This is a genomic window from Bacillus sp. BD59S (assembly GCF_007363175.1).
GTDB classification, from domain to species: Bacteria; Bacillota; Bacilli; order Bacillales; family Bacillaceae_G; genus Bacillus_A; species Bacillus_A pacificus.
The window spans coordinates 1-53958 of the sequence record NZ_CP034684.1; the positions used below are offsets into that span (position 1 = coordinate 1).

73 protein-coding genes, 1 tRNA gene and 2 pseudogenes (1 of these 76 only partly in view) are annotated in these 53958 nt (G+C 35.9%); 16 read left to right on the forward strand and 60 right to left on the reverse strand.

The window, feature by feature from the left end:
• Nucleotides 1-325: 325 nt before the first annotated feature.
• The gene (locus EKQ63_RS00005; protein WP_143880470.1) at nucleotides 326-1438 is read right to left on the reverse strand and encodes a DUF4238 domain-containing protein; all 1113 of its coding nucleotides are present in this window, start codon (nucleotides 1436-1438) and stop codon (nucleotides 326-328) included.
• Nucleotides 1439-3080: 1642 nt separating this feature from the next.
• On the opposite strand from EKQ63_RS00005, the gene EKQ63_RS00015 reads away from it, so the two are divergent.
• From EKQ63_RS00015 to EKQ63_RS00025, 3 genes are all read left to right on the forward strand, one after another.
• Complete coding sequence (locus EKQ63_RS00015; protein WP_071715615.1) at nucleotides 3081-3902, forward strand: ParA family protein; 822 nt, start codon at nucleotides 3081-3083, stop codon at nucleotides 3900-3902.
• Nucleotide 3903: 1 nt separating this feature from the next.
• The gene (locus EKQ63_RS00020; RefSeq protein ID WP_143880471.1) at nucleotides 3904-4278 is read left to right on the forward strand and encodes a DUF5388 domain-containing protein; all 375 of its coding nucleotides are present in this window, start codon (nucleotides 3904-3906) and stop codon (nucleotides 4276-4278) included.
• Nucleotides 4279-4396: 118 nt separating this feature from the next.
• On the forward strand, nucleotides 4397-4654 hold the full coding sequence (locus tag EKQ63_RS00025) for a hypothetical protein (protein ID WP_143880472.1): 258 nt from the start codon (nucleotides 4397-4399) through the stop codon (nucleotides 4652-4654).
• 296 nt (nucleotides 4655-4950) lie between these two features.
• Here the strand turns inward: EKQ63_RS00025 and EKQ63_RS00030 are convergent, their stop codons facing one another.
• The 4 genes from EKQ63_RS00030 to EKQ63_RS00050 form a co-directional block, all read right to left on the reverse strand.
• A complete protein-coding gene (locus EKQ63_RS00030) occupies nucleotides 4951-5187 on the reverse strand; it encodes a hypothetical protein (protein WP_143880473.1) in 237 nt (78 codons plus the stop codon).
• A gap of 258 nt (nucleotides 5188-5445) precedes the next feature.
• Nucleotides 5446-6036 (reverse strand): DUF3967 domain-containing protein, encoded by a 591-nt coding sequence (locus EKQ63_RS00035; protein ID WP_143880474.1) that lies wholly within the window; start codon nucleotides 6034-6036, stop codon nucleotides 5446-5448.
• Nucleotides 6037-6101: 65 nt separating this feature from the next.
• Complete coding sequence (locus EKQ63_RS00040; RefSeq protein WP_143880475.1) at nucleotides 6102-6656, reverse strand: hypothetical protein; 555 nt, start codon at nucleotides 6654-6656, stop codon at nucleotides 6102-6104.
• A gap of 377 nt (nucleotides 6657-7033) precedes the next feature.
• A complete protein-coding gene (locus EKQ63_RS00050) occupies nucleotides 7034-8026 on the reverse strand; it encodes an S-layer homology domain-containing protein (RefSeq protein WP_143880477.1) in 993 nt (330 codons plus the stop codon).
• Between the two features lie 258 nt (nucleotides 8027-8284).
• Between EKQ63_RS00050 and EKQ63_RS00055 the strand changes: the two genes are divergently transcribed.
• The 5 genes and pseudogenes from EKQ63_RS00055 (at nucleotide 8285) to EKQ63_RS00075 (ending at nucleotide 12576) form a co-directional block, all read left to right on the forward strand.
• The gene (locus EKQ63_RS00055) at nucleotides 8285-9550 is read left to right on the forward strand and encodes a Y-family DNA polymerase (protein WP_000272608.1); all 1266 of its coding nucleotides are present in this window, start codon (nucleotides 8285-8287) and stop codon (nucleotides 9548-9550) included.
• Nucleotides 9547-9888 (forward strand): YolD-like family protein, encoded by a 342-nt coding sequence (locus EKQ63_RS00060; protein WP_061403132.1) that lies wholly within the window; start codon nucleotides 9547-9549, stop codon nucleotides 9886-9888. Before EKQ63_RS00055 ends, EKQ63_RS00060 begins: the two co-directional genes overlap by 4 nt.
• Before the next feature lie 141 nt (nucleotides 9889-10029).
• Nucleotides 10030-10635: pseudogene (locus EKQ63_RS00065) on the forward strand (S-layer homology domain-containing protein); the annotation flags it as partial.
• 194 nt (nucleotides 10636-10829) lie between these two features.
• Nucleotides 10830-12248, forward strand: coding sequence for a WXG100 family type VII secretion target (locus EKQ63_RS00070; RefSeq protein WP_143880583.1), 1419 nt, complete (start codon nucleotides 10830-10832; stop codon nucleotides 12246-12248).
• Nucleotides 12249-12264: 16 nt separating this feature from the next.
• On the forward strand, nucleotides 12265-12576 hold the full coding sequence (locus EKQ63_RS00075) for a contact-dependent growth inhibition system immunity protein (RefSeq protein WP_000923399.1): 312 nt from the start codon (nucleotides 12265-12267) through the stop codon (nucleotides 12574-12576).
• Between the two features lie 40 nt (nucleotides 12577-12616).
• On the opposite strand, the gene EKQ63_RS00080 is transcribed toward EKQ63_RS00075, so the two are convergent.
• From EKQ63_RS00080 to EKQ63_RS00190, 23 genes are all read right to left on the reverse strand, one after another.
• Nucleotides 12617-13681 (reverse strand): N-acetylmuramoyl-L-alanine amidase, encoded by a 1065-nt coding sequence (locus EKQ63_RS00080; protein ID WP_143880479.1) that lies wholly within the window; start codon nucleotides 13679-13681, stop codon nucleotides 12617-12619.
• Nucleotides 13678-13881 (reverse strand): hypothetical protein, encoded by a 204-nt coding sequence (locus EKQ63_RS00085; RefSeq protein ID WP_143880480.1) that lies wholly within the window; start codon nucleotides 13879-13881, stop codon nucleotides 13678-13680. Before EKQ63_RS00085 ends, EKQ63_RS00080 begins: the two co-directional genes overlap by 4 nt.
• 1 nt (nucleotide 13882) lies before the next feature.
• Entirely contained in the window at nucleotides 13883-14116 is a 234-nt protein-coding gene (locus EKQ63_RS00090) for a hemolysin XhlA family protein (protein WP_097851804.1), read from the reverse strand.
• Between the two features lie 98 nt (nucleotides 14117-14214).
• On the reverse strand, nucleotides 14215-14886 hold the full coding sequence (locus EKQ63_RS00095) for a hypothetical protein (protein ID WP_143880481.1): 672 nt from the start codon (nucleotides 14884-14886) through the stop codon (nucleotides 14215-14217).
• Nucleotides 14887-14900: 14 nt separating this feature from the next.
• A complete protein-coding gene (locus EKQ63_RS00100) occupies nucleotides 14901-16229 on the reverse strand; it encodes a BppU family phage baseplate upper protein (protein ID WP_308902478.1) in 1329 nt (442 codons plus the stop codon).
• A gap of 8 nt (nucleotides 16230-16237) precedes the next feature.
• On the reverse strand, nucleotides 16238-18535 hold the full coding sequence (locus EKQ63_RS00105; RefSeq protein ID WP_143880482.1) for a tail tube TT1 domain-containing protein: 2298 nt from the start codon (nucleotides 18533-18535) through the stop codon (nucleotides 16238-16240).
• 11 nt (nucleotides 18536-18546) lie between these two features.
• Nucleotides 18547-19428 (reverse strand): phage tail domain-containing protein, encoded by an 882-nt coding sequence (locus tag EKQ63_RS00110; RefSeq protein WP_143880483.1) that lies wholly within the window; start codon nucleotides 19426-19428, stop codon nucleotides 18547-18549.
• Nucleotides 19428-22154 (reverse strand): phage tail protein, encoded by a 2727-nt coding sequence (locus EKQ63_RS00115; RefSeq protein ID WP_143880484.1) that lies wholly within the window; start codon nucleotides 22152-22154, stop codon nucleotides 19428-19430. Before EKQ63_RS00115 ends, EKQ63_RS00110 begins: the two co-directional genes overlap by 1 nt.
• A gap of 15 nt (nucleotides 22155-22169) precedes the next feature.
• Nucleotides 22170-22430, reverse strand: coding sequence for a hypothetical protein (locus tag EKQ63_RS00120; protein ID WP_143880485.1), 261 nt, complete (start codon nucleotides 22428-22430; stop codon nucleotides 22170-22172).
• Between the two features lie 77 nt (nucleotides 22431-22507).
• Nucleotides 22508-22924, reverse strand: a complete 417-nt coding sequence (locus tag EKQ63_RS00125; protein WP_143880486.1) for a tail assembly chaperone — start codon at nucleotides 22922-22924, stop codon at nucleotides 22508-22510.
• 65 nt (nucleotides 22925-22989) lie between these two features.
• Nucleotides 22990-23454 carry a phage major tail protein, TP901-1 family gene (locus EKQ63_RS00130; protein WP_143880487.1) on the reverse strand — a complete coding sequence of 155 codons (465 nt, stop codon included), beginning with the start codon at nucleotides 23452-23454 and terminating at the stop codon, nucleotides 22990-22992.
• A gap of 14 nt (nucleotides 23455-23468) precedes the next feature.
• Nucleotides 23469-23870 carry a phage tail terminator family protein gene (locus EKQ63_RS00135; RefSeq protein ID WP_143880488.1) on the reverse strand — a complete coding sequence of 134 codons (402 nt, stop codon included), beginning with the start codon at nucleotides 23868-23870 and terminating at the stop codon, nucleotides 23469-23471.
• A gap of 2 nt (nucleotides 23871-23872) precedes the next feature.
• On the reverse strand, nucleotides 23873-24364 hold the full coding sequence (locus tag EKQ63_RS00140; RefSeq protein WP_100771650.1) for an HK97 gp10 family phage protein: 492 nt from the start codon (nucleotides 24362-24364) through the stop codon (nucleotides 23873-23875).
• A complete protein-coding gene (locus EKQ63_RS00145) occupies nucleotides 24349-24741 on the reverse strand; it encodes a DUF3599 family protein (protein WP_143880489.1) in 393 nt (130 codons plus the stop codon). The genes EKQ63_RS00140 and EKQ63_RS00145 overlap by 16 nt, the downstream gene beginning before the upstream one ends.
• Complete coding sequence (locus EKQ63_RS00150) at nucleotides 24741-25130, reverse strand: protein YqbG (RefSeq protein WP_143880490.1); 390 nt, start codon at nucleotides 25128-25130, stop codon at nucleotides 24741-24743. Before EKQ63_RS00150 ends, EKQ63_RS00145 begins: the two co-directional genes overlap by 1 nt.
• A 5-nt stretch (nucleotides 25131-25135) precedes the next feature.
• Nucleotides 25136-25303 (reverse strand): YqbF domain-containing protein, encoded by a 168-nt coding sequence (locus tag EKQ63_RS00155; RefSeq protein ID WP_097851683.1) that lies wholly within the window; start codon nucleotides 25301-25303, stop codon nucleotides 25136-25138.
• 6 nt (nucleotides 25304-25309) lie between these two features.
• Nucleotides 25310-26239, reverse strand: coding sequence for a phage major capsid protein (locus EKQ63_RS00160; RefSeq protein WP_143880491.1), 930 nt, complete (start codon nucleotides 26237-26239; stop codon nucleotides 25310-25312).
• Between the two features lie 21 nt (nucleotides 26240-26260).
• Nucleotides 26261-27478, reverse strand: a complete 1218-nt coding sequence (locus EKQ63_RS00165) for an XkdF-like putative serine protease domain-containing protein (protein WP_143880492.1) — start codon at nucleotides 27476-27478, stop codon at nucleotides 26261-26263.
• Between the two features lie 51 nt (nucleotides 27479-27529).
• Nucleotides 27530-28456, reverse strand: a complete 927-nt coding sequence (locus EKQ63_RS00170; protein ID WP_143880493.1) for a phage minor head protein — start codon at nucleotides 28454-28456, stop codon at nucleotides 27530-27532.
• Entirely contained in the window at nucleotides 28443-29981 is a 1539-nt protein-coding gene (locus tag EKQ63_RS00175; protein ID WP_143880494.1) for a phage portal protein, read from the reverse strand. The genes EKQ63_RS00170 and EKQ63_RS00175 overlap by 14 nt, the downstream gene beginning before the upstream one ends.
• A complete protein-coding gene (locus EKQ63_RS00180) occupies nucleotides 29981-31297 on the reverse strand; it encodes a PBSX family phage terminase large subunit (protein ID WP_143880495.1) in 1317 nt (438 codons plus the stop codon). Before EKQ63_RS00180 ends, EKQ63_RS00175 begins: the two co-directional genes overlap by 1 nt.
• Nucleotides 31269-32066 (reverse strand): phage terminase small subunit, encoded by a 798-nt coding sequence (terS, locus tag EKQ63_RS00185; protein ID WP_143880496.1) that lies wholly within the window; start codon nucleotides 32064-32066, stop codon nucleotides 31269-31271. Before terS ends, EKQ63_RS00180 begins: the two co-directional genes overlap by 29 nt.
• A 146-nt stretch (nucleotides 32067-32212) precedes the next feature.
• The gene (locus tag EKQ63_RS00190) at nucleotides 32213-32626 is read right to left on the reverse strand and encodes a hypothetical protein (protein WP_143880497.1); all 414 of its coding nucleotides are present in this window, start codon (nucleotides 32624-32626) and stop codon (nucleotides 32213-32215) included.
• Nucleotides 32627-33069: 443 nt separating this feature from the next.
• On the opposite strand from EKQ63_RS00190, the gene EKQ63_RS30075 reads away from it, so the two are divergent.
• From EKQ63_RS30075 to EKQ63_RS00205, 3 genes and pseudogenes are all read left to right on the forward strand, one after another.
• The gene (locus EKQ63_RS30075) at nucleotides 33070-33267 is read left to right on the forward strand and encodes a hypothetical protein (protein WP_143880498.1); all 198 of its coding nucleotides are present in this window, start codon (nucleotides 33070-33072) and stop codon (nucleotides 33265-33267) included.
• An 18-nt stretch (nucleotides 33268-33285) separates the two neighbouring features.
• A pseudogene (locus tag EKQ63_RS00200) lies at nucleotides 33286-33507 on the forward strand (hypothetical protein).
• 191 nt (nucleotides 33508-33698) lie between these two features.
• Entirely contained in the window at nucleotides 33699-33878 is a 180-nt protein-coding gene (locus tag EKQ63_RS00205; RefSeq protein WP_081101972.1) for a DUF8096 family protein, read from the forward strand.
• Nucleotides 33879-33943: 65 nt separating this feature from the next.
• On the opposite strand, the gene EKQ63_RS00210 is transcribed toward EKQ63_RS00205, so the two are convergent.
• The 5 genes from EKQ63_RS00210 to EKQ63_RS00230 all read right to left on the reverse strand — a co-directional run bounded on the left by EKQ63_RS00210 (nucleotide 33944) and on the right by EKQ63_RS00230 (nucleotide 38110).
• Nucleotides 33944-34258, reverse strand: coding sequence for a hypothetical protein (locus tag EKQ63_RS00210; RefSeq protein ID WP_098215800.1), 315 nt, complete (start codon nucleotides 34256-34258; stop codon nucleotides 33944-33946).
• Nucleotides 34259-34331: 73 nt separating this feature from the next.
• Nucleotides 34332-34895, reverse strand: a complete 564-nt coding sequence (locus tag EKQ63_RS00215; protein WP_001018889.1) for a recombinase family protein — start codon at nucleotides 34893-34895, stop codon at nucleotides 34332-34334.
• Nucleotides 34896-35720: 825 nt separating this feature from the next.
• Nucleotides 35721-35999, reverse strand: coding sequence for a hypothetical protein (locus EKQ63_RS00220; protein ID WP_098539121.1), 279 nt, complete (start codon nucleotides 35997-35999; stop codon nucleotides 35721-35723).
• Nucleotides 36000-36970: 971 nt separating this feature from the next.
• On the reverse strand, nucleotides 36971-37342 hold the full coding sequence (locus EKQ63_RS00225; protein WP_098539122.1) for an ArpU family phage packaging/lysis transcriptional regulator: 372 nt from the start codon (nucleotides 37340-37342) through the stop codon (nucleotides 36971-36973).
• A gap of 138 nt (nucleotides 37343-37480) precedes the next feature.
• The gene (locus EKQ63_RS00230; protein WP_143880499.1) at nucleotides 37481-38110 is read right to left on the reverse strand and encodes a Holliday junction resolvase RecU; all 630 of its coding nucleotides are present in this window, start codon (nucleotides 38108-38110) and stop codon (nucleotides 37481-37483) included.
• A 404-nt stretch (nucleotides 38111-38514) separates the two neighbouring features.
• Between EKQ63_RS00230 and EKQ63_RS00235 the strand changes: the two genes are divergently transcribed.
• Nucleotides 38515-38814 carry a hypothetical protein gene (locus tag EKQ63_RS00235; protein WP_143880585.1) on the forward strand — a complete coding sequence of 100 codons (300 nt, stop codon included), beginning with the start codon at nucleotides 38515-38517 and terminating at the stop codon, nucleotides 38812-38814.
• Between the two features lie 900 nt (nucleotides 38815-39714).
• Here the strand turns inward: EKQ63_RS00235 and EKQ63_RS00240 are convergent.
• The 19 genes from EKQ63_RS00240 to EKQ63_RS00310 form a co-directional block, all read right to left on the reverse strand.
• Nucleotides 39715-40470 (reverse strand): DNA cytosine methyltransferase, encoded by a 756-nt coding sequence (locus EKQ63_RS00240; RefSeq protein ID WP_143880500.1) that lies wholly within the window; start codon nucleotides 40468-40470, stop codon nucleotides 39715-39717.
• A gap of 655 nt (nucleotides 40471-41125) precedes the next feature.
• Nucleotides 41126-41572: a dUTP diphosphatase gene (gene dut / locus EKQ63_RS00245; RefSeq protein ID WP_143880501.1), complete on the reverse strand. Its 447-nt coding sequence runs from the start codon at nucleotides 41570-41572 to the stop codon at nucleotides 41126-41128.
• Between the two features lie 12 nt (nucleotides 41573-41584).
• On the reverse strand, nucleotides 41585-41752 hold the full coding sequence (locus EKQ63_RS29730) for a hypothetical protein (RefSeq protein ID WP_190240614.1): 168 nt from the start codon (nucleotides 41750-41752) through the stop codon (nucleotides 41585-41587).
• 67 nt (nucleotides 41753-41819) lie between these two features.
• The gene (locus tag EKQ63_RS00250) at nucleotides 41820-41948 is read right to left on the reverse strand and encodes a Fur-regulated basic protein FbpA (RefSeq protein WP_143880502.1); all 129 of its coding nucleotides are present in this window, start codon (nucleotides 41946-41948) and stop codon (nucleotides 41820-41822) included.
• Nucleotides 41949-41956: 8 nt separating this feature from the next.
• On the reverse strand, nucleotides 41957-42355 hold the full coding sequence (locus tag EKQ63_RS00255; RefSeq protein WP_074603296.1) for a hypothetical protein: 399 nt from the start codon (nucleotides 42353-42355) through the stop codon (nucleotides 41957-41959).
• A 10-nt stretch (nucleotides 42356-42365) separates the two neighbouring features.
• Complete coding sequence (locus EKQ63_RS00260; RefSeq protein WP_071737005.1) at nucleotides 42366-42629, reverse strand: hypothetical protein; 264 nt, start codon at nucleotides 42627-42629, stop codon at nucleotides 42366-42368.
• Nucleotides 42626-42871, reverse strand: a complete 246-nt coding sequence (locus EKQ63_RS00265) for a helix-turn-helix domain containing protein (protein WP_143880503.1) — start codon at nucleotides 42869-42871, stop codon at nucleotides 42626-42628. The genes EKQ63_RS00260 and EKQ63_RS00265 overlap by 4 nt, the downstream gene beginning before the upstream one ends.
• Entirely contained in the window at nucleotides 42828-43091 is a 264-nt protein-coding gene (locus EKQ63_RS00270) for a hypothetical protein (protein ID WP_143880504.1), read from the reverse strand. The genes EKQ63_RS00265 and EKQ63_RS00270 overlap by 44 nt, the downstream gene beginning before the upstream one ends.
• 1 nt (nucleotide 43092) lies before the next feature.
• Nucleotides 43093-43857 (reverse strand): DNA cytosine methyltransferase, encoded by a 765-nt coding sequence (locus EKQ63_RS00275; RefSeq protein WP_143880505.1) that lies wholly within the window; start codon nucleotides 43855-43857, stop codon nucleotides 43093-43095.
• Between the two features lie 15 nt (nucleotides 43858-43872).
• Nucleotides 43873-44631: an ATP-binding protein gene (locus EKQ63_RS00280; RefSeq protein WP_143880586.1), complete on the reverse strand. Its 759-nt coding sequence runs from the start codon at nucleotides 44629-44631 to the stop codon at nucleotides 43873-43875.
• Nucleotides 44615-45490: a phage replisome organizer N-terminal domain-containing protein gene (locus tag EKQ63_RS00285; RefSeq protein WP_143880506.1), complete on the reverse strand. Its 876-nt coding sequence runs from the start codon at nucleotides 45488-45490 to the stop codon at nucleotides 44615-44617. The genes EKQ63_RS00280 and EKQ63_RS00285 overlap by 17 nt, the downstream gene beginning before the upstream one ends.
• On the reverse strand, nucleotides 45491-45712 hold the full coding sequence (locus EKQ63_RS00290) for a hypothetical protein (RefSeq protein WP_143880507.1): 222 nt from the start codon (nucleotides 45710-45712) through the stop codon (nucleotides 45491-45493).
• Nucleotides 45712-45888 carry a hypothetical protein gene (locus tag EKQ63_RS29735; RefSeq protein WP_190240615.1) on the reverse strand — a complete coding sequence of 59 codons (177 nt, stop codon included), beginning with the start codon at nucleotides 45886-45888 and terminating at the stop codon, nucleotides 45712-45714. Before EKQ63_RS29735 ends, EKQ63_RS00290 begins: the two co-directional genes overlap by 1 nt.
• Before the next feature lie 14 nt (nucleotides 45889-45902).
• Nucleotides 45903-46511, reverse strand: coding sequence for a Sak single strand annealing protein (locus EKQ63_RS00295; protein WP_143880508.1), 609 nt, complete (start codon nucleotides 46509-46511; stop codon nucleotides 45903-45905).
• 17 nt (nucleotides 46512-46528) lie between these two features.
• Nucleotides 46529-46705 carry a hypothetical protein gene (locus EKQ63_RS29740; RefSeq protein ID WP_162840204.1) on the reverse strand — a complete coding sequence of 59 codons (177 nt, stop codon included), beginning with the start codon at nucleotides 46703-46705 and terminating at the stop codon, nucleotides 46529-46531.
• Between the two features lies 1 nt (nucleotide 46706).
• Nucleotides 46707-46907 (reverse strand): hypothetical protein, encoded by a 201-nt coding sequence (locus EKQ63_RS00300; RefSeq protein ID WP_063222588.1) that lies wholly within the window; start codon nucleotides 46905-46907, stop codon nucleotides 46707-46709.
• A gap of 197 nt (nucleotides 46908-47104) precedes the next feature.
• Entirely contained in the window at nucleotides 47105-47242 is a 138-nt protein-coding gene (locus EKQ63_RS29745) for a hypothetical protein (protein WP_190240616.1), read from the reverse strand.
• A gap of 116 nt (nucleotides 47243-47358) precedes the next feature.
• On the reverse strand, nucleotides 47359-48120 hold the full coding sequence (locus EKQ63_RS00305; RefSeq protein WP_143880509.1) for a BRO family protein: 762 nt from the start codon (nucleotides 48118-48120) through the stop codon (nucleotides 47359-47361).
• Nucleotides 48121-48132: 12 nt separating this feature from the next.
• Nucleotides 48133-48390, reverse strand: coding sequence for a helix-turn-helix domain-containing protein (locus tag EKQ63_RS00310; protein WP_143880510.1), 258 nt, complete (start codon nucleotides 48388-48390; stop codon nucleotides 48133-48135).
• Between the two features lie 179 nt (nucleotides 48391-48569).
• Here EKQ63_RS00310 and EKQ63_RS00315 point away from each other — a divergent pair, with 179 nt between their 5' ends.
• Nucleotides 48570-48923, forward strand: coding sequence for a helix-turn-helix domain-containing protein (locus tag EKQ63_RS00315; RefSeq protein ID WP_143880511.1), 354 nt, complete (start codon nucleotides 48570-48572; stop codon nucleotides 48921-48923).
• Between the two features lie 10 nt (nucleotides 48924-48933).
• Here the strand turns inward: EKQ63_RS00315 and EKQ63_RS29750 are convergent, their stop codons facing one another.
• From EKQ63_RS29750 to EKQ63_RS00325, 3 genes are all read right to left on the reverse strand, one after another.
• Entirely contained in the window at nucleotides 48934-49083 is a 150-nt protein-coding gene (locus tag EKQ63_RS29750; protein ID WP_001985804.1) for a hypothetical protein, read from the reverse strand.
• Between the two features lie 186 nt (nucleotides 49084-49269).
• Nucleotides 49270-49500, reverse strand: a complete 231-nt coding sequence (locus EKQ63_RS00320) for a hypothetical protein (protein WP_000110136.1) — start codon at nucleotides 49498-49500, stop codon at nucleotides 49270-49272.
• 81 nt (nucleotides 49501-49581) lie between these two features.
• On the reverse strand, nucleotides 49582-50223 hold the full coding sequence (locus EKQ63_RS00325; RefSeq protein WP_001985679.1) for a sigma-70 family RNA polymerase sigma factor: 642 nt from the start codon (nucleotides 50221-50223) through the stop codon (nucleotides 49582-49584).
• Nucleotides 50224-50418: 195 nt separating this feature from the next.
• On the opposite strand from EKQ63_RS00325, the gene EKQ63_RS00330 reads away from it, so the two are divergent.
• Nucleotides 50419-51300 (forward strand): S8 family peptidase, encoded by an 882-nt coding sequence (locus EKQ63_RS00330; RefSeq protein WP_143880512.1) that lies wholly within the window; start codon nucleotides 50419-50421, stop codon nucleotides 51298-51300.
• A gap of 14 nt (nucleotides 51301-51314) precedes the next feature.
• Nucleotides 51315-51467, forward strand: coding sequence for a YvrJ family protein (locus EKQ63_RS00335; RefSeq protein WP_000187390.1), 153 nt, complete (start codon nucleotides 51315-51317; stop codon nucleotides 51465-51467).
• A gap of 37 nt (nucleotides 51468-51504) precedes the next feature.
• Here EKQ63_RS00335 and EKQ63_RS00340 read toward each other — a convergent pair whose 3' ends face one another.
• The 5 genes from EKQ63_RS00340 to EKQ63_RS00360 form a co-directional block, all read right to left on the reverse strand.
• Nucleotides 51505-51816 carry a hypothetical protein gene (locus tag EKQ63_RS00340; protein WP_001985757.1) on the reverse strand — a complete coding sequence of 104 codons (312 nt, stop codon included), beginning with the start codon at nucleotides 51814-51816 and terminating at the stop codon, nucleotides 51505-51507.
• 19 nt (nucleotides 51817-51835) lie between these two features.
• Entirely contained in the window at nucleotides 51836-52243 is a 408-nt protein-coding gene (locus tag EKQ63_RS00345; RefSeq protein ID WP_001985717.1) for a hypothetical protein, read from the reverse strand.
• Entirely contained in the window at nucleotides 52240-52452 is a 213-nt protein-coding gene (locus tag EKQ63_RS00350) for a helix-turn-helix transcriptional regulator (RefSeq protein WP_000708736.1), read from the reverse strand. The genes EKQ63_RS00345 and EKQ63_RS00350 overlap by 4 nt, the downstream gene beginning before the upstream one ends.
• A gap of 160 nt (nucleotides 52453-52612) precedes the next feature.
• Nucleotides 52613-53281, reverse strand: a complete 669-nt coding sequence (locus tag EKQ63_RS00355; RefSeq protein ID WP_143880513.1) for a phospholipase A2 family protein — start codon at nucleotides 53279-53281, stop codon at nucleotides 52613-52615.
• A gap of 98 nt (nucleotides 53282-53379) precedes the next feature.
• Nucleotides 53380-53453: transfer RNA gene (locus EKQ63_RS00360), tRNA-Cys, on the reverse strand.
• A gap of 460 nt (nucleotides 53454-53913) precedes the next feature.
• Here EKQ63_RS00360 and EKQ63_RS00365 point away from each other — a divergent pair.
• Nucleotides 53914-53958, forward strand: partial view of a glutaredoxin family protein gene (locus tag EKQ63_RS00365; RefSeq protein WP_190240617.1) — the 5' portion only. 222 nt of this gene lie beyond the right edge of the window; 45 of the gene's 267 nt are visible here — the first part of the coding sequence; its start codon is at nucleotides 53914-53916; its stop codon lies off the right edge, out of view.

Here is a 53958-nt window from a genome sequence, read left to right on the forward strand (position 1 = left end):
ATATTCTCAATCGATACACCGCCCTGTCTACTTTTCCTTATTATACCATTGGAAGAAGGCTAGTAGTGACTTGAGTTATAACTGTATATTCTATACATGTAAAGTTAACATAACGCAACATTATCGGCAGCAAGGACAAAGAGGTTCCCTTACTCTCACAAAGGCATCTCCTTTTCTTGTTCTATGGCTCTATGCATTTTTTTATACATTCCTATTCTGGCGCGGTTTTCGGGTTCTTGCTTGTTAATGAGATTAGCCAAAAAACTGTATAGAATCTTGCATGCTCTTAGCGTGGTTTTTTTCCAAAATGCTGGCGATACACCATTTAACGTTGAATCATCTCGAAATTAAATGAAGGTTGATGTTTTGCCGCTTCTTCTTCTCTTCGATTTAATTCATTTCTAATGAATGGAGATTCCGTTCTATGAATTCCACCTATATGGTCTGGAATTTCTAAACTATTTGCATAACCCGAAATTTTAATCCAAGAAAAATTTATATTTTTCCTCACGCTATTTCTACTAAATTGTAGTAATTCTTTATTCGTATCAAAAGACTGAAAAATAGAAATTTCTCTATCTAATTCTTTAGTTTTTGGTTCACTCATATTTTTAGCATGTATTTTTTCAACATAATTACTTTTTGTAATCTGATTAAAAAAAACATTATTATAAGCATTTAAATACAGTAAGTCATTTATTTTATCGACTTCTCTAGCTTTCTTTAATATCAAAATACCATTATTCTCATCTGGAATATCATAAGCACGCTGATCATATAGTAAAATACATTTTTCAGGAGAAATAGGGAAAAATAATTGTATACCTCTAGTTGGATAACCAAAACCAGATTCGTAACCTTTATTTACATAAAATGAGTTATACCTAACTAAAGGGTTATCTGACGTTATAAACTTTCTAGCTCCAGTTTTCTCTATAATTAAAAGCGGCTTTAAATCCATTAAAACCGGGACCATTTCTAAAGAAAGTTGTATACCTAAAATAGCGGATTGCTTCAACCCAATTGTAATATCATCCAAATCAGCATCTTTAAATTCAGGCCTGTTTTTTAATATAGTCTTCATAATAAAATCAACCATATTATTATTGGAATCTGCAAACTTCAAATTTCTACCCTCACTAACAAGTAAAAATCTAATTAAATGCCTATACTCTTCTGTAGATTTTCTAGGAAAAGTATCAGTTTCCAAAATCCCTTTTAATATAATCGCAGCTTTTCGCTCAATCTCTTTATCTAAAAAATTTTCAATTTCATTATCTGAACCATAAAAGTTATGCTTTTGACACATATCTTTTATTGAAGCATTTGGAATATACTTAGCCTTAACAATATGAAAAGTACTTATAGATCTAGCTGTAGTTGAAAAATTCCTTAGATAGAATTGTGGAACATAATGTTGTCTATTTTTTTCCGCCATATTTCCCCTACCTTATACTAAAATACGTTTACTATAATACTAAAACACATATTAAAAACATAATCTAATACTATGTTACCTAAAAATTTCACGTACTATACCAGATGTGTAAAACCAAATCTTGCAATAAGGCCTATTCTACCATCCATCCCCTTATCCTCTAACCAAGTAAGTTGTAATTTCTTTATTTATTCCTCTATCTTAGTAAGCAATTCCCCCAGAGCTTAAACAATCTCATGTTTTTCTGCTTTTCTTCGCAATTATTCTTGACTGAAGGTCTTTAGGGTCTTTATCATGTGGGAACGATTATGGAATACGGCTGGAAGGCAGATTTATCCCCTACTTTGAAAGACTACAAAAAAGTAATCGATCAAAATAGATGGATAAGCGTCTTGTTTTCGCCATGCGGTCACTTATAAGGTATCCGTATGTATAGACCCTGTTCACTCAGCGATTTTCACCGCATACATCCTTTTTCTATGGCTTGTCCTTGTAATATCGTCCCTACACGACAAACTGAATGTACTCCCTAGCACCGTAATGCTAACGATAACCACCCGAACCTTTTAGAGAATCGTCCCTGGGTAAGTTCTCACCCACCCTCACCAGAAGAACAGGATTCCGATGAGGGGTGCTGTTTTTGTAGGCGCATACTCTGTACCCCCTGCACGACCAACAGCTAGCCACGCGCGTAACACGTTCCTCCTATATGTATAGCAGCACGGAATTACGGCTTATCAGTTTTTATTTACGTGGTTTCAGGCAATTCCACGCGAACCAAAACAAAAAGGCATCTCCAATTCCTAAATGGCCTGTACATTCACAAGACTTCTAGGTTTAGAGATGCCCGTTATATATCTTTTGGACTACAAAATAATCAATTCTAGCATTTACTAGTTGATATTTATCCAAACAATAGATAAAATGGGTATATCAAAGAAGCCTCGTGAAAAGGCATAGTTGTTTAAGGTTAGTGGTGGTACACTACTTAAACGTTAACACTGTCGGTTAATACAGTTTTTTCTAGTCAAGTGGTGGTACACTTGCTAGAGCAAGTCATTCCCGCTAAAGGTTGGTAGCCATTAGCATACGGGAGTGGCTTTTTGTTTTGTGTTCATATTCAATTGTTTTTTTATATCTTTCAATCTTCATGATCTTCGTTTATGTAAAATATCAAATTGTGTTTTGTTTTGTAGAATGTTGCTTGTTGTTTATTACGTTACAACAAGCGTTACCCTTTGTAAACAGCGAATTTGCGTACTTTTTTAATAATATCCCTATTTCCCTATTTCCCTATTTCCACTTATAGATATAGGGATATTTCCCCTTTTCCCTATATCTATATTTCCCTATTTTCTATATTTTTTCTTTTCCAAATTACTCTACGAAATTACATATTTATTTCTTCTCTCTCTCTACTTCATACATTAAAGGAATCTTTTAATACCAACGTTTTTGTTATTAATTACTAACTCTATGATTCTATTGCATAACCCAAATATCATTGTTATAATTTCTTTGAAGATATAGAAATATCCCTATTTCTATAGTTAGAAATATCCCTATTTCCCTATTTCTATTTTTCCCTATTTCTATAAAGGGATATAGGGAAATTTCAAAAACTATAACTGGAGTGTTAAAAATGGCCATTACAATTACGGTAGGTAATTACAAAGGTGGAGTCGGTAAAACCACAAATGCTGTATTGAACTCTTATGAATTTGCTAAAAAAGGCAAGCGTACATTACTTGTTGACCTTGATCCACAAAGTAACGCAACAAAATCTTTAATGTTAACAAAATCAATCCTTAATCCTGATGAAATCGTTACTGTTGAAAAAACATTAATGAAAGGTATACAAGAGGGTAACTTGGATGGATTAGAAGTAGAAATTACGGATAACTTATATTTAATTCCTTCTTACGTTGATTTCCAGGACTTCGCAAAATTCCTTTATAAAAATTGTGCTTCAGAAGCTGAAGAAGATCATTACTTTAAAGGATTACTTGAAAAAATCAAACATAAATACGACTACATATTTATTGATGTTCCTCCAATGTCGCTAGAGGTTACAAAGAACGCCGTTGTAGCTTCTGATTACGTTCTAATTGCTTTGCAAACGCAAGAACGTTCTCTAACCGGGGCTGAGAATTATGTTAATGAGCTTATCAAATTAAAAGAGCAATATGATCTTGATATTGAAGTAGTCGGCATTCTTCCTGTTCTATTAAAAAACAACGGTAAGGTTGATGAATATATCATGGAAAATGCGCGTGAAATTTTCGGTGAAGAAAACCTATTCAAAAATATCGTCCCTCAAATGGAACGTATTAAACGATTTGATGTGAATGGTATTACTGAAAAAGATAGACATGATATGAATGTAATTGAACTATACGAAACGATTAGTGATGAATTGTTATCTCGTATTGATATGTTCGAAAAAATGAAGGTTGGTGTGTAAAATGGCGAGAACTCCTGGTTTACTAGGTAGAAAGAAGAGTAACTTTGAACCTACTGAGCCTTATGTACCAGAGCAAGGACAAGCTGTAGTGGAAAATAATGAAGTGCCAGCTGCTCCTTCTCAACCTAAGACAGAAGAAAAACAAGTAACTCGAAAAGAAAAAAGAAACGAAAAAACTGAATCAAAAAAGAAATTTAAAAACCAACAAGGTAGCATTAAAATTTCTAATCAATCCAAAGAAGAATTAGAAGTATTAATGAAACTTACAAACACAAAATTTGCTTATGAAATCATCGATTTGCTTATAGATAGATATGTAGAAAATGAGCTAACAGCTGAACAGAAACGGAAATTCAAGCTCTTAACAGAGATTTAAAAATATAGAAATATCCCTATTTAGAAATAGGGATATTTCTATATTTCCACTTTTTCTATATATAACACAAAGATTGTTTTAACAGTTTGAACTAAAATACTACATAGGAGTGGTCAATTTGGATAAAAAATACTTAGTGACTGTGAAGCCTGTTCAAGATAATCCTGTAACAAAGAAAAAGAATTCATTGTCAGCAGCAGACAGAAAAAATATAAAAGTATCGCCTGAAACACTTAATAAAATAAAAACTATTTGCACAATAAAAGACATGAAAAATTATGAGCTTATTGATGAAATATTAGATTACTACATTACTAATAAATTGAATGCACATGAGCAGAACATTCTAATTGACATAGTTTCTGACAGAAAATAAGCCCTACTTTTTGTAGGGCTTCTCGTTTTTTCGTTTTGAGAACGCTATAAAATCCTTAAGTCGATGGGCATGAGGTACCGCCAGTATTTTTGAAAAAACCATACTAAGCAAAAAACTGCAATTCTATTATCTGTTTAAGCTGAAAAGATATAGAAAAACAAATTATTCTTTATACCTATTTACGGGTTTCCAATCATCACTCCCCTTTTTTTGATAATATGTAAAGTTAAAAGGATAAGGTACTTCATTACCATCACTTGTTTTGGAATTAGTTAAAACTCTCAATTCGACAGTCCTCACCTCACATCACTATCAGGTAAATCCTCCTTACTATCAGATATAACCTGAACTCCCTCAATTTTATAACTAACTATTGCCTCTTTTTTAATTTCCTGTTCTAATGATTGTTTAGCCTGCTTCTTCGCATCACTTTCAATCTCCTGGAATTCGCCTCCAAATAATCCTGATATCGTTTTAAATACGAAACCAATTACAAAAATAATCCCTATTGCCTTCCAAATTTTCTTATTCAACCTGTTTTCTCCATTCACTTTTTAATATTTAATTCATTTTTACCATATTTTGTTTGCTATCTAATACATTTTAGTATTAATATATAACGTATTAAAGTTGAAAACCACAAAAACATACATTAAATTAGTAAAAAACGTTTCTATGATTCCTTCTAATACACTATTGCCTAATTATTAGTATCAAAAAAAGGGGATCCCTACTCTAACTAGGAATCCCCTTTTTTCTATAACTCTATTTTGCCGTGCATCTTCCTGCTCTCACCAAAACTTCCACCACGGCTTTTTCTGCTCTTTCGCTGCAGCAACCTCATCCCGAAATTCCTGCATCAATCTCTTCGTTTCTTGCATCTCACGTAATGTCTTCATAAGCGTCTCATCCCGCGCTTCCAATCGTTTTTCCACTCGTTCATTATGCGCTTCTACGGTCGCTTTGATTTCCTCGTTGCTTTGCTTCGCCTGCTCACTCAATCGCTTCTCCATCGCTAACATACTTTGATTCATTTCTTGCGCCATAACGCTGTACTGCTCCTGTAATTGCTGTTTAATGTGGAATGGCACCAAATCCTTTTCCTCAGCTTCTTCTTGAATCAGATCCGGATTCACTTTTTCTATTTGCTGCGCAATCATCTTCGCTGCCTTCTCTAGCGTCATACCGTCATGCTTACTCAGTTCAATTAGCTTCTCAATCACCATAATGTCACTATCTGTGTACTGGCGTCTGCCGCGATTATCCTTCTTCACTGCGAATCCCTCGCGCAACAGTACTTCCATATACTTTCTAAGGGTGCTATCACTTATTCCTAGTCGTTTGTATACTTCACTAGCAGAATAAACAATTTCGTCCGTCATAACGTCACAACACCTCCTAGTGACAGTATTCCATGATGTTTTATAAATTCCTGCAATAAAAAAACCTATGCTGTGCCTTTAGTTTTTTCAAATTCCTGAATTAGTTTCTCCAATTCTTTAATTTTATTATCTTGATCAATTACCAGATTAGACATTTCGTCATACTTATCCGAGCGTTCTTTTAATAAATCAAACATTTCATCAAGATCTTTTCTATACTTTCTTTTTTCATCAAAAACACTTCTTATATTACTAAAACCAATTGTTATAAACACAAATCCTAATGCAATTACACTTGATGTAGTGCTCATTCTATCAAGAGTTTGTTTATCTAAAGATGTTATAAAATTAAAGTTTGGATAAGCAATAATACTGATAGCTGCAAATGCATACAAAAATAAATCTAAATAAAATAGGAATCTATTGCGTTTTTGATTATTAGAGTTAACAGATAAATTTTTAAAACAATCAGCTAAAGTTAAAAAAAGACCAGCTAGTGAAATTCCAGTTACTAAAGCTGGACTTATTTCTGAATTTCCAAACATAGTATTTAACCCTAAATAGATTATTGACATCCCTATGCATACTGTCACCTTATCGGTGTCCCAAAAATTCTTCATAAATCAACTACCTCACTTAATATTTATAATAAATTGATTATATAATATTAAACGGCCTAATTAATAAATATTTCTAGTGAGATGGCGCTACATTGCCTTAGAAATTTCAACAAATAACCTCATAAACAATGGAATCATTTGAACAACTATATAGCCGATACCTGCCCTTGAAATCAGACTGAATCCCCGTTCCTGGCTACCAACCATAATAGATAGACCGCCGCATAACGCTACAACGGATATAATAGAATCAGCAGTTAAAAAAGCTTGCAAATAAAAAAAGAAGCTGTCCCATAAGCAGTGAAACCAATTTATGAGCAGCTCCTTTAAATGCCCTATGCAAAAGGACCATTTAAATCATCTATAAGTAACTTTTACTATTTTCGTTTTCCAAGCAAAACATTTATATGATAGCCATCCCTATAAATTTCAACATTGCGACCATCCAATTCTATTGTTCGAGAGCTTGCAGTAGGATTTTGCATTATATTGTACAGATAATCTCCTTTAGTTGGTAGGAGGTTTTTTAGGATTTTTTTCACAGGCTCGTTTAATACAGGATCATCACTAGAAATAAACATTTTATATGCTCTGTCATCGTCAGAAGAAAATTCAAAAGTCATAAGGTTATTATATGCTTTACCATCTTTATCATATCGGTAGTTATATTGGGTTTTTTCAAATCCAGAATCAATCAATATATTATGAATTTCTTTATAATTATGCTCATCCCCATCTTTCTGAGGAATAGACTCAGGAACAAAGTTAGGGTTTACAAAAATTGCATTATACATAAATTTTGCAAATTGTTCCCTTGTTACATTCATTTCTCCGCCATATTGATAGTCTCCAATTCCGTTTGTGATGCCATTACTATACAATGAACGAACAGAGTCTTTTGCCCAATGATTATTTGAAACATCATGGAAAAGGTCGTTTGTTTTTACAGCTAAATGAAAAGTATTTTGTAAGATAACAGCCATTTCGTATCGAGTTAATGTATCATCGGGTCTAAATTTGTCAGTATTGTCCCCTTTCATGATTCCTGCTTGAACAACTGCTTTAATACTGTTTTCAAACATATGGCCATGGATATCAGAGAAATTTTTGATTGTAGATCCATTGTTTTCTAATTTTAGGTATCTTGAAATAATCGCAGATACTTGTCCACGAGTTACATTGTCTCCAAAACCAAATCTTCCGTTTCCATAACCACTAATTACCTTTTTATCAGCTAAGTAGTTAATAGAACTTTCAGACCAATGCCCACTTGGTACATCAGTGAAAGCTGCAGTTTGTGCATGAGTATTCGTTGTGCCGAATAGCGTAGCGGTAATTAATCCTGTTACAAGTACATGTTTAAAATTCATTATAATTCCTCCTAAGTATATAAAACAACGGATATAACTCTTTTTTCATTATATTAATATATATAATTATATAAAAGACGTCAACGACTTTCGTACTACAACGGGCTATCCGTTAGGAACTGCTTTAATTAAGAAAATAACTAGCGTAAAACCACTTCCTTGTATTCTGTTTTATTTTTTTGAAAAAAACCTCTTCATAAAAGAACATACATTCGCATATAATAAGAACTAACGTTCTGTTATTTAGGGGGAATAACGGTGTATGACTATTCAATATTGCCAAATCGAATTGTTTTATGTGTAGATCTTCGTTCGTTCTATGCCAGCGTATCGTGCATAAAAATGGGATTAGACCCACTTCATACTAAATTGGCTGTAGTTGGTGATGTGAATAGGAGTGGTTCGATTGTTTTGGCTGCAACTCCACCATTAAAAGCATTAGGCGTTAAGAAAATGGCAAGATTGTATGAAATACCACGACGTAAAGATATCCTTGTGGTAAATCCAATTATGAGTACTTACATAAAATGCTCTAATTTCATCACGAAATTAGCTCTGCAATACGTTCCTGTAGAGGACTTCCACCAATATTCCATCGATGAGTTCTTTATGGACATTACGGATAGTATTCATTTGTTTGCTAACGATCCATATGAGTTTGCGTTGAAATTCAAACGTGAAATATATGCAAAGACAAGAATTGAATGCACGATAGGCATTGGTCCTAATCCTTTAATGAGCAAGGTTGCCTTAGATGTGGAGGCAAAGAAAACGAAAGATTGCATAGCATACTGGAAGTACGAAGATGTACCCATAAAATTATGGCCAATTCGACCACTTAGTAAGTTTTGGGGGATTTCGGGTAAGACAGAAGCGAAGTTAAACCGAAAAGGAATTCATTCAATCGGTGACTTAGCGCAATATCCACTGAAATACTTAAAGCAGAGCTTTGGGGTCATTGGCGAAGAACTACACTTACATAGCAACGGCATTGATTTTAGCCGTATATCAGAAAAATATGTTCCAGCAACAACTTCTATTGGGAAAAGCCAAATACTCATGCGTGATTACACCATAGAAGAATTCCCGATTATTCTACTGGAACATATTGAGGAAGTTTGTTATCGAATGCGAAGGCAAAACAAACTAGCTCAAACTATCCATTTTTCTATTGGTTATAGTAAAAATTACGCTGGTGGTTTCAGAAAAACTCATACTATGAACCGACCTACCAATTTAACAATGGATATATATAAAATTTGTACATATTTTTTACATGAGTTTTATACTGGGGAACCCATTAGAACCATCAATGTTTCTTTAACTAACTTAATCAATGAAGGCGAAGAACAAATCTCACTATTCGATAATGTAATACAACGAGAAAAAGAAATGAAACTAACTAAAGTAATGGACGAAATACGCACTAAATTTGGAAAGAACAGCATATTACGGGGAATTTCGTATACAAATAGTGCAACAGCAAGATACAGAAACACATTGTTAGGGGGACATAAAGCATGAACAACGCTAATATGCCAAAGGGAAGAGGAATGGTTAAATGGACTCCATTCGCAGCGATGCCGGAGCAATTCGCTGGTATCCGTGAAATAGTTAAAGAAAAAACGAAGGTAGAACGACCTATATTAACTCAGGATGAACAAGAACTTATTGAGAACATGCTATTATGTTCATTGTTATCTGAGGAAGAAATACTGATTACATATTACGAAGGTGGTTTTTTGCTTACTAACTATATGACCGTTGTTGACATTGATCCGCTGAATAAATCTATAATTTGTACGGATGCATTTTATAATAATATGACTTTGAAGTTTATTGATATTATTGATGCAAAATAACCAGGGATCCACATAGTGGATTCTTTTTTTTATAAGACTCTATATCATTTTTTATAACAGTTTAGATGCCAGTAAATCTACTTTATTTATAAAGTTATAAATGTTAATATATTAACATAAAAATATATAGAGGTGTTTTTAGTGAAAAAAGCAAGTCTGTTACTAACTACTTTTGCAATGATTCTGTCATTTTTCATTCCTAATCTTGCAAGTGCTAAATCATTCCCAGATGTACAAACTACTCATTGGGCGTACAAAGAAATTAACTATTTAACTGAAAGAGGAATTATCAATGGTACTCCAGAGGGTTATTTCAAACCTAGCGATAATGTAACTCGTGGTCAAATGGCTGTAATGTTAGATAAAGCGTTAGATTTAAAAATGCCATATAACTATAAGGACACATTCCAGGATATTCCGGCTGATTCCTATTACTATGATGCTGCACATAAATTAATGCATTACGGTTACATAGCTAATAGTTTTAATTTCTCTGGCGAACGAGAATTAACACGCGCAGAAATGGCTGTAGCACTCGTTAAGGCTTTTGATTTAAAATCGACTGGAGCTCACGTTAGATTCAAAGATGTTCCATTTACTCATTGGGCATATGACTATGTTGTAATTTTAGCTCAAAATAACATTACTGTTGGATTCCCAGATGGCTCATTTGCACCTACAGCAAAAGTTACTCGTGAACAGTTCGCTGCATTCTTGGCACGTTTGCAAGAACCAAGTTTCCGTCCAGTTCGTAATAAATAAGCGTTATTAATTAAACATAAAAAAGGTTTGCTCAGATTAGAGCAGACCTTTTTTTAACCTTACTTCACATATAAATAGATTTTATTTCACATAAATATTATTATACTAATCTAAAGTTTCCGTATTTACATTTTTTTCTTTTTATCTCATAATTTTAATTGGGGAAAGGGAGGAAATAAATGGTTCAAATCAAAGTGACACCTGAAATGCTAGAAGAAGTTGCTAATCGTGCAAATAATACTAGAATCGCATTAGAATCTATACATAATAATTTATGTAATGAAATAGATCGTTTATGTTTTCAATGGATTGGTGCCTCTAATCAACAATTCGTTCAAATGTTCAATGATGCGAGACCAAAAGCTTTTACATCTATCAATTCAATTATACAAGTGGAAGAAGATTTGAAACGAATTGCCGAAAAATTCCGTACCACAGATTCTTCATATGACGAAAACCTTAAAGAAGGAGCAATGTGTGGTAAGTTAAATAGTGAGAAAAATGATGGATCTTTACGTGACAAGGTTTGGCATGGTCTCAAGGAAACTTATGAGGATCTTAGTAAAGTAAAAAATTCCGATGAGTCTTTATATGATAAATTTAAACATGGTATCGATGCAGCTTATAAAGATGTGAATAAAATAAAAGACACTATAGATGATGAAATCGAATCTGCTTTTGAAAAATCTGGATTAGGTGTCCCCTATCACTTAAAAAAGGGAATGGGCGACGCTATAGGTGATGAATTATTAGGACTTGCAGATGCAGTTATCCATCCCATTGACACATTTAATAACACGATTGAAGCCGTTTCTCACCCAGTTGAGACGTTCAATGCGATAAAACAAACAATTTCTGATTCTTGGAATCGTGATGTTACCAATGGGGACTCGTATAGTGGTGCAGCATGGTACGGAAGCGCGACCGGTCATACTATATTGGCTGTTGGACAACTATTCGTAGGAACAAAAGGCGTAGATAAAATCGCAATGTTGAACCCTGGCACAAAATTAGCTGAGATTTCACGAACTGCTAATCAAAGCTTGCAAGACGCTGCATCCTTATTCAATCGTAATCAGTTTGCTTTCGCTGGTGGAAATAATATACGCTCTGTATTTGATACACCTGATTTTAGAGCAGCTGAGGAAAAGCTATCGACCCATCAGTTTGCTACAGGAGAAAATACCACTACTGTGAAACCCGGTGATAGCAGTTCGCTTACTCCAGGTGGCGGACTAGCCGCACATGAAGCTAAAGGTGGGCATTTACTTGAACGACATGTAGGAAAAACAGATGAAGAACTATTGCAAAGAATACAAAGTGATACTAGAATAGCAGGTGCATCTACTTTTACTGATAGGGCATCAGCTGAAAAAATAGCGGCTACCGTCTTGAATAACCCTCGTAATCAAGTGCGCATTCAAAGTTGGTTAAATAGTCCAAGAGACAATAATTTAATTTTACGTTATCAAGGTACTGAAATAATTGGACGAGGTGTAATAAGAGGTTCTACAACAGTTGAAGATATGTCAAATGCAAAAATTGTACTGAAGAAGGATAGAAATGGAAGTTTTATTTTAACTGGATATCCATCTTGATAATAGGAGGAAGATTATGTTATTAGAAGACAATTTCGATAATCTCGAAGATGATGAGGTATTTCAATTTCTAGCTGGTACTTTTCACCAAGATACTTTCTATGAAGAAGCGCTCCAAGAATTACTAGAAGAGGTATCAAAAGAGTATTTGCAAGATGCTGTTATTTTTCTAACTGAATTTATTCAAAGCGATTATAGTAATACAGAAAAAAATGAATACATACGTTATTCTGCAGATGGAATATATTTTGATGGATTAGAAGTAACACCATTAGAATGGCTTGAACAAACAGTTAAAACGATAAAACAAGCATTAAAAAATAATTAGTAAAAATTGACCGCCCTTAATAGGCGGTCTTTTGTTCATATTACTTCACATACACATAGGCTTCATTTGCAGTTACATAGTATGTTTTACCTTTACTATTGTGTACTTTGTATTGTGGTGATCCATTCACATTTACTTTTGCATCAATAGTAAACCCTAATTCTGCATCTACAGAGCCAGCAACATCTTTATCCTGCCAAGATGGAGCATCATAGAAACGTAGATTGTTAACCTTTGAAACAACACGCTTCCCTACAATAGAAGAATCCACTGTGCTTTTCTTACTAAACTTCACATAAGATGGATCATTTTTAATCCATTGCTCACCGCCAAGGTTTAACCAACCATCCTTTTCAGCCCATACAACATAAGCTTCTGGTTTGTTTAACTGACGAATCTTAGAATAGCTTGTACCAGGTCCTTTACGTAAATTCACGTTATAACCTTCAATATAAGCAATACCACCTGTTACAGCCGTTGGAACCTCCGCTGGTTTAGATGGCTTATCAGGAACAGAAACTTCAACATTAGAGTTATTGTATGCTCGTTGTACATCAGCACGGAATTGGGCTTCTGATACACCATGAGACTTTAAGTAATCAAGTGGGTCTTCATGATCTGTACCGCCAAGATATTTCGTCACATCGTAGTGAGTCCACAATCCTTTTTCTACTGATATTTTACGGTCACGAAGGATTTTAGCCAATAATTTCACGTATTTATCATAGCTACGTTTGAATTTTTCATAATCTCTTGTTTCACATAACTCCACATGAACAAATTGTTTATTCGCCCCTGGTCCAGCTCCATAAGCGATGTATTTCGTATCAGCAATTTGGATTGTTTCATTCCAATCAACTGCGTAATGTACAAATGCCGAGCGCCATGTACGAGACTCATATTTTTGAATGTTAATAGCTGACGCTTCTGGAGTTGCTGTACTATGCGCCACAACGCCTTCATATGCACCAGCACCATTACGGTATGGTTGTTTAGGTAAATCAGGAATAATAAGCGTTCTATCAGCAAAAGCTCCTGTAGCAAAACTTAACAGGAGCAATAGAGTCATAAATACAGAGGAAGCCAGTTTGATTGATTTTTTCATTCAGCATCTTCTCCTTTTTCTTCGTGATCTGTCCAAATACCAAGTAATACACCTACTGCAAATACATAGGGGAGCAACTCTTCAATAAAGTTCTTTGCTTCAGGCATTCCGAATTTCGTAAATAGAAATCCGACCAATGAAAAAGCCGCAACCCAGGTACGCCAGTTGCGGAATCGTTTTTTGATATTCTCTTTTGACATATTACATGCCGCCTTTCATTAGTAACCCCAATAACCCAGCTACAATTGCTCCGATGATAATTCGTAAAATCCAAGTGGTATTGGCGCTGATTTTTTCGAGCTGTTTATTAATATTTACAATGTCCTTTTCATTGACAGTGGTACGTGTTTCTAAATTTCGAATGTCCCGCTGCATATCTTTCTGATCTGACTTAATTTGTTGGATCTCTTGCTTTAAATCTTGAATTTCTTGCATTGGTTCAGCTCCTTTTCTAAAAATAAAAAAGCCTGCTATAAGCACGCTTCGGTTTGTTGTAAAAGCCGTATTTTGTTCAAAATAAAAAGACCAGTTAATTACACCTGCTCTTTGTTCTCTAAATCAGCTATTCGACTATGCAAATCAACAATTTGCTCTCCTAAATTCGGAATGACTTGCTTTATTTTATTAATTTCGTGTTCATAATCTGGTGTATCTTGTATAGGCGCTGCGAATGCTATTGGCACTTCTGTTTCATCAATAGTTGGCGGCTTCTGACTTTTGATATCTTCAAGTTCTTTCTGAATATCAGCTAATTGTTGTTTTATTTTTTCTAACTCTGAAAGTTCTTCAGGCTTTGGTTCCTCTGGTTTCGGTTCAGCCGTCTTGACCCATTTACCATCTTTAAATAATGGATAATAGATACCATCAGGTGGAATATCTAAAGTGCAATTTGCAGGAATGTCCGGTTCATAACCTATAACAACATCTTCTTCGTATGGTACTTTAATTGTTTCGTACTCTACATGTTCCATTACACAATCAGGGCAATCATACTTACTGATTGGAGAATCTTCATCCTCTTGAGCAGGTACATAAGTACCGTCCTCTATGGATTGATGTAGCTCACAAAGTTTTTCTTCTGTGACAATCTCTTTTGTTTCTTCTCGATAGAAAGTTTGTTTCTCGTATATAGGTTTCTCTTTTAAAGGAATTGTTTCAGTGTATCTTCCTTTATCATCATAAGAATACCCGTATAGTAACGCCATAAAGTTTCCTCCTTTTAGTTCGTCACAAAAGTCTGAAGTATTCTGTAACGTTTCCCTTTAGTGTCCAAATGGATTTCCCCGTTGAATCTAATTAATAATCTAGACATGGTTCCGTCGGTTGATGCTACATCTGTAGTGAGGGAACCTATCGGACGTAGCCCTTCAGGAAGTGTTGTCATTATAGGATTCGTTGAGTCGGCATTTCGAGTTACGTCCAACATTAAGGTAACAGAGTTTCCTCTCCTAACGATATTCTGAACTGCCCCGCTTGTAGGAGTGAAATCGTTAGTGATTATCAAGTTTGTAGTCCCGTCTTTACTGTTAGGAGTCAACTCCACCCAAGGTTGCCAAACACTGTTATTCATTATCCTGTAGAATTTTCTAAAAGATACAGAATTCAATAGGGTTGCCTCTTGCTTGACATGGACCCCTGTACCATGTGCGACTACCTCAACATAGAAATACTGAGTCATCCCTTCAGGCGCATTTTTAAGGTTAGATCCCGAGTAGTACCCTGAAGAGGTAATAGTGTCCAAGTCTGAACCATTTATCCCAAATGCTCTCCCGTTAGGTTGTACAAAATTAGCGTAGATATCAGCTTTCTTTACGAGGTTTGTGTCTGCTTGCATGTTGAAATACTTACTAGAAGGATCGTATCTGAATATGCCTTGTGCCGCTACATCTGACCATGCATACCATATACCGTTACCGTCTACTCCCAAGGAAGCCACTGTAGCAGTTTTAGCAGCGTTAAGGAATCGGAATATTTTCCCTTGTTCTATACGAAGGTCACCTGTCATAGTATCTCCAGATTTCTTAACTGCCCCCTTCGCTAATTCACCTGCTGCAATAATCCCGTCAATATCTACATTCTTAAGTTTCTCACCTGCTTCAATTGCTTTTTGAATTACCGGAAATTCATTTGTAGATTTCATCGCATCATCAGACATTATTGATTCATCTACTATAAATGCGAACATACAAGTTTCAATTACCTTGTTATTCGGGAAAGTGAATCTCAATTGTGCAATGACATTACCATAGGCAATCAGAGTTTGTGTACTTAAAACAACATAGTACTTACCCTGCATTTGATTCACATTCTGCACATCTTGGAATACTCGCTTACAATCAGGCTTTAAGAATGCAATTTGTACACCTGTTGCTGATGAAAAATCTGTTACTACTTTGTCATGAGTAACATTGATTAATAGTTTGGCAGAATTTAAATCATTCTGATAAAACCGGATGAGCTTTAGTTCCTCTTCTTTTACATTGAATTCCTTATGCTGCATAGTATCAATTGTTATTTCTCTTATTTTAAGTATTTCTGCCAAATTCACTCACCCCTTTATGATAATCTTTGTTCTAATAACGCTAATCTTTCTTCAAATGCTTTGATTTTAGTCTTTAAATCATCAATTTCTTTATCTTTCGCAAGCTTTTCCTCCTGAAACGCTCTAATCTGAATAGCTAAAGATGAATATATCTCAGCGGCATTTCTTTCTTTTGTAACAAAACACTCAGGATTATTTTCATCATCTGCAATCCAACCGTATCTAGTGGTAATATCCTTTATAGTTAATACTGTCTCGTCTTCTTGACGATTCATCCGCATTTCATACAGCTGTTCCATATCCGTTTTCAAATTGTATTGTTGAATATTTAACGCCATAATTTTTTCTAAAGCACTGAACTGTACATCTCGAATGTTTGTTTTATATTTGCGTTGCGATGAAGTTTCAAAATTACTTGCTACTACAGGGGAATAAGAAGTACCTGAACCGGATTTAACTTGTAATTTACCAGCATAACCAGGCACTGATCCATTTCTAAGTAGTACTGTTTGAAATCGTAAATCCGTTTCTCCATTGTTATCCACTACATCAAGCATATTTTTTTCGTTTAAGCTGAAAACAATAGCGGTTCGACTGTCTATCAATACACTTTTATTTCCGCCTTTTAATCCGATACCATCAGTAGCTTCTACCCAATACGATCCACCATTTGCGTAATTATTTATACCTTTACCCGAGTTAACGGTTACAGACCCATTCATGCCACCCTTTAGGATTAAATCGCCTGATCTTCTAAACATAACTGAGCTTACGAAATACGGGTCTCCGTTAGAATCTTTACCGTTTATTATTCCTAAGAATCCTTGCGTTGGTTGTTGACTAAGAACAACAGAGCCATCTTGAAAACTTGAATCCCCACCTAATACAATCGTTGGCTGTAGTTGATTGACGGAATTCGTATAGTACCCAAGGTATAGCCGTGTTAAATTCGACTCCATCAAGCGTATAAATTGTTTTTCGATATGAACGTAGTTAGACCCGCTATCAGTACGCAGTGTAGAACCTTTAATTTCTCCTGCTAAAATTCGTTCTGCAACAATACCTCTGCCTGTAATCGCGTTCCTAAAGGTCATTCCTCCGTCAGTACTTACGCCTAATCCGGCACTATTCAAGACTACAACATAATTGGGATTATTCTTATCCTTCGCAATTAATCCTTGTGGTGTGATGTCTAATTCACTAGTTACGCCTAAAATCATACTCGTGACGTTTGCAACCTCTGTTGCCATTGCGTTGATTGGGAGCTTTTCTCGCCCCTCTATCAAATCATTAATTGTTTTAGCAGCATGATCTAAATTAGACTGATACCTTTTGGTAATGTCTTGATTTCCAAACGTTAATTGGACATCCAGTATATTCCCACGCCAATCACGTAATACACTCCGATTTACAACGCGTACTTCTGCATCCAATCCAATTCTTTCATCAATAAGAAATACCCGATCACCAAGTCCACTCTGAGCAATCGGGTATTTCTGTTTCGTTAAATCGTGTATATCAGCAGTTACGCTAATTTTTAAACTTTCATTTACAATTGTTTTTAAACCACTATCCATTGTTGCAGATAATTTTATGCGACCGTCTTTTAAAGGTGGAGCATGACGCACTCCGATTCCAGGAATACTTGCAAGCGGTGATGTATACTCACGAATCAATTTAGCACCTTGCCATCCATCTTCTTCTGTAAAATCACCGTACCCTTTAGCGTATGTCCAAAATCCTGATGCATCAACTTCTTGAACTATATTAGAAGCATTCAATCTATGGCGGTACATGACATTCAAGTCAACTCCGATTTGCGGTTCAACAGTTACAACCTTGCCGAGTACCTTAAATTCTGCCCCATAACGATTCAATGCATCTTTAAACATTTCAAGTCGGGTAGATCCACCACCGAATCCTTCCCATTGTAAAGAGTTGTAACTACCATTCAATTGATAAACATAGCCACTTCCATTGAAGATAGTTGCAAAGCAAGCATTTGCAGTAAAGGATTGATTATATTCTTCATACACGCGGCTATTGTCGAAATCATCATAAAATTTCGGTACCGCTTTAATCTCAGCAGTTAATGTTTGTCCTTCACCCTGCTTCTTCAGGTAAACAACTTTGTATTCCGTTTCATTATCATCAACTAAAGTCCACATTTCTGAGAGTCTATTAAGAAATGTTAAATTTACTTTATTAGGAGGTATCTTTGCAGAAAACACACAATTCCCATTTAATTCTTCTTCAATTAAATAAGTTGTTTGTGTTATATACTCTATATTTTCTAAATCACGTACATACATATTAAATCACCTCACTTGTAGTAAAATCTAAAATCGAACTCTATTGTTGCTGAGGTGCAATTAAACACTTCTAAACTATTCCATCCTGGTACAAGCTCAATGAAATCCTTCTTTGTATTCCTTAAAAAGGATAACCCGTTCCTACCTATATTCGGACCTGAGTAAATAATGGTGTCTGTAATATATAAAGCTGACGTTATTGTTGCAGTGCTAAGATTTGTATGATTCTTAAGCATAAAACCTGCTGTACTACCAGCTACGTCACTAATTGTTATTTTTAATTCTTGTTCAAATGGATGGACTGGAACATTACCAGGATTATAAATAAAAAATTGTTGTCCTGCTACGGCCTTGTGCTTATATATCTTTGAAGCAGGATCACTGATAATTCCCATACCTGCTCCCCATAATCCACTCCTTGGATTAACTCCATCACGTTGAATATCTAATGATTTACCAATCGATTCAGCAAATGGCAAATCTGCTGTTTCAAATTCCAATTCACCAAATCCATATTTAAGTTGCTGATCTATATCGAATGTAGCGGAGATATTTACTTTATATCGTTTGCCACTAACAATCAGATTATCTCCATTTTGATACTCTAATCGTCGTAATTCCCGAATATAGAAAGGTTCTGTACTTAATATTATTTCAAATAGTTTATCCCTCGTTATCGCTACATCTAATAAATCCTGCGCTTTAAAATAAAAGGGTACGGTTATAGTCCGTACCCCATAAGTAGATCCTGTACTGATTCTTCCGTTTGCTCCCTCTACATTTATATAGGTAGGACGCATTTCAATCGATCCCACACGGAAGTCCTGCACCTGGACGTTTATGTCAGATAGTTTCATAGTTTGTCCATTCATTCTTGTGATTTGTACGTCCATTAGAAATACCTCCTTACTGTGTTTTCGACTGCATTCCCTTCATTTACATGAGGTCGTACAATACGTCCTACTGTTTCGCCTTCCATAACAACTTGTAGATTATCTAATTTGTCACCTAGATTTTTAACTGCAGCTGCCACTAATCTAGTATCATTTTGACTTGCCACATTAGCTGATTGGGAGTTAATCATTGCTTGTTGCCCGAAATCTGATGATGAATTAACACCAGCTACATACGATGGAGCATTGTAACTTCCTGAAATAGAAGGAATCACAGAAGCTACTACACTACCAGGAAGAATATCGCCCATTTGAATTGAATCGGTCAAACTAGAAAATCCATCTTTAACAGCAGTTGCCATATCTAATGCAGTACGTACTAGCGGGTTTATCATACTATCCATTCCCTGATCTAAACCTTGTCCTACGTATACACCTATATCTCTCATCACACGTGAAGGAGAGTGGATACGGAAAAATCCAGTAATAGTATCCTTTATGGAACGACCAATATTAAATACCTGATCTATCAGTTTATTGGCGTAACTATAAATACCATTAATCATTCCGGATATTATTTGTTGACCAATTGTGAAAAAATAGCCTACAAAACGTTGGACTGTATTTACCGCTTGTCCTAGTACCCATCCAATTGCCGAAACCACATTATTCATTTTATTTTGTATTCCACCTATAATAGCGTCCCAAATTCCAACAAAGAAATTTTTGAACATACCGCCCCAACTTTGCGCTAGACGGGTTATAGTTTCTAATTTTGAACCGAAGAATACATATAAATCTGCAAGGGCATCATTCCAAATTTTCTTTATATCTCCCCAAAATTTGCCGAATAATCGACCTATGTCATCACCAAATTTACCAAGCCACTTTAGGACTCTCCCGACACCCCATAATTGCAGGTAACCCCAAATCGCTTCTAGTGCTCCGAACCAAATTTCCTTAACCCCTTCCCAAACTCCAGCCCAATCGCCAGTAAAAAGGGAAGAAAAAACTTTCACGATTCCGAGTATAACTTTTAGAATTCCTTGTATAAAATCACGTATCGCTTCTAGCGTTCCAATCACAATCTCTTTAATAATCGGCCACGCAAATTGGAAAACTGCGACTATAATCGGCATTACCGATTTTATTATTTCACTCGCTATGGACCAACAATCGGAAAAGGCTTGTTTTATCTGACTACCGTTTTCTAACCAAAATTGGGCTATTTGAGTTCCAATCGCAGTCATGAAGGACCAGATTTCACTTAAAAATTCGCTTATTACTTGCTTGATAGACGATACAGTATTAACAACCGTTGTAATTGTTGCCTGATTCATCCCTAGAGATTTTAAGAATGCTGTTCCGTTTTCTTCATCACCTGCGAACAACGCAAAAATGCCTTGCATGAATACTGCAAAGCCCGAAAAAACTTGTTTAATTGTTTCAATTACCCCTCGAACTGTTTCACCAAATGATATGATCGCTCTAGTATTCTCTGGTGACATTCCTAGTGAAGTGAGCATACTAGCTGCACCATCACTATTTCCTTGTAAAACTTGCCAAAACGCTTTAAAAAAGGTTATCACGTTATTTACTGCGTTCCTAAATGGTTCTATATTTTTATAAGCATAAGTAAACCCTAAAGCTAAACCTGTGATGGCAGCTGCTAGCGCCCATGCTACGGGACTTGCCATAGCCAACACCATCACCGCTGGTTTAATAAGCATCCATAAAGCAGCAAACGCCGCTCTATACCCTTTTAATAGTCCCATTCCTGCACCTAATGGCAGCAATAGGAGTGTTAAGGCTGGAACTAACATCATTGTCCCTTGGATGAATTTTGCTAAAGTAGGATGTGCTTCATTAAATGCGATGACCATTTTTGCCATTGTGTTAACAAAATTATAAATAGGTATCATTAAAGCAGCAAAAGCATCCCTCATTGGCTGTAACGCTTCAGTAAGTGACTCCATCATGTCTTTATATGCTTTTGCGTATTTAGGGTTCATTTCCATATTAGCTTTATGCAATTTTCCATAAAACATAACTGCTCCAGCACCAACGACTAAAAATGCTTGTCCTATTCCCATAACAGATTGGTTAATAATACGAATTTGATCATTTAACTGCTTCATATTCGCGGTAGGTCCAAGAAATTCTAAAGCTAACTGAGCAGCACTACTTCTATTCGCTAATCGTTCCATTGCATTTGTTGCTGCTAAAGCACCTCTAGAAACGTTGTATAATGGATTACCCATACGTTGTAAATTACCTTGCAGTTTACTTGATGTTGTAGACATATTGTTCAACATACCGATGGTTTGCAAAATACTAGCTTGTTTCATTCTGTCTAGTTTCATAATTTCATCATTCGCGGCTTTTTCTGCTTTACCAATTTTGTTAACTTGAGCAATTAAATCCTGGGCGCTACCAGAGTATGTTGCCATGCTCATAGCAGCATCTAAATAAGCGAGTTTAGTTCGTTTTAGTTCTTCAATATGAGGCTTCATAGCTTCTCGTTGTTCGTATTTCATTTGCCGTAATCGTCGACTATATTCACTGTTAGCATTCCCCATATTTTCAATACTACGTCGATATTCTCTAGAGCTTCGACTGGTTGATGTAACAAAATCGTTCATTTCACGACGCATCTGTTGAATCTCACGACGCATTTGATCAGTTTCAGCCCTAAACTGAACAACTAATTCTTCTTGTGTGGCCAAATCTCTCCCTCCTTTCTAATTGAAGTTGAGAGTTTGTAAGAACTGCATATGCTCTTGCGCTTTTTGCATTTTTTCTTCTATCGTTAAATCTTGATTATTTTCTCCATTCAACTTATTGCGGTCGAATAGATCAGATGGTTTTAATTTCTTTTTAGGGTCATGATGATAAGCTACACGCATCATCAGTGCAAATACGCTATTTGTTTGCAACTCATCAAGGTGTTGTTCATTCCGGCCTATCATCAAATTTTCGAATTCACGAGGGGTAAGCTCCATAACCTCGCTAGGCAATAATTTTAAATATCTAAACCCATCTTGTTGAACTTTGTCTAAGTCCTCACGAGTAAATTCTCTTATTCCTCGACCTTCCCGAACATTTCCTCTACCATTTCCATCATCTCTGGGTTCTCCGCTGCTTCTGGATTCTTGGCTAGATACTGCTTCTTCATTTGTTTTCTCAACTTTTTTGTTGTCTTTTGGTAGAAAGTACTTTCTGCTACCACCTCATTTAAAAGTTCTTCAATGAATTCTTGAGAAATTTTCCCCTCTTCAAATTGTTTTTCGATGTTCTCCATGACTTTTTCGCGTGTAAATCCTTCTTTTGTATGCATTAATCCAAAGTAGATAGCATCCACAAACAACTCTAGATCTCCTTGCATACAAGCCATTACAACTTCGTTTGAACCGCCCTCATATTTTTTATTTAATTCATAGATGTTTCCAAAAGTAAGTTTTAATTCGTATTCCTTTTTATCGATTTCAAAACGCATTTATATCAATCTCCTTTTAATTGGATGTTATTTTCAAATTTAAAAAGGACGGTAAAAACCGCCCTTTACTGACCTGCACCTTTAGGGATTACTGTAAGCGTTTCTGTTCTTACAGATCCGGATAATTTTACTTCCACTGAATAAGAAACAAATTCACCGTTAGATGAAGAACGTTCAAAAGAAGTAATCATATAGTTACCAACTTCTGCTTCTTTCGTTCTCATATTAATTTCATAAATCTCCATATATTCACCATTTCTAATGGCAGCCTTAACAGCAGGATAATATGGGTCCCCTTCTGCTAACGTACAAGAGAACGAACGAGTTTCTTTTCTTTTTCCATAATCCGAATACGATCTATCTTTTGACTCTGCTTCAATTTCATCAGCTTCAATATTATGAGAGTCCTCAGTTTGGTCAAATGGCCTTACTAATACAGATTGATTGGTCTGATCATTTATTTTTGCAGCGATAATAAACTCATCACCACGGTACATTTTATTCTTAACTGTTCCAGGTGTTTCAGCCATATATATCACACTCCTTAATTTGCATAGGCTTGTTGGTATTCGAAAATCATCGTTAATTGCGCGGAACCAACTCCACTTGGAGCCGTTGTTACTCTTCGAAAATAAATCGTATCAATCGATTCGCTACCATCTTCATTTCGCAGATGTACTGTGTAACCGTTACTTCTGATTTTGTTAGCAACCTTTTCTACTGCTTGCATTGCCTTATCTGTCGTTGCATTAAAAAACCTTACTACCATTGTGTATAGTAAGGTGTAATGATCTTTTGAAATTTTATCATCATTTATAGATAAAATCGGATAATATACCGATGGAATAACTAGTTCTTCTGGAACTTGATCATGATAAGCGAATGTATTAGCAGGTAAACTGTCGTATACAAAAGCTTTCATGGAACCATGTATTTGCTCATACATAATTATCTCGCTCCATTCTGTACCCATTGCTTAAATTGGCGGTCAAATGAACGTTGGAACATACGCTCATATATCGCTACTGCATTATCCCAGTAAGGACGACCTTCTATGAATTTGGCAGTTAGCATCATTCCAGTAGGTGCATGTGGATCATATTCAAAATTATGTCCTTCCCACCTACCCGGAACGAACCTTCTCACCTGCTGCCACCCATCATTTTGGAGCTTTGCGTAGCTCAAATTACTGCCAATCTCTAATGTTAATCCACCATCGGAGGAACGCCATACATTTCCGTCTGCACCTTTATCAAATGAATTTAGCAGTCGTCTTGTATCTACAACTGCTAATGAAATGATTTGATTTTGTACCTCTTCTAGAAATTGAAATCCGCTAGCTTCAAGCCATAAAGCAACGTTCCTATCTAATCCATTTGCCATACGGTTCAACTTAGCACTGAACTCACGAAATCCTCTAGTCGTTATTTGGCTAGCCATGGCTCACTCTTCCTCTCCCCAGTGGCTTTTATATGTGAAACCTCACCAGTAAGTGGATGCACTACTGGAAAGGGATTGCGTATATAATAAACGACATTAGTGTTTTTCTTGATCACCTTGTCATTATGTTTTATATCTGTACCAGGCATAAATAGCACTCGTGTATGCTGTTCATTTAACTGGTTCGGTGCAGATTGTATTGCAGTAGGTCTAGCAACTGCCACATTCTCTGCAAAGTAGCAACTTTGTTCTGCTATATCAGGAGTATCTTTGTATGAATAAACCGCTTCTCCTGGTTGCCCGTACTTCCCAGACTTTGTTTCCTTCTGCAAATGATAAATATCACATCCGTGAACAAACATACCTTGAAGAGACATTAAATTATCCTCATGTTGAATGTAACTTTATTTTCCCCTTTATGATTCATGAATTTCTGCAGGAGATACAAAACAGAAGGTTTCGTTACACTCGCGCTATCCTTTGTATAGGAGTAATCACCGCCACCGATGCTTTCAGACTTAATCCCCTTCATAGCATTTGTATCACTGTTGGTTGAAGCGTAATACTGGGCCAATTTCTTACATGCTAACTTCACTTCTGCTGGAACCTCAGGATATTTCGTCTTATCACTAAAATCTATTTTAGAGAGATTATAAATCTCTGTATCTGCCTCAAGTATGTCCTGCTCTAATAAAGGAACAGGACGTTTTTTCACTTCAGGCAGTACAGTGTAATCTATTAATTCTTGAGCAGTAATAAGTGCCATACTTATCACTCCTCTCCTTTAGATTTACTACTGTCTTTTCGAACTTCAAATTGTTCATTACCATTTAGATAATCATAGGTTTTCTTTGTAACCTTCTCTTCTTGGCCCAATAAAAAAAGACGTTCATGGACGTTATATGTTTTACCAACAATTAATTTAACGTAATAATTCAAAAGTCATCACTCCTTAACTTTGATAACTTTTGCAACTGCATCTTCCTCTTCGAACTTCACATCAACCTTCGCAGTTAAAACAATAATGAATTTACGAGCGCGAATATCCTTATCTACCTCAATTCGAATATTACGGCTCATACCTGTCACAATATTTTTAGGCGGCGTTAATAAAATATCAGATACAGTATTTTCTCCCTCATTATATGGTTGTAACATAGCAATTCCCTCTACTGGAACACCATAAGCAGAAGCTAAACCACCTTGAAGTGAAACATCCCCTAAGTTAGTTTGTCGCAACGCTACTTGGTCTTTCCATTCAATTTCTAAACCATGCGATGTGTAAAACTTCCAGTCTTTAGGGTTACGTAGGTACTTAGCAGGAACAGCTTTATAGGCTTTCTTAAATACATCTTTAGTAAATGCACCTGCAGCACAATCTACAACATGTGAAGTTGCTTGTTTGCGAAGCCCATCTAATAAAGCTAAATATGAATCTGTAGACGCAATATCACCATTCAGAATTAGCTCTTCGATATCTAATGCAGCACGATCTGCTATCATCTGCATGATAGTATTTTGAAGATTACCTCCCTCAATATTGTTTTCCAATGTATCATAGGTAATATGCACTTCCGCAATTACTTCTTTAGCATTTAACATAATTGTGCTAGTTGATGGAGCAGAGCGATCAGAATCTTTTAAAGGTACACCTTCAACACCAGGGCGAAGAATACGGGAACCAAAGCCGATTTTTTCAATTTTAAGTGTATCTGAAGCCATTTGAACAAAGCGCGAGTCCTTTAAAATAGTAGGAGAATTTTGCACCATACGTAAGAAAGTATCAGCTTGTTCAGGATTCATTAAACCACCACTAGCTAATGTGGCAAGGGTAACGTCCGCTTTTTCAATAATTGTTTTGTTATTAAGTGTCATATATATTTTCCTCCTTCAGGCTTACAGTAAGCCATTCCATACAGATTTTTTAACTTCTGCTTTCTCAACAACATCAGTATCTTGCTGATTACTAATACCTTGAGATTTCTTTAATGCTTCAATCTCTTCACGTAAAGGAGCGGTAGCAGCTTCAACAGCTTTTTCCACTTTAATATCTTCTTCTGTTTTTTCCTCGTCGAGATTAAGGTGTTTCTTAATAGTAGCTAACTCTTCCTTAATTGGGCCAACAGCCTTTTCTACTGCTAAAGTTAATGTTTTTTCTAATTGTTCTTGGTTAAACTCCATATTGTTTCCCTCACTCCCTGCGTCTTCTATTGAAGGTGTGACGCGTGTTTTTAGATTTGTTAATGACTCAATAGCAGCGTCGATATCTCCCATGTTTGGAACACTGATTTTCTTAGCTGCTTTCTCTACTTCTTCAGCAAGAGATACAACAGGTTTTTCCTCCCATGCCTTTACAACTGCTTCTGTGTCCTTCAATTCATTGATAATCTCAACAAATTCAAGTGCGGCTGCTTCAATACGATCTAAGTCGATAGCATCAGCAGTAGGAGCATTCCATAACGATTGATAGAAAGTATCTTCTAGTGCAGAGAAAGAGGCTTTAACATCACGACGATGTTTATTCTGGTTAAATTTATCTCTAACCTCGCCTTTTTCAACTTTCTCTCCACTAAAAAAGCCCTTCATCAATCGGAAGAAGGACTTAAATTGCTTCTCTTCAGTTTTAGTTACTTCTTCTTCAACCACTTCTGTTTCTGCGACTCCTGCTAGGGAATAACCTTTATAGTCTCCCTTTTGGATAGATTCCCACACTTCCTCAGTTGCCTTAGTAACAAGCACCCATGTTCCTTTTGTTATTACCTCACCGTTCACTTCCATATCAGCAGGAGCGATATATGATTCAACTACTTCACCAACTCCTGCTTGGAAATCGTGGTCCTTATCGGTTTGACGATATTTCAACATGAATTCATGAGCTGCTTTTTCGATAGTTGATTCGTCCGCGAAATCGTTATGACTGTCTAAAACGCCAGGTTCATAAACAATTCCATATACTAAACGTTTCTCTTCATCTTCCGACTTGATAACGCGTACTTCTTTTTCAAAGTTTGGTTTTTCATCAGATTTAGTTAAAAAGAACTCACGTTTATTTGCACCTGCATTTACATAAGAAACGTGTGAGACTTGTAGATTCTTCAATTTTCGCTTTGTCATCTGTTCTATTCACCTCCTTTCAAATATGAATCAGCATAGTTTTAGAAGTCTTCATTTTCTACTCAACTCCTTCAAAGTTTCTTCCCTAATCTTCTGCTTCTCTTCTTCAGATAGCCCTAATATATTGTTATCTACTGCAGGAGACATAACACATTTGCAGTTAACTCTTTCTTTAGCAGATAGCGAACTATCTCGAGGAAACATACATCTCTCACCAGATCCAGGCAGTTCAAATTCTTCCTCTACCGGAACCGTTGTACCGTCATACGCCACATGATTGTCACGCGATAGGTTATTCTTCGCTCCGCTATGACGCCACTTCTTACCTGTAACAGCAGGGGATTGGCAATATGATTCAAATTGAGAAGCGGAGCATGCTGCAAGGACTTCAGTCTGCGCTGTCCTCTTCGCTCTTTTACGGTCGAATTCCGGAAGCTTCGCAAGCTCTCCTGCTATTTCACGAGTACCTTTCCCTTTCTCTAATCCTTCGTTTAAAATCCGCTCTACTGCTTTGTGAGAATTAATTTTCATGATCTTACCTAATTCATCCGACCAACTATCAATCCACTTTGTAGTTCGTTTTGAAAAGATATTAAACTGGATTTCCGGGTCAATGGCATCCATAAAAGCTTTTGTCATATCTTTCATCGTGTAATCAAGAAACTTCCTTGCTGCTTTGCTCAGGCTTTTAGCAAAGGTATCAGCCCCAAATAGGCTACCAGTGACAAAGTCGATAATGTCCTTTATCTTGATACCCTTCTCCACAGCATCTTTTTTCGTATAGTTCTTAAGTCCATCGACAAAGTACTTCTTCTGTTTCCGAAGCAGTTTAGCAATTTCTTTTTCAAATTCCTCAACGTACCCTGGTAACATGTTCAATACTTCTAAATCAGCAGGCAATGCAGCTATGAAGTCATCCGTATCAGCCTTTGCAATCCATTCATTAAGAGAAACTAATAGCTTATCAATCTTCTGCATCTTGCATCGACTCCAATAAGTCACGTACATCTTTCATTACATTGACTAAATCCTCATTTGAATTGCTATCAGCTGACTTCTGTAGAGTTTCTCCTAATCCTTTTTGCCAACCACTTACTTTACGATGTTTTTCTAAAACTAAAGCAACTGGTTGATCTGCTTCAGGAATATCATAATCAGAGAACTCTTTGTTTAGCATATTACCAGCGATATTACGTATATCTCGGAATGTTAAACCGCCCTTATCAGCCAGTACCTCAACGGTTTTAACCATATCTTCCGTGTTACTAATTTCTGACTTACGTAGGTTCACATATACGTGTTTTAATCCATATGGAAGCAAAAGAACGTTATTAATGATGAACTCTAAGCTGTTACGCTCAGGTTCAAACACCTGCTCTTCTGTAATCTCACGCACAGATTCAGCAGTTGCTCTGTTAAAGTCTCTAATGTAACCAACATATACATCTGGCAAACGGAATGCTGATTGTACCTTTTGACGTGATTTCTCATCGTATTCAAGGAATAAGGCATCATTTTGCAATACATCCGCTAGTGATTTCAACTCTATATCAATGTTTGGCTGTGTATCACCAACTACACCTTCATCTGCATTTTCAACTTGCAGTAAGAGATATTTATGTTGATTATCTTCACCTTCGACATTTGAAACATAATCGGTAAGAGCAGCTTCGCTTTCTTCTGATAAAATGCCATTCTTCAGCAATATAGCCATTGGAATATGCCTACCTTGTTTGAAATAGCGAAGGTTTAATTCTTCTGCCTTTCTAGCCCCTACCATGTGTACAACATGCGATACCCAACGCGGAATGCCATATGGTCCATTACCAATCTTCAAATGAATGACTTCGGTAGCGTTTTTCTCTCCTAACGAAACATCGGAAAACTCACCAGTCTCTTTATTTAAGAAACGCGGATCGCCAAACTCTTTGAAATAAGTATCTACTGATCCTACTCGTTGTACATAGCGACGGAACCTTTTCTTTCTTTTGACTTCTTTTCCGTTAATTAAGTATGTAACTTCTTGGGGGTTATCATCTTTACGAGTCACTCGCATGTACTGCGGTAACATATTTATTAATTCAGCAGGCTTTCCTTCTAAATTACGAATCGCTTCAATATAACCATTGCCAGTCGTCTCTTTATCATCAATGCCTGTTTCAAGAATCTCCTTGAATGGCTTTTCGAAGCTAAATAACGGAATAATTTCAGTATCAACTAACGTCCACTCCGCCCTCATTTCAGGAGTTTCTTTGTTATCATCCTGCTTATACTTCATTTCATGACCAAACCCAGCTATATTACGCTTGTACGCATCAATACATTGACCAAGAATCGTACTATTTTCTCTAATCTGCTGCAGGTCTTCTATTCTATAAGGTGGTTCAATGATTTCATTTACAGCATACTTCTCATTTTCACTCTCTTGCTGGCGGGATAGTACCTGAGCACTTGTTCCCGCCGCCTTAATTACTTTGGCACTAACTTTCCTTTTATTCATCATTAAGCTGCTTCACCTCTTTTCTTTTTCTTCTTTTTACGCAGTCCGTAAATAATTGTATTAACAAAGTATCTTGTTTCGTCCATATGGTGATCATTCTCTTTCAGTGGCTTATCTTCACCACGTTCAACTGATTTCTCATCCCATATGTAAGAAGCGAACTCTTTAAATGTTTCGTTACAGCAGTCGTTAAAATAAATAATGCCCGTGTTAAGCGCAACACCGACATTACCAATACCCTCTTTGACATTATTTCGGGCCTTATATACTTTTCGTTTGTTTCTAACTAGCAAAGCTATAAATGAAGCAGCGGACGGGTCAACTACTGTACCACGGATTGGCAAATCCCCTACAAATCCCTCAAAGTCTTCGTAGTATTCCTGATCTGTTTTCTGCTTTTCCGTTTCTCGACCGCTATAACGGTACTCTTTCACCTTGTACCATACTTCTTCACCTTTTTCGATGCACTTACCCCACAATCCATATACCATGGCGTTCTGCGTACCATAGTCACAAGAGACAAAATATTCAACGTACTCCCTTTGAATCGTAGGAACTTTATGCTTATTTTCATCAAACATATCGAATATAAGTCCAGAAGCAGCTGCCCATTCACCTTTGATATATCTACGATAGAATACGCCACTATACATGCGATGATATCTTCTTTTCGTCTTCTCATCTAATGACAAATTATCATCCATGGAGAATTTAAGGTGCAGTAGATTCTTTTCTTTCTTTTGATCCAACCACTTCTCTTTAAACCAGTGATACGGGCCTGCCGGATTACAGTTGAACCACATTTTTGAACCAGTTACAGACAAACGGCCTGTTGCTTGGTTAACGAAACTTTGTACCATAAGTGCCACTTCATCAAAAAACATGCCAGCGGCAGTGATTCCTTGGATCAAATCCTGGGAACTTTCATCTTTACCACCAAAAATATAAAAGAAGTTTGTTACGCTATCTTTAGTAATGGTAAGCATATTCTCACTTCTATGATCTTTAACCCTATACCCGCGTGACTTCAGCATCTTTTTAAGTGGCGTTATAACGTTACGACGGTGTGATCCAATCGTTTTACCACACATACCAAAGTTCTCACCTTCAAATGATTCCATTGCCCACATAACATAGGAAAGAGCCATCGATACCGTTTTTCCCGCACGAATAGAACCATCGCAAATAATCCCGTCATAATCTTTAACGGGACTGTTAGGCTTCCACCAGGTTAATACCTTCAGCTGCTTTTTGGAGAATGGCTTAAATTTGAATGGAGCAGGTTTCTTTTTACGCTTCGGAATCGTCGTCATGGCCATCCCACACTTCCTCTACCTTGCCTTCTAGCGCTTCTTTGAAACCATCATCTTCGTACTCATCGCCATCTTCCCCCTTAATACGTGCAGTGTCAGCTTTTGTTTTTTCAATGTTAACTTTCATCTGCTCTAACTTCAATCGTCTCTCATCATCAGCATTTGCTAACTTATCGAACCTCTCAATCATAGAGGATAACGCTGTCATAGCGCGCGAATAAGCTGTAAGTAAATTAGCTTGTTTATCCCATGCAAACTGCACTGTGTATGCGTCTCCATTCAGTGATTCGCTAATCATCTCTTTTGACATATCGTTTTGACTGCGAACATGCATAATACGTTGTGAATTAAGGATATTGAAGTATTGCAGCTGAATAGAGTGGAATAGCATATCTAATTCAGTATGGTTTTGTATTTCATCTAGCAATTCCATTGCATGCGGATCGTCATTCGGGATTATCTTCCTAAACAATCCATGCGTCATAGCGTTATGGTTTCCTTTTGGTGGGCCATGCCCTAGAGCATTCTTATTACCCCATTTAGGGTTCTTGTTACCCGAATTACCCACTGCATTCTTATTACCAATGGGTGCACCTGTTTTCTTGGTTTGGGTGCATCTTTTTTCATCTTTTGGGTGCACCCCTTTTCGATTCCAACCATGCCTTTTTCTCCATGACTTAATTGTATTAATACTGACCTCGTATTTCTCAGCCAGTTCTTTATACTTCATACCTTGCATGTAATCTTCTTGAGCTAACTCGTGTTTTTGTTTCACTCCATATCACCCACCACCTTCTATATAATAGGAAGAAACTCGTTCATTTCTCCCTTCGAATAACTTTTTTACAAAGAAAAAAGACCTTGTAAATTACAAAGTCTTTTTTCTTGTATATAAATTTACAACTTCCATATTAGAATTAGTTAAATCCCTCCACCAGGCTCTGTGTTAGCAGGTGCTCCTCCATGATCTCCATGTGATTCTAACTTCGGTGCAGGGTAATGTCCATGAGTATAAGCCGGTGCTCCTCCATGATCTCCATCAGCTTCTAACTTAGGTGCAGGTGTATCTCCTACGTTATAGGACGGCGCTGGATAGTCTCCATATCCATAAACTGGTGCTCCTGTATGCCCATGAGTATAGGACGGCGCTCCCCCTGTATGTCCATGTGCATAACTCGGAGACCATCCCTCTCCATGAGTATAAGATGGTGCCCCTCCATGATCTCCTACAGAGTCAGCTTTAACAATTCCTCCGCCATTTCCGTGAGTAACACCAAAAATTCCAAATCCTAAAACAGATAAACTTACAACTGCTGTACCAATTTTCCTTTTCATAATCGCTCTCCTCTATGTGTATTTCATGTAAATTGAAATGAACATATTCTGGATATCCGTCATGATGAAAATTCGACTCATTTCATTACCATATATTTATACTTCTATGTATTTTTTTGTAAAACCTTCTTGAAATCTGAAGGAAATGGTTATTTTTTGTAAAAATCAAAATGTAGTAACAAATTATTCACTTCACAATTTAAGCTTCGTTTCCTAGCTATATTCACCACCTCGCGGTAATCCCTAATTCGGTCTTGAAATTCTCTAAAACTCGATGTATTATATTTTTGTGTTTTTCTCAGTTCCCAAGCCGAGAATACATCATCACTTCTGAAAAGGACCCGAACTCCAGCGGGTTCTTTTTTATTCCTATTCTTGTAAATCCCTTCATTTAAATATAAAATTATAAATAAGTTCTAAAAATTTGAATCGAGGTGAAAATCATGAGAAGTTTTGGCTCATTAATGATTTCTACTGTCTGCTCAGTACTTCTTGTAATTTGGAATGCCTATGAATTCTATAACGGATTCACAACAGGGCACACATACTACTGGATTAATGGCATCGGAGCTGTTATCTTCCTTCTATTCCTTATCCTCAACGTGCGAGATTTCAAAAAGAAAAACTACAGAACCTCATAACAATAGAAGTTGATACATATGTGGAAAAAAATTAATAATTATAAGTTTCATCTAAAAGATTTGAAATTTATGACTTAGCTATTTCCAATTGTCGGTTTGTTATATGCCTATGAATTCTTTTCCGGGCTAATGTACCACCACGAGGTTCGTTGGCTTAAGTTAATATGCATGGCGATAATGATTATAGGATTCATCGATATTAGAAAAAAGCTTAAAAACAAAGATTATAGAGTGGCTTAAATCACCAAACACTCTTGAACTCATTTTCGAATCATTGTATTATATTTTCGGGTCTTACTTCATAAATCATTATCAGGAGAATCTGCATGTTTGCAGGTTCTTTTTGCAAAATAAAAAGCATCCACTACATGAACACTTCATGTTATTATGATTCAGTTGTTTAAAATCAGATTGATATGCAGGTGAAACGAATGGAAAATAAAGAACAAGAACCCAAATACGATTTAAGCAAAATATACACATACGAAGAACATCCTGATAAAATCAGTGGTCGCTGTGATAATTGCGGTAATTCCGCATTCAAAAGTTCCATTAAAAATTTCATCTTCTTAAGAGAATGCCGTCATTGTGGCATGAAGAAAATCATCTAGCCCCAGATAGGGCTTTTTATTTTATAAAGAAAAAGCAGCTGTTAGGCTACTTTGAGTTCGTTTTATCACCAAATAAAATGGTATATATATTCTCCCGTTATACTTTCATCAATTCCTGCAACCCTAGCAAATCTCATGATGTCCGCCCCCTGAACGAAATACATCGTTAGCATGACTGGCACCCGTGACCACATAAAACGATAAAGCTCATCTACTCTTTGCTTAGTCGTAACGATTAGATCGTTCGCAGGACCATTAATCCATGCAGTTGTCCTAACTGAAGTAAACGGAAGGTCTTTCCCATTTACCACGATTCTCGCCACAGCATGTGTTATATCCATATTGATCCCCTCATTCCAAGAATCAAATCTGTTTCCCATATTTACATAAGTATTCAACGCTATAAGAAATGTTTAAAATGCTTCTGTATAAAATAAAAAAGCAGCGGATTCGCTACTTTAATTCTTTAGCTTTAGCATAAATAGTAGAGCGTGGGACACCAGTCATTTTAAAAATATCATTTACACTTAAACCATTTTCTTTTCTATTAAAAAATAAGTTCATGGCTTGTTTCACTTGTTTTTCATCCTGCCCTTTACGTCCCATATGTTTGCCCATCGCTTTAGCTCTTTCTCTGCCTTCAGCTGTTCTTTCATTAATTAAATCTCTTTCAAACTCAGCGATAGCTCCTAGCATAGTAAACATTAATTTACCTGCAGGTGTAGAGAAATCAATCTGTTCTTTAAGAAATACCACCGCTATTCCTTGATCAGCTAATTGATTTACAATCTTATGCAAATCAAATATTGATCTAGCTAAACGGTCTATTTTACAAACAACAAATTTATCTCCTTCTCTCATATATTCTAATGCCTTTTGCAATTCTTCTCGATCACTATTAGCCCCACTGTACTTTTCAGAATATATTTTATCACATCCATATTCTGTTAACCTTTCAATTTGCGCATCTAAGTTTTGATCTTTTGTACTTACCCTTGCATAACCAACGATGGCCATCCAAATCACCTCAAAATAGTCTAAAAGTCTTAAGAATTATATACTTTCATTTTAGACTATCTTTTAGACATTAACAACTATATGTTTACAAAGTTTTTACCCTATAAATTTTAATTGTACAAAAGGGTCAACTTTTAGACACACGAATAAGGATTATAACATTAAATATGAATAATAAAAAATATAAATGTATATGATTCCTTTCCGCTGTATCCTTACAAATTTCAGTAACACAATATAATGACTATATATTAAAACACAACCAAAATATTCAGAATAGAAAGAGGAACGTATATGAAACCAAAACTGAAATTCAAATCAACAAGAGGAACACAATTTAAATTTAATTTAGATAACAGACACCAACAACCACATTTATTAGAAAATATTTATTTGACAATAAAAATACTATATATACTTATCAAACTAGTACAAGCGTTACTTAATTAACGCTTGTACTATCAATAATTGTGTTCGTTTGTTTTGTTAATCCTTATCTTTCCTTAACAACAAACAAGACACCACCAGATCACGGCAGCGCCTACGATAATTGCTATTGGTTTTATCATGCATAATTCCATCCAATTCATGGTTACTATTCTAAATAGACCAACGATGTATTATAATCCTTTATATACCCAAGGAGGTTTATCATGCTCGGCTTTCATAAAAAACTATCCATCTTAGGATTCTTTTTGTTTTTATACGGTTTCATCGGTATCATCTTTTTATTACTATTCCTTAACGTGTAGGAACAAAACGTATAAATATATGTTTAATATGTAATTTTTATATAACAAAGAAAAAAGCATCCATATTGGATGCTTAATGTATACTAATATTAATATTGAATAGCTTCATTGATAGACTTTCTAGAACAATAAATATACTAGCTGAAACTGATCTATATCCGATATTCTTTCCTGTAACATTAATAGTAATCTCCGCTAAATGGGTTGACACATCACCTTTTTCAAAAATTTTCTCTTCAACCTTTTCAACTATTGCTACATTATCCACTTCTTTAAAAGTTTTTAGCAATTTTGTTTCTAATAAAGTAAAATCAAAATTTTCATCTTTAACCACAGCAAATTTAATCTTCATTTTTCTTTCCCCATTTTTAACTAGTTAATATACTAACATTAATATAATTATATATACTCGTATTAAATAATACAAAAAAATATATTTTATCAATTTGCCCCTAGTTAACCAATCTAATAGAGGAAAATAAAAACAAAAGGATGAAGTTCCTCTTCCAAGGTGAAGATCACTCTCAACCTTCTCCAAACCACCGCATCAACTAGTATAGCTACACGACCTGTTTTCGGTAACTGGGAGAAGAGCAAGAATTCATCTTCTCAATTTTATAGTCCTCTTCTCATTTATACTCCGTAGAGCTAGCTCAATACTTCGGCTACTTAATATCATTTTCGCCTTCGCTGACCAATATCGAATAATAAAGGATTTATATCCAAGACGTATGTGTTTCTTCCGACGCCTTGTTTGAACCAATACACAAGAGGGACGGAAGGGGAATGTTTCCGTTGTATTGGCTCAAACAAAGAGTGGAACTCTTTGCTCCCGTTTTGGTCATTAATAAGAATCGTGAGTAATGACTAATGTACGAGGTCACGTATACTTTTTAGCTTTTTAGAATGCAAGCGTTACTCAATCATGAGCAACCACCCCCATTCCATTTTCAAGAACCGACATACTAGAGAAAAATAGACTTATATTTATTATCAACCCAGAGGACGCATCTGAGCTGAATAGTAAATACAATAGAAACAGCATGACGGATGCGAGTTATCTCACACCCGCCACACTGGAATATATCATTATAAGTAATTCATTGGTCTTTTCGTCTTAACGCGGGTTCGTACCGCCTTGCCCGCCCTACTATGCGGTATACGTTACTGTGCCATTCTCGCATAAGAACGTTTCACTAATAGGTGTACTAATCCTCTTCGATATGCGGTTGTCAAAGGGCTTGTACCTATAGTTTATAATTTTTGGCATTTTATTTAGTCCCCCAAAAAGTTCGCATTTTGACCGCGTTTTGTTCGCTATTTTTAGATGATTCCTAGCGCTGTAGCAATCAATTTAACCGCACTCTGCTTCTTCTCATAGAAATATGTCTTCTTGAGTAATAGATCATGATAAACATCTGAATCTTTCACTCTCTCGTTTGTCAGGAACTTACGCTCAACGATTTTACGCTCATCCTCATCTAATAAATTGTTCAGTGCCTTCTCTATCTGCTGCACCTTCCATTTATTCGTATTCCTTGAATCACGCAACTCAGGGAATAAACTAATTCCTTCCTGTTCCACATCATTGCTAAAACGCATCTTGAGTGCTCTGTACTCCTTTAATACACTTACTACTTCCTTTTGTACTTTCTTATCATCGATAGCTGGTAATAATGTTAATTGTCTCTCCATGAAGGAATCCCCCTATTTCTGAATTTTGGTTTTTACATTCACATCAGGTACGTGAAATTTTATTATCTCTTTGTTGAATAAGAAAAACATGCATGGCGAGCAGCCCCCACCACCCACTCTGCATGGTTCCGTTATCCATTAAGCCTTTAAAAACTTGCGTTTCTTGTTAGCCATCTTCTCTTTCGCTGCTTCAATGTTATTCGCTACTTTCTTATGATCCTGATCAAATTGAATCATTCCATCAAACATAACTGGCGCTACTGCTTCATCAACGTATTGTAAGTAATCAATTGGCGCTCGTTCTGTCTGTTCTACTAAGTACCCATAAATATCAAAGTCTGCTCTTGGTATAGACTTCTTGCCTTTCGGTTGATGAGACATCCTTACGTAAGATTGAATGACTGATAGTGGTACTACAAATATTGACTTATCCTTACTGAACTCTATAAGGAAGAAACAAATTGCTCCCATCTTCTCCGCTTTCTCCAGGTAATCTAACTGATGCTGCGCAATGTTCTTTAAATCAAATCTTGTAGCATTCTCTGTAGACTTTGCTTCAAATGCAATAGCTCGTCCCTTATATACGCCGTCATAGTCTACTGTACTTTTAGCTTCATAAAATCCATTTAGTACACGGCCACCTTTACTTTTTAACACCTTCACAGGAGTTTGGCGCTTGTTTATAAGCGCCACTCTCCCTCTTTGATACATTTCATTCACTAGATTAATAAGCATTTCAAACGCCATTCCACGGTTTCCTACTCCCATTGTTATTCCTCGCTTCCTACTTGTAAATTTCCACTTCAATTGAATATGCAATATTTCATATTTTGTTATTGTAATATTCCTTTATTAATCATCACTTTCTATTCCACCATTGATATTCATTGATAAATCAACATTTGTAATTTAATTCCTGATGTTCAATTCCGTTAAAACACATTTATTTTATATATCCAAATAATCATATTGGAATTTCTTGTTCTACAAATTTTTAAGTATTTTGTGTATTATATAGCGGAAGAGTAAGGTAAGAGTTACTCTTTGCCATTTTAGGAAAGGTCCTGTTGGAGACAACGGGGCCTTTTTTCGTAAAAGGATTATTTTGTTTTAATTCTATTTATAATTTGCTAAAATTTAGTAAAAAACATCATATTAATAAAGGGGCAATCATGAAACATACTATAAACTTCTGGTCTTTTATTTTTTCATTTGTTTGTGTCGCTTTATTCTTTTTATATCTTGAAGTATGGTCACCTAAAATGAATGAATCTATTATGAATACAATATATTTTCATCCTTTATTCGTTTTGCTAGTTTTAACACTAGGAACTTTTTTTGTTGGTATGATAGGATTCTCTAAAATAAACAACTGGAAAGCAATGCTCAGAAGCATAATAACAGTCAGTCTGACATTTTCATTATCCGTGTTTTTAGCCATTATTTTGTTTGTGGGATATGGATTAAGTTAAAAAGAAAACTTTTTCGTACCCCTGAATAAAACTCAATATTCCGTCAATAATATAGATGACATTAGATTTTCTCCTTGTTCCCCCTTGGAGATGAGCAGTTAGTTTTGGCTAACTGCTCCTTTACTTATAACAATGATAAGATTCTTTAGAATGACTCTTCTTTATTTCTCAATATAAGGAGCCTTGGATTTTGATTAACACTCCTGTAGTATATAAACAAAGAGTAAGGTAAGAGTTACTCTTTGCCATTTTAGAAGGGGTTCTGTTGGAGACAACAGGACCTTTTTTCATATAGAGATTGTTTTGTTTAATTTTTCACCATTAGCCACAAAAAATATCTTATAATCGTTATATACTAAATTAAAATAAAGGATTAGGAGTAGATCAAATGCCAGTTACACTTGAACTTATTCTTTTCATTCTTATAGCAATTAGTGCTGTCGGCTATTTAGTAAAAGAATTTCAAAAAACTAGGAAAAGGACACTTGGAATTTCACTAGAATTCTTGGTTCTTTTCTGGTCAATATGGAGAATATCAACTATCATAATCTAATTTGTAAAACATGAATTCCTTCGAATAAAACTCAATATTATGTCCATAATGTTGATAGGATGTATGCCAAACTCCATTTAGTTTTCTCTGTATCTCCTTGTATTGAGCAGTTAGCTTTTGCTAGCTGTTCTTTTATATGTAAAAATCTCAAACAATCTCTCGTATACTATAATCAGTCCTTTCTTATAACCTGAGCTCGTCACTTTCGTTATAAAAATAGGCGTATATTCTATAACCTATAACCTTTTCAGAAATCATTCATATTTTATTTCTGAAAAAGTTGCTCTGTTTTGTAAAAAGGTGGTTGCGGAAACAACTGCCTTTTTATTTATGAAAAAATGAAATTTTTATAATAAACCTTCAATCTTTGCTATTGCTTCAAATATTGGATAGATTTGCTGTGGCACCACCGCGTTACCTAAGAATCTCAATCTATCTTCGTCCAATCTTGTGGCAGTCCCATCATCCATTCCACAAATTGCAGGTTGATTTTCTTCCCAATATGTTCTGGAAAGTGTTCCCCGATTGATCCTGGTAATGTCTTTCCGTGGCTGCCGTTTACTTCTGAAGGGCACAACCCTCGGATCGGCTTGTAATTTTGGCTTGTCGTTGGAGTGGCCAACAATAAATGTCCGGTATCTTTGATGTGGCGCCCCAACACTGACAGCCGGAAATACGAACGTCCTTGTCGAGTAATTTTCTTCTTCCAAGTCGGAGAGCACGGTGTCCAAGCCCATTGTGACGTGTCCAGCAACATTTTCTCCAACAAACCAAGTGGGTCTGAGTCCTCTAATGAGTCGGAAGACTTCTGGCCATAACCATCTTTCGTCTTCTGCACCTCTTCGCTTACCAACAAGACTTTCTCCCTGACAGGGATATCCTGCTGAAATAACTCCAATTGAATCAATGTCAACACCTCCATCTATTAAGGATTGTTTCGTAAGTTTATATAAATCCGGGAAAACAGGAATGTTAGGATAGTTCTTTCTAAGTATCTTCTGATTGAACTCTTCTATTTCGCAAAAGGCTAATGTTTCAATTCCAGCCCAATCTGCTGCCATGCTTATTCCTGCAATTCCCGAACATAGATCCAACATTTTCATTTCCTATTCCCCTTTGTATTAAAATAGCATTTTTGCTTTAAATAATAACTTCAGAATATCTGGACACATTTACCAATTCATTCCCTACTAAATCCATGTTAAAATCTCTTGTGAGTACGACATAACTCAGTCTTATGAAGCCCTGTAACATTTTCTACGGGGCTTCTTTTTTTTAACAAGACGTTAGTTAATTGTGCTGACTACCTTGATTTACAAAATTACTTTTTGTTCACTTTTTTGATACATTTACGAAACATTCATGTGTTATCTTCAATACGTTCTATTCTTTTTATATTACCGTGTGAGATATACTCAGACTTGAAACCCTAGACCCCCTAACCCTAGGGCGATTTTATTTAATTACTAGTTTTCATTAACCCGAGAACTTAGTAATTACATCCACAGGCTCAACTCTCTCCCTTTTGAGAATTGAGCCTTTTTTTTACCTATAAGATTATCCCCACACTCCCTGCTTATTTTTACAAAATTTAAATTTGGCCTCTATCAAAAATCTCAATATCATGTAAAAGTTACGTAAAGATTGCTATGATTCAACCTATCTGCCTGATAAACGCTATATAATGAAATTGCAAACACCAGGTTTGCACCTTTCTGTACGACATAACTCTTTGCTAGGAGCAAATCCTAGCCTTTTTTATTTAATCCCCGTTGATCCGAAGCCCATATTCCCCCTTTCTGATTCTGATAGCCCGTCCACCTCAACAAAATGAGCTGTTTCCACTGGCGCTATGACGCCTTGAGCAATACGAGTTCCTCTTTCAATTACATAGGCTTGCATACTTGCCTCTTTAGGGACTTCAATGTTATCAACTAGAACACCAATCTCTCCTCTAAATCCACTATCTATAGTTCCAAGTACCACTCGTAACTTTGTATCACGCGTCATACCGCTACGCGGGCGCACTTGTAATTCGTATCCTGGCGGGATTTCGAACGCCAATCCCGTTGGTACAACCTTTGTTTCTCCAGGCCATATAATTGTGTCCGCTGCCGCCACAAGATCAAAACCCGAATCCCCTGGTTTCGCATACTTCGGCACTTCCACATCTTTCAATCGTTTAATTTTCACTCTTAGCTTCATTTTCCCAGCTCCTTATAAATAACTTTTCAATTCTTCTTTCCGGTTCTTCAACACTTCCAAAGAACGCTTTGTCTTACGTTTTTCGCTATCCAATCCAACCAAGTGATATTCCATCTTACGAATCTCGCTTTCTACTACATCAAGTTCACTTTGCACCTGCACCGCGGTTTCTTTTTTCATTACTTACCTCCCTTTGCATCGCTAATTAATTTAGTAATTTCATAAATGCTATTCTCCATCGCTTGCATTACTCTTCAACTCCTTTCAATAGCTTTCTTAGTTCCTCACATGACCCTTCATATAAATCACGGCCATCAGGTAATTTAAATACATGCTTATCAATCAAGCGTTCTATTAGCCTGTCTTGCTCGTTCATATTTACTCCTAACTGATTTGTTTCTTCTCATACTTACGTGGCGGCTTTGTCGCTGCTTCGTATGGATCCATCTTCCTTTTAACTCTCTGGTAAAAGGTCTTATTACTAATCCCATTCGATTCCGCTAAAGGAATGTACTTTTCGAATCCTTTTGCCGTGGTAGCTGCTTCGTATGGCGTCATGCCGTTACGTTTTCGTCTATAAAAGGTAGATTCACTAACCCCATTTTTCTCAGCTAATTTCAGTAATTTTTTATTCTTTTCATTTCCTTCCCAGCTCGTACCGACTGGTGTCGTTATAGCGCGTTCTAAACTCCAATCCAGCTCTTTCATTCGTTGGTCTACATACTTCTTATTAACACCAATTTCAGCAGCCTTTGCATAATCCTTTAATGTTGGCTTCTCCATTTGCTCCCTCCTAATCCAGTGACATAATTTCATCTCGTGTACGATTAGAAATAGTTATCCTAATCTTCTGAATACCATTACCATGTTCTTTCACCGCCATGCTCCATGCTTCGTCTTCTGTCTCAACATCGAACCAGTCTATTTTTTGTCGCTCGTCCTGGTCATAAAAGTGAACTTCATACGTTATGACGTTATGCTGTAAGAACCTATCAGCCGTACTTGTTGCCGTATAATCAAAACTGCCTACAACATCCTCCAGTGTTAGTTGTTTCATGCCCTTAATCCCATTGGACGAGATTTGATTTTATTCTTATCGGCCTGATCCATAATCAATGCTGCGATCTCTAATTGATGTCTTCCTAACTCTTTTGCGATTTCAAGGATTCCTTTGTTTTCCTTCCACATTTCTTGCAATCGAATTACTTCGCTTTCATCAAACACTAGGTCCAATTCTTCTAGAGCAATATATAAGTTACGACGCGATTTCTTCATGTACTTTCCCTGCTGCAATGCCATTGTGTAATTTTCCTTCTCCAAACCCGTTCCAAGTCGTGGCATCCCATTTCCCCTCCAGTTGTAATTGATGAATTTCTCTTAGTTCCGCCATAACAGCATGGCGTCTTCTATCCACCTCTTCTGGACTGCGATTCCCTGCTTCGCAAATACATGGTCTGAATTGATAGCAACCTTTCCCCATATCGTTCTTAATTACTCCTGTTCCTTCACACGCGCACATCTCAATTTCCCCTTTCTATCCTTGCTATTGCTGCAAATATCGGATAAATTTGCTGAGGTACAACTGCATTACCTAAGCTTCTAATTCTGTCCATCCGGTTGGGAACCCCATCATCTCCTCCCAAAAAACTGGATTGGAACGCCCTCTTTTCCCAGTCAATATCATTAAATAGTTTGGAAGTTGTCCCAAATGAGCCCTTTCTCCATTTTTTAATTTTGCTAATGTCTTCTCGTAATTGTTGAGCCCCCTGGTATCCGACGCAGTTGGAGTTGGAAAGAAACGAGATAATAAAAACTCTGTCCCTTCTATGCGGGGCACCGATGGCACAAGCCGGAATAACAAACGGTTGTGAGGTGTAACCGATACTTTCCAAGTCAGTAAGCACATTGTCGAGTCCCAATGTGACATGTCCAGCAACATTTTCACCAATAAACCAAGTTGGTCTGATTTCTTGTAGTAAGCGGAATACTTCTGGCCAGAGATGACGGTCATCCGCCTCGCCCTTTCTGTCCCCGGCAACACTGAAAGGTTGGCAAGGATATCCTCCTGCCACAATGCTAATTGTTCCAACATCAACACCCCGTTCTTCTAATGATTGTTTTGTAAGTTTTCGTATATCTGAAAAGATTGGTACTATAGGCCAATGCTTATTTAGTACTTTCTGATTGAATGCTTCAATCTCGCAAAAGGCTACTGTTTCAATTCCAGCCCAATCTGCCGCTAAACTAATGCCGCCGATTCCTGAAAATAGATCAAGCATTTGCATATTCCGTTCCCCCTTTTAAAATGGCAATGCTTTCCTTCTGTAATCCTTTGTATCTTTGAAAACTAACGCCCTGAATTTATTGAAGATACGTGATACAATCCGCTCATCATATGCACCCTCTAAACGCTCTCCTGTAAGGTTCGTTGTGAAGATAGTAGATTTACCTTGCCTTCCATCGAAAACATCGAATAACACCCTATTAATAAAGTTTGTAGCCTTTGTATTTGCATCTAGTGCACCTAACTCCGCTCCTAAATCATCGACTATTAATACTTCTGCTCTTACTAAGCTCCGTATAATCGCATCCTCAGTTAAGGAAGAATCTTTATTGAACGTGCTTTTAATCTTTCGTAGCAATTCGCCCACTGTGACAAAGACAACTGACTTCCCTGCTCCTGCGAGTTGATCCGCTATAGCGTAAGCAAGATGTGTTTTTCCAGCCCCACAATTTCCGGCCATAATCGTGTTAAACACTTTCCCATTGAGATAATCCGTTGCGATGACCTTGGCAAGTTCAAGGTTCTTTGCTCCTTCATCGCTAGTAGGTTTATAATTATCAAAATTAGCTTTCTTAATGTTGCTATCAGCTATCATGCTTTGTTGATGGAACATGAATTTCTTCTCATTCGCTTTATCTGCATCGTATTTTGCTTGCTCTTGCTGCTGAAGCTTTTTACTTTCGTTTTCAAGGAAGCATCGAGGGCAAACAACTTGTCCGCTGAACTTCATCTTATTCATGCCGTGCGTATCACACACATCAGAATCCATAGTCATATTCACCTTTTTGGCTATATCTGTTGGTATTGCTGCTGTTGCTCTCTGCATTATTTTTCGCTCCCTTTTTAGAATTCATTTGAATAGTTAGTTGATCGAACTTCTCACGTAGCTTTTTAGGCGATAAAATGTTACCTTGCCAGAATGGATCAGCTTGACACCAATCAATAACATCCTTAATCTCTTGTAATTCACGGTTATCCTTTTCACGCATCAATCTAAAATCGTTTGCCCAAGAATCAAAGTTAGGTTCTTTTTGTTTAGGATTATTACCCTTAATTTTTTCAAACAAATACTTAGCTCCGTTGGTGTCGCAAGTTTCAAACTTGTGACGGGAAGGTTTTTCTTTCTTCTTTTTATCTTTTTCTTTATCTATATCTAATTCTTTATCTTCTTCTATATCTGTTGCGTCACGTGACGTCACGCAAGCGTCACTTTCTTCACCCTTATCTTCTAGTGCTAATTGCTGTTGTTTCTTGCGTTCGCGGTACTTTTTGTTTCGTTCTGCATTCAATTGTTTTACGCGTTCTAATCCATCAATGTTCTGATGCTTCTCCCAGTTCGAGATGCATATGTACTGATCATCTGTTATATCAATCATTCCGAACTGTTTAAATGTTTGTAGTGCCAGTCTTACAGTTGCTATCGGTCTATTAAAAAGTGTAGAAAGCATTTCTTCTGTAAAAGGAATGTTTTCGCTCAAGAAAATGTAACCATTAGCATTCGTTCTACCTGCTTGAGACAACAATTTAATCCAAATAATTAGTAGTGTGTCTGCCTCTGGTAAGCTTTCAATCAGGCGAATCTTTTCATCTTCAAACATACTAGTAGAGAGTTTTATCCATTTAACATCTGCCATTTAGTCCACCTTCTTCATCCAACATTCGTAACTGATATGATCATCCATACCTGTAAATCTAATTTTGTCTTTCCCTTTAAATTTGCCATCGTGATAGAAGGTTTTCTCAGCTCTATACACCTTTTTGATAGGAGTGATATAGTCATAACCCCGTTTTTCTAAATCACGAACTGCCTTCAACATTTCTGTCATTGTTCCGCGTCTTACTGGTATCTTAAACATTACACGCCCCGCCTTTCGCATAACGCTATGTCGCCTTGAATTTTAATTATTTTATATCCCGGATAGCGATTGGGAGTAATGTACTCGATTGCCTTTTCTTTCGCCTCTTTTTCATTTCGTACGCCCTTCCTCACCCACGCCGGAAGGACGACTTTCGATTGATTTTTATCTAACATAGGTTCTTCACTCCTTAGTTTGTTTGCTCTACCGCTTCAACCTTTTCTTTTTCGGCTTGTTTAACCCACTTTGTTAATTTTTTAAGTACATCTTCAGCTTGCTTTAACGTTAATTCAGCTACTTCTTTGATGCTTAGATGTCCTTTAATCGTGTCTTCGTCTACTTTCCGAAGATTAGCTAGTTTTTTAATGTTTAATTTGATCACACCGACTTGTTGAGCGGTTATCATTTCTTCTTGTACTTCCGGTAGGTCTTCGCCCGCATAGATGTATAATCCTAACCCGTGAAGTGCAATTGCTTTCACTAAGCAACGCTGAATACTTGTGTTAATATCAAAGCTATTTGGCTCAGCAATTGGTTTATTTTGATTGTTAAGTATTGGGTGAATTTGGCTTAGTGGTAATCCTTGTACAGTTACTTCAACCTCTACAAAATAACCACAATCTGTTTTAAGATAAGGCGCCCCATCGAATCGCTTTACTTCCCATGTTGCTGTTGAATCTACTTCACGAAGTTTTTTAACTGCCCAAGCCCATGATAAGTAATTAAAGCGGCCTTTCTTTTCGACATGTTCCGAACAATCTATTTGAGCCAATTTAGAAAAGTAATTTTCAGTTGTCATATGAATCTCCCTCTCTTTTAAAATGGTGCTACTTCTGTTTGTTTACTGGCTTCATACACTTCAGTAAGTACCTGTAACCCGTATTCATAAGCCACAACCATTGATACAGCGTTAGGTTCTTTACTTTTCTTATATCGTTCAACTAAACTCTTCATAATTTGAATTTCAGCTTCAATTTTGTTTTGTAAGCCCATATCATTCACCCGCTACTTTCTTCATTGAATGTTCCTCAACATATTGCTTAATACACTCTAATTCTGTATGAATTGGATCACCACTGAAATCAAGGTATCCTTCTCCGTAAAAGATTTCTCCGCCACATCCGTGACAGTAATCCATGAAGTCTCTTGCTGATGAATCATGATAATTTCCTATTAACATTGGATTTTCAATCATTTCCGCATTCCTCCTTTAAATACCTGAATATTCCGACAAGTGAGCGTTTGCCCATGTTCATAAATTCGTAAAATCTTTATATAAAAATTTAATGAAATACGTGTTAAACTTATTACATTCCAAGAAGTCCTTTACTTTTAGAATCGACAATTCTTCAATACCCTTAGTCTTGCCCTGCAACCCCTGCAGGGCTTTTATCATTTAGCTAGAGTTATAAACCCCTTATGCATTTCCTCAACCTTATCTGCGCTGTTATGTATCCCTTTAGCTCTTAAATCTTTTATGATCCACAAGAGTTTCTTTTGTTCGTATTCATCTCGCTGTTGTTTATCCATCACTTTTCACCCTTCATAAACCTTTTATCTATACGTTCCATCACATAAGCGAATCCGCCTAACGCTGCGAAAAATACAGCAACCATACATAAAGAAAACATGCTTTCTTCTTGCATCTACACCGCCTCCTGTTCCTGTTCTTTCTTCAGTCGCTCTATGATGTAGGCTTGTCCTTTGGGTGTTACGTATGTTGTTGTCCATGTGAATGGTTCTCCGCTTGGCTTCTGTTTAACGCCTTGTGCGATTTCAAAATATCCTTTTTCAACTGCTGATTGAGTTGGTTCAGTAGAACGTTTGAATATTAAATTCCATTCTCTAAGTTTTGCGAATAACTGACGTTGCCCGATTTTGATATTGTGTTTAGCTGCCAACTTAGCAACTTCACTTACTTTCAGAGATTCATTTGATTGCATACACGCTTCAGCGAATGTTACGAGTGGTTGCTGCTTTACAATTTGTTGCTGTGCTGCTACAAGCTTTTCTTTTTCTTCTTTTAATTTAGTGAGAAGACCAATTGCGAAGTCTGGATTTGTCACCGCTTGTTCTAGGACTTTATCTATCATGTATGCTCCGTGTTTTCTAATAGAAGGAAGTACTTCATTTGTTACCCACTTTTTAAATTTTTTAGCTTGTTGTTTTCGTGAACGTAATATTGATGAGTACAATCCCGATTCATTCATTAATGTCGATTTCATATTCATACCCGTCAATTTGACGGACATCAATTCATCTTCATCTAAATGTCTTGTCATTGCGTTTGTGTCACTGAACTCTAGAACATCTGCTACATCTTTAGCTACAAACCAAACATCTTCGCCTTGTACCACCGTTCGAACTTGTCCAAATTCTTCATTATTGAAAACTTGTAATTGATTCATTTTATTTCCTCCTCATATTGTATCCCTAAGGGAAACTTTATTATTAAAAAAATTTTCATGTTCATCAAATAGATCCGCCACTTCTTCATTTAATGCTTTTGCAATTTTAGATGCTGTCCCATAGTACAATCTCTTCTTATATTTATGAGCATTAATAATTTTATAGCAATAGCTCTTTGATATGCCAACAACTGTAGCTAGTCCTTCATAAGTGAAGTCTGATTTTTCAAAAGCTATTTTTAATTTTGTTATTGAATTTTCATTTAGCATCTAATCACTCCCTTCTGATGCCGATAAATTTATTATAAGTTTACCTAAGGGAAACTTCAAGTGGTTTTTTAAAAAAATTTCCTCCTGGTTAATTTTCTGAGGGGTTTACGTTTCCTATTAGGAAACATTATAATAAAAATAACTTACGATATATCGTAAATTAAGGGGTGATTTTTAAAATGGAGTTAAATAAGCGTTTAAAATTATTGAGGTCAGAACATAAACTTACACAAGAAAAATTCGCTACTGCTGTAGGTATAACAAAAGCCAGTGTGTCTAAATTTGAAAATGGCATTAAAACACCTAGTCGTGAAACAATAGAAAAAATAGCTGATTATTTTAATGTAACTACAGATTATTTGTTAGGAAGATCGGAAGATCCTGAATTGAGCGAAGAAGAAAACAAGATTGTTACTGAAGAAGGTAAGAACATAATGGCTTTAATTGAAAGTCTTCCAGAAGATGAGAGAAAGAAAGCCTGGGAACAATTAGAGATGTATGTTACTTATATGCAAAATAAAAAGAATGGCTAATCAAAGAAGACTACTTTACATGACAGTCTTCTTTTTTATGTATTTGGCTTTTCTTATAAGATTCATCTAGACATATTTTAAAAATATCTTCTGCTTTAATCGGAGCCCCGTGTTTCAAACTCAATTTTACTGCTTCCCTAACTAATTGCTCTTTTTTCATATCTACTTCCCCCAATATCCTCTTTAAATATATAGACGTTCAGAAAAAGGTCAGTTTTGTTGTTTGGGTCAAAATGTTTCCATTTCCTTTAGAGCAGAAATGACACTATCAATTGGATAGTGTCATTTTTTATATTTACATAAATCAATATCCATCCGGATCAATCATGTATAGGGTTGTTCTTTATTATATAATTACTTCCTTTTTAAAGATTTCTCGTTCAATAAATTCGAAGAATCCTGGTGGCTCTTCATCTAACATTTTATAGGCTTTTTCAACGATTACCATCTTCAATTCTTGCATTAAATCTTCTCTTTCTTTAAAAATAGTTTGTTGAACATGTTTCAATATTTTTAACTCTAACTGATCGATAATAGCTTGTACCTCTGCTTGCTTTTGAATATTTTCTACGGACATAAACATCTCTCTCCTTTATATTTAATTATCCTTTAGAAGCATGTCTCCATCTTATAACTCATTTATTTTAATGCTCTTTCATTACAGCGAATCCTTTAGCTGTTTTAATGTTTTTTTGACCCAGTAACCTACGTTTTGTTCTGTTTCTCCCAATATTTCAGCAATCTGCCTATTTGTAAGCATCTTTTCATAACGGTAGTAGAGAATCATTCGTTGCTTATCCGTCAATGCACGCATCGCTTTATCCAATTTCTCGTTTTCTACAGGAATAACATTTCCTTTCCCCACTCCTTCAATAACAACTGTCTCAGGTCTTTCTGCTTCGCAATCTTGCAAACTCCCAATTGTTTCAATTGCAGAAAAATCTCCTTCTAAAGCATTCTTATCAAAAATTAGCATTTGTTTTTTATTTCTGTTTCTCTGTCTCTTATCGAAATCAATAGCACGGCCACGAATTAAAACAGAGCAATACCTCAGGACACGATTTATTCTATAAAATTCTTTTGATGTTTGATTAAGTAAATTGATGTTTTTTTGAGAAGGGTTTTTAAAAGCTTCTTTCATTATTTCTTCATGCTTTTTATCTTTTAAAAACTCTTGAATAATGGGGTTTTCTAATATTAAGGGTAGTTTCTTTCGTATTTCTTGTATGTACTCTAATTGCTTTTTCTCTTCGTCGTGATGATAGTTATTATCGGAATTTGAGTGAGTATGTTTCCCCATAAAAAAACCTCCTTTTTTCCATAAATTATATAAATATAAGAAAAAAATAAAATTAAATAAGAACAAGTGTTCTAATTATCTCCCAAATTAGTGCGAAAATCTAGTACTTTTTACAAAATAAAACAATGTTTATTTTGTAAATTCTTTTTAGTTTTTTGATACTTCTTTCTCTAATAAAAATGAGGAGGTGTCTATATGAAAAGTACACAAGCTGATACTAAAATAAACGATGGAATAGACTTCATAAATGCTAAAAAATATTGGGAAAACGGTCATTATGGACAAGATACAATTATTGCTGTAATTGACACAGGTTGTGACATTAACCATGAAGAGTTAAAAGACAACATTATCGGTACATTCAATTTTACAGATGATGATAACGGTAAAATTAGCATAGCGACGGACTATACAGGACACGGTACGCATGTATCTGGAATTATAGCGGCTACTAATAAGAAACATTCTATCGGTATAGCTCCAAAGGCAAAGCTTTTAGTTATTAAAGCCATTGGACATACAAGTATTTCAACTCATAAACATTTAATTAAAGCTATTCGCTTTGCAACTGCTTGGAGAGGCAAAAATGGTGAAAAAGTAGATATAATGAATCTCTCTTTAGGCACAAAAAGTGATGTTCCAGAGTTAAGGAAGGCAGTTGACGAGGCATTACAAGAAAATATATTTGTGGTAGTTGCTGCAGGGAACTACGGAGATGGATCAGAACTAACCGATGAAATTCTTTATCCTGGATACTACGAGGAAGTTATTCAAGTTGGTGCTGTTGGAAAGAACCTTGTTCCCACACACATGAGCAATACAAACCAGAATATTGATTTTTTAAGTCTTGGAGAGTCCGTTTACTCAACCTACCCTCAAAATAACTATATAAGGCTCACAGGTACATCAGTTGCAACGCCACACATCACAGGAGCAATCTCTTTAATCCTGTCCTATTTCAAAGCAAAGCATTTGCCATTCTCCCAAAACATTATTTATCAATATCTTCTTTCACACTCTTTTTTATTAAAAGGTTACACCAATAAAACCCAAGGAAATGGAGTTCTGAAACTATAAGGAGGTGCTAAGCTATGACCCCATTTGAAATGTTTAGCGCATCAATAGGCAATTTTGGATTTCCTATCGTGATTTCTATTTATCTTTTAATTAGGTTCGAAAAGAGGATTGAGGTATTAACGATTGCAATTAACGAATTAAAGCAAGTCGCAGAAAAGGACAAATAAAAAAGCATCAGTCATTTTGACTGTTGCTTTTAGATAATTAAACCCCAAAGAATAAAATTGCAACTACATTATAAACAATTGGTACTAAGAACATTACAATATTAAGAATAATTCCCCATAAAGACCATGTATCTTTGTTCATTCGATAACCTACAAACCCTATTATTGCACCAATTGGAGCAATAATAAAAGGCATAATAATAGGCAATCCCTGTATTTTTTCTAAAGGTACTAATCCAGTTAAGAAATTTATTACAAGCGCTGCTAAAATTACTGCAATAGCTATTGAAATTCCACCTAAAATACTTCTTTTCCCTTGTTTTTTTAATTCTACGTTGCTATTTGTCATTTTTAATTCCTCCACTTCATTATTCAAAGAACAGAAAATATAATTTCATACTGTAATAAATTACAATATTTAAGAAGACGATTAACGCTAGCGCATATACTGGATTAAACATCTCGATTCCAAACGTACCGTAAAAGAAGAACAATAATGCCAATAGGCCCATATTCGACCAACAAGTTATATAGCCTACTTTATACTTAATCATTTGATCCCTTTCGTCTTCTTCCTCTTCCTTTAACCACTTTTTCCCCTTTTTAATTTGCACTGCATTAACTATTGTTAATACGATCCAAAAAATTGTGATTAATGGTAAGAACCACGATAATATTCCCGGCTCTCCAGCCTCCATTTTCCATATATTAAAAGTGGCTTCCATCAATAAAATACTAATTACTATTTTAATTAAAAAATTGTAAAGGTAATTCAATCCTTCTTCACCTCTGTAAATATGTCCTCAACTGCGCAATTAAAGGTTTTAGCTATTCTCATGGCTAAACCAACACTAGGCTCATACTTTTCTCTTTCAAGAGAAGCTATCGTTATTCTTTTTGTCCCTACCCTTTCAGCTAACTCTGTTTGAGTTAAACCAGCAATTTCCCTATGTTCTTTTACCTTATTTGTGGTATAAATTTTCATTTCATTCAGTACCCCTCATTCCAATTAGAATAGCTGAATGTATAGTATTCTATACTTTCTTTGTATAGAATACTATACATTGGATAGATATGTAAAGGGAATAATTGAAAATTATCATAAAAAAAGGCAAACCCTTAATAGGTTCACCTTTTTATCTTACTTATTTAAATGGGTTACAAGGTTGTTTACGGAACCAAAGGCTAATTGTAATCGCCCACTCAGAACCTGCCTTTACATGTGGAGCTAAGCAATTCTGAAGGTTTTTATCACAAGAGCAAGCAAAATATCCACGTGAACTGTAGCAACCATCATGTGTTTTACAACAAGCATCTACTTTAGAAATTGGAGCTTTTGGACCTGAACATCCTGGGCCACACCAGTTTCCATAGATACACGGTAACTGACTAACAACTTCTCCACGCTCGGTATCTGTTTCTGGTAGTTCGCGATTTTCTAAACCTTTAAGTTCTTCTAAAAATTCATCGTCAATTTCTGTTTCAAGCGTTTTGATTACTTCATCTTCGATAATATCATAGCCTTTAAGAACTTTTTTACCTTCTTTTTCAACAATAACACTACCTGAAACCAATTCTTCATTATCAAGTTTTGTATAAATCACTTTAATTGTATCTTCCATGTTACCTAAAATAACTACTTGAATCGAGACATCACCTTGTTCAAATTTAAATCCTTTACGATTATTAAGATCATAAGCACCAACGAATTGAGTCATTTTTTGAACCATTTGCTTTGCAGCAACCGTATTAATTTGAGCATTATCCAATAAAGTTTCTTGCTCTTCTATTGATAAAGTTTGTAATTGTACCATTAACAAACCACTCCTTAATATTATTTTGGAGGCAGTACCTGGATTCGAACCAGGAACAAGCGAAGCATGTGTCTTTCAAAAGACTTACTGCCCTAATATGGAGATGGCAGCCGGATTCGAACCGGCGATAAAGGTTTTGCAGACCTTTGCCTTACCTCTTGGCTATGCCATCATGTTAAGATTTCGTTGCCTTACATTTGTAATAGAGAGGTGAGCCCCTAAAAACTAAAAAGAAATTTTAAATTTTTTATTTTTTGAATGGCAGCAGCTAAATTTACATCAGCAATTAAAGCTTTGGGACATTTGCCTTACCTCTTCCTACGCCAACATTTCAGTATTTCATTGCCTTACGTTTGTAATAGAGCAGTAAGTCCACAAAAATTAAAAAGAGTGTAAAAAAAAGAAATTCGCACCTCATAGGTACGAATTTCTTTTTTTACTTTGAGAAACTGTAAGAACTCTACATTAAGTCAATTTCTTCATCACGTTCACCCACACTCTCTTTATTCCTGCATATTTAATAGGACCGTAAGTTATACGAAATTTAACACAGAAAAAATTTATATTTTTTTTACTTTTTTAGATCTTATTTCTCTACTACTTACGAGAAGAAAAAAGCGGAGGTATTGATTATGAAGAAAAATTATGGAGTTACTGTCTTTACTATGCCCCACTGT

What these genes read in the sequence shown, in the direction of transcription:
- EKQ63_RS00315 (WP_143880511.1), top strand. Translation starts at nt 48,570, where the DNA reads ATGGAGTTAAATAAGCGTTTAAAATTATTGAGGTCAGAACATAAACTT.
- EKQ63_RS00040 (WP_143880475.1), bottom strand. Translation starts at nt 6,656, where the DNA reads ATGAAGAATTTTTGGGACACCGATAAGGTGACAGTATGCATAGGGATG.
- EKQ63_RS00340 (WP_001985757.1), bottom strand. Translation starts at nt 51,816, where the DNA reads ATGACAAATAGCAACGTAGAATTAAAAAAACAAGGGAAAAGAAGTATT.
- EKQ63_RS00320 (WP_000110136.1), bottom strand. Translation starts at nt 49,500, where the DNA reads ATGTCCGTAGAAAATATTCAAAAGCAAGCAGAGGTACAAGCTATTATC.
- EKQ63_RS00260 (WP_071737005.1), bottom strand. Translation starts at nt 42,629, where the DNA reads ATGAAACAACTAACACTGGAGGATGTTGTAGGCAGTTTTGATTATACG.
- EKQ63_RS00270 (WP_143880504.1), bottom strand. Translation starts at nt 43,091, where the DNA reads ATGTGCGCGTGTGAAGGAACAGGAGTAATTAAGAACGATATGGGGAAA.
- EKQ63_RS29750 (WP_001985804.1), bottom strand. Translation starts at nt 49,083, where the DNA reads ATGAAAAAAGAGCAATTAGTTAGGGAAGCAGTAAAATTGAGTTTGAAA.
- EKQ63_RS00180 (WP_143880495.1), bottom strand. Translation starts at nt 31,297, where the DNA reads ATGGCCATGACGACGATTCCGAAGCGTAAAAAGAAACCTGCTCCATTC.
- EKQ63_RS00090 (WP_097851804.1), bottom strand. Translation starts at nt 14,116, where the DNA reads ATGCAAGAAATTCAAGATTTAAAGCAAGAGATCCAACAAATTAAGTCA.
- EKQ63_RS00330 (WP_143880512.1), top strand. Translation starts at nt 50,419, where the DNA reads ATGAAAAGTACACAAGCTGATACTAAAATAAACGATGGAATAGACTTC.
- EKQ63_RS00230 (WP_143880499.1), bottom strand. Translation starts at nt 38,110, where the DNA reads ATGGGAGTAGGAAACCGTGGAATGGCGTTTGAAATGCTTATTAATCTA.
- EKQ63_RS00355 (WP_143880513.1), bottom strand. Translation starts at nt 53,281, where the DNA reads ATGGTACAATTACAAACTTTATCAATAGAAGAGCAAGAAACTTTATTG.
- EKQ63_RS30075 (WP_143880498.1), top strand. Translation starts at nt 33,070, where the DNA reads ATGAGAAGTTTTGGCTCATTAATGATTTCTACTGTCTGCTCAGTACTT.
- EKQ63_RS00060 (WP_061403132.1), top strand. Translation starts at nt 9,547, where the DNA reads ATGAACAACGCTAATATGCCAAAGGGAAGAGGAATGGTTAAATGGACT.
- EKQ63_RS00325 (WP_001985679.1), bottom strand. Translation starts at nt 50,223, where the DNA reads ATGGGGAAACATACTCACTCAAATTCCGATAATAACTATCATCACGAC.
- EKQ63_RS00250 (WP_143880502.1), bottom strand. Translation starts at nt 41,948, where the DNA reads ATGAACGAGCAAGACAGGCTAATAGAACGCTTGATTGATAAGCATGTA.
- EKQ63_RS00310 (WP_143880510.1), bottom strand. Translation starts at nt 48,390, where the DNA reads ATGCTAAATGAAAATTCAATAACAAAATTAAAAATAGCTTTTGAAAAA.
- EKQ63_RS00225 (WP_098539122.1), bottom strand. Translation starts at nt 37,342, where the DNA reads ATGGAGAGACAATTAACATTATTACCAGCTATCGATGATAAGAAAGTA.
- EKQ63_RS29730 (WP_190240614.1), bottom strand. Translation starts at nt 41,752, where the DNA reads ATGAAAAAAGAAACCGCGGTGCAGGTGCAAAGTGAACTTGATGTAGTA.
- EKQ63_RS00170 (WP_143880493.1), bottom strand. Translation starts at nt 28,456, where the DNA reads ATGCAGAAGATTGATAAGCTATTAGTTTCTCTTAATGAATGGATTGCA.
- EKQ63_RS00005 (WP_143880470.1), bottom strand. Translation starts at nt 1,438, where the DNA reads ATGGCGGAAAAAAATAGACAACATTATGTTCCACAATTCTATCTAAGG.
- EKQ63_RS29740 (WP_162840204.1), bottom strand. Translation starts at nt 46,705, where the DNA reads ATGGGCTTACAAAACAAAATTGAAGCTGAAATTCAAATTATGAAGAGT.
- EKQ63_RS00105 (WP_143880482.1), bottom strand. Translation starts at nt 18,535, where the DNA reads ATGTATGTACGTGATTTAGAAAATATAGAGTATATAACACAAACAACT.
- EKQ63_RS00110 (WP_143880483.1), bottom strand. Translation starts at nt 19,428, where the DNA reads ATGGACGTACAAATCACAAGAATGAATGGACAAACTATGAAACTATCT.
- EKQ63_RS00285 (WP_143880506.1), bottom strand. Translation starts at nt 45,490, where the DNA reads ATGGCAGATGTTAAATGGATAAAACTCTCTACTAGTATGTTTGAAGAT.
- EKQ63_RS00095 (WP_143880481.1), bottom strand. Translation starts at nt 14,886, where the DNA reads ATGGCGTTACTATACGGGTATTCTTATGATGATAAAGGAAGATACACT.
- EKQ63_RS00335 (WP_000187390.1), top strand. Translation starts at nt 51,315, where the DNA reads ATGACCCCATTTGAAATGTTTAGCGCATCAATAGGCAATTTTGGATTT.
- EKQ63_RS00265 (WP_143880503.1), bottom strand. Translation starts at nt 42,871, where the DNA reads ATGGCATTGCAGCAGGGAAAGTACATGAAGAAATCGCGTCGTAACTTA.
- EKQ63_RS29745 (WP_190240616.1), bottom strand. Translation starts at nt 47,242, where the DNA reads ATGGATAAACAACAGCGAGATGAATACGAACAAAAGAAACTCTTGTGG.
- EKQ63_RS00165 (WP_143880492.1), bottom strand. Translation starts at nt 27,478, where the DNA reads ATGACAAAGCGAAAATTGAAGAATCTACAAGTCTCACACGTTTCTTAT.
- EKQ63_RS00130 (WP_143880487.1), bottom strand. Translation starts at nt 23,454, where the DNA reads ATGGCTGAAACACCTGGAACAGTTAAGAATAAAATGTACCGTGGTGAT.
- EKQ63_RS00305 (WP_143880509.1), bottom strand. Translation starts at nt 48,120, where the DNA reads ATGAATCAATTACAAGTTTTCAATAATGAAGAATTTGGACAAGTTCGA.
- EKQ63_RS00235 (WP_143880585.1), top strand. Translation starts at nt 38,515, where the DNA reads ATGAAACATACTATAAACTTCTGGTCTTTTATTTTTTCATTTGTTTGT.
- EKQ63_RS00145 (WP_143880489.1), bottom strand. Translation starts at nt 24,741, where the DNA reads ATGTCTCTTCAAGGTATGTTTGTTCACGGATGTGATATTTATCATTTG.
- EKQ63_RS00150 (WP_143880490.1), bottom strand. Translation starts at nt 25,130, where the DNA reads ATGGCACTTATTACTGCTCAAGAATTAATAGATTACACTGTACTGCCT.
- EKQ63_RS00160 (WP_143880491.1), bottom strand. Translation starts at nt 26,239, where the DNA reads ATGACACTTAATAACAAAACAATTATTGAAAAAGCGGACGTTACCCTT.
- EKQ63_RS00135 (WP_143880488.1), bottom strand. Translation starts at nt 23,870, where the DNA reads ATGTATGAGCAAATACATGGTTCCATGAAAGCTTTTGTATACGACAGT.
- EKQ63_RS00290 (WP_143880507.1), bottom strand. Translation starts at nt 45,712, where the DNA reads ATGTTTAAGATACCAGTAAGACGCGGAACAATGACAGAAATGTTGAAG.
- EKQ63_RS00205 (WP_081101972.1), top strand. Translation starts at nt 33,699, where the DNA reads ATGGAAAATAAAGAACAAGAACCCAAATACGATTTAAGCAAAATATAC.
- EKQ63_RS00350 (WP_000708736.1), bottom strand. Translation starts at nt 52,452, where the DNA reads ATGAAAATTTATACCACAAATAAGGTAAAAGAACATAGGGAAATTGCT.
- EKQ63_RS00075 (WP_000923399.1), top strand. Translation starts at nt 12,265, where the DNA reads ATGTTATTAGAAGACAATTTCGATAATCTCGAAGATGATGAGGTATTT.
- EKQ63_RS29735 (WP_190240615.1), bottom strand. Translation starts at nt 45,888, where the DNA reads ATGTTAGATAAAAATCAATCGAAAGTCGTCCTTCCGGCGTGGGTGAGG.
- EKQ63_RS00070 (WP_143880583.1), top strand. Translation starts at nt 10,830, where the DNA reads ATGGTTCAAATCAAAGTGACACCTGAAATGCTAGAAGAAGTTGCTAAT.
- EKQ63_RS00015 (WP_071715615.1), top strand. Translation starts at nt 3,081, where the DNA reads ATGGCCATTACAATTACGGTAGGTAATTACAAAGGTGGAGTCGGTAAA.
- EKQ63_RS00210 (WP_098215800.1), bottom strand. Translation starts at nt 34,258, where the DNA reads ATGGGAAACAGATTTGATTCTTGGAATGAGGGGATCAATATGGATATA.
- EKQ63_RS00125 (WP_143880486.1), bottom strand. Translation starts at nt 22,924, where the DNA reads ATGCGTTTTGAAATCGATAAAAAGGAATACGAATTAAAACTTACTTTT.
- EKQ63_RS00300 (WP_063222588.1), bottom strand. Translation starts at nt 46,907, where the DNA reads ATGATTGAAAATCCAATGTTAATAGGAAATTATCATGATTCATCAGCA.
- EKQ63_RS00140 (WP_100771650.1), bottom strand. Translation starts at nt 24,364, where the DNA reads ATGGCTAGCCAAATAACGACTAGAGGATTTCGTGAGTTCAGTGCTAAG.
- EKQ63_RS00280 (WP_143880586.1), bottom strand. Translation starts at nt 44,631, where the DNA reads ATGACTATGGATTCTGATGTGTGTGATACGCACGGCATGAATAAGATG.
- EKQ63_RS00220 (WP_098539121.1), bottom strand. Translation starts at nt 35,999, where the DNA reads ATGAAGATTAAATTTGCTGTGGTTAAAGATGAAAATTTTGATTTTACT.
- EKQ63_RS00175 (WP_143880494.1), bottom strand. Translation starts at nt 29,981, where the DNA reads ATGATGAATAAAAGGAAAGTTAGTGCCAAAGTAATTAAGGCGGCGGGA.
- EKQ63_RS00240 (WP_143880500.1), bottom strand. Translation starts at nt 40,470, where the DNA reads ATGAAAATGTTGGATCTATGTTCGGGAATTGCAGGAATAAGCATGGCA.
- EKQ63_RS00050 (WP_143880477.1), bottom strand. Translation starts at nt 8,026, where the DNA reads ATGAATTTTAAACATGTACTTGTAACAGGATTAATTACCGCTACGCTA.
- EKQ63_RS00035 (WP_143880474.1), bottom strand. Translation starts at nt 6,036, where the DNA reads ATGACGGACGAAATTGTTTATTCTGCTAGTGAAGTATACAAACGACTA.
- EKQ63_RS00020 (WP_143880471.1), top strand. Translation starts at nt 3,904, where the DNA reads ATGGCGAGAACTCCTGGTTTACTAGGTAGAAAGAAGAGTAACTTTGAA.
- EKQ63_RS00120 (WP_143880485.1), bottom strand. Translation starts at nt 22,430, where the DNA reads ATGGAGCTTACCCCTCGTGAATTCGAAAATTTGATGATAGGCCGGAAT.
- EKQ63_RS00190 (WP_143880497.1), bottom strand. Translation starts at nt 32,626, where the DNA reads ATGAAAAGGAAAATTGGTACAGCAGTTGTAAGTTTATCTGTTTTAGGA.
- EKQ63_RS00295 (WP_143880508.1), bottom strand. Translation starts at nt 46,511, where the DNA reads ATGACAACTGAAAATTACTTTTCTAAATTGGCTCAAATAGATTGTTCG.
- dut (WP_143880501.1), bottom strand. Translation starts at nt 41,572, where the DNA reads ATGAAGCTAAGAGTGAAAATTAAACGATTGAAAGATGTGGAAGTGCCG.
- EKQ63_RS00080 (WP_143880479.1), bottom strand. Translation starts at nt 13,681, where the DNA reads ATGAAAAAATCAATCAAACTGGCTTCCTCTGTATTTATGACTCTATTG.
- EKQ63_RS00085 (WP_143880480.1), bottom strand. Translation starts at nt 13,881, where the DNA reads ATGTCAAAAGAGAATATCAAAAAACGATTCCGCAACTGGCGTACCTGG.
- EKQ63_RS00255 (WP_074603296.1), bottom strand. Translation starts at nt 42,355, where the DNA reads ATGGAGAAGCCAACATTAAAGGATTATGCAAAGGCTGCTGAAATTGGT.
- EKQ63_RS00275 (WP_143880505.1), bottom strand. Translation starts at nt 43,857, where the DNA reads ATGCAAATGCTTGATCTATTTTCAGGAATCGGCGGCATTAGTTTAGCG.
- EKQ63_RS00215 (WP_001018889.1), bottom strand. Translation starts at nt 34,895, where the DNA reads ATGGCCATCGTTGGTTATGCAAGGGTAAGTACAAAAGATCAAAACTTA.